The following is a 56,272-nucleotide window of genomic DNA, read 5'->3' on the forward strand; positions in this document are numbered from 1 at the left end:
CACGCGACGACTGGGACGCGCTGTTTGCCGCAAGCGATGCCTGCGTGGCGCCGGTTCTGTCGCTGGCCGAAGCCAGGGATCATCCGCACAACCGGACGCGTCACGCATTTGTGAAGGCCGGTGCGCTCGAGCGCCCCGCGCCCGCGCCACGCTTCTCGGCCTCGCAGCCGGCGCTTGCCGGCATGTCTGAAGATGACGATCAGCTGCCCCAGACTGTGCTGGCGCGCTTCGGCTTTTCGACAGCCGAGATCAAAGCGCTTGTCAAAGCCGGCATGATTGGGCCAGTAACTGGATTTAGAAAATCAACTTACCTGGTGGGCATTTTGGACCAGCCGAAGAAGGACGTCATTCGCGCGACGGACGCCGAGGCGATCAGGCTGGCCGCAACGCTGATTCGCAGCGCCCGTTTCGGCGCCCTCGCGGTGATCGAGCCGTCGACCGGCGCACCGCTGGCCTCCAGGGTCGGAGTCGCCACCGACATCGATGGCACGCCTCTGATCCTTGTCTCGGCGCTGTCAGCCCATACCGGCGCCATCCTTGCCGAGCCGCGCTGCTCGCTGCTTGTCGGCGAACCCGGCAAGGGCGATCCGCTGGCGCATCCCAGGATAACGCTGGTCTGCCGGGCGCAGCCGCTGGAACGCGGGTCGAGCGCGCATGCCCGCGCCGAGCGGCGCTATCTCAACCGCAATCCCAAAGCAAAGCTCTATGCCGAGCTCGGCGATTTCTCGATCTTTCGCCTTGAGCCGGAGCGCGCCAGCCTGAATGGCGGCTTCGGCAAGGCCTACCTGCTCGACCGTGCCGATCTCATCACCGAGGGGTTGATCGTCGACGAGCTGGCCGCCAGCGAACAATCCGCTCTCGACCACATGAATGCCGACCATCTCGACGCCATCGCCGTCTATGCCCATCAATTCGCCAGGGTTGAAGGTGATGGTTGGACCATGACCGGCTTCGATGCCGATGGCATGGACCTGGCATCGGGCGACACCGTTTGCAGGGTCTATTTTCCGCAGCCATTGAAGACCGCGCGCGACCTGCGGCCGGTTCTGGTCGACATGGCCAAAGCCGGTCGTGCGCCAGCTACGCAAGGATAATCGTCATGAATCAAAAGCACGTCTTGAGATTTGGGCGAAATGATCTACGATTCAGGCGACGCTGAATCAGCAGCGTGATCCATAGCTGAATTATAGCAGCCAACGCTATTTGCCCCCATAGCGTTTGGATGAGCAGGAAAACATGGGGCATCGATGGTCTCGACCAAACTAATCGCCAATGCCGAATCGGCGGCGACATTTCTGACCCTTATGGGCAACGAAAAGCGGCTCTTGATCATGAGCTATCTGGCCGACGGTGAAATGTCGGTCGGCGCCATCGCCGAAAAGGTGATGCTCAGCCAGTCCGCTTTGTCGCAACATCTGGCCAAGCTCAGGGCGCTCGATCTTGTCGAGACCCGCCGCGACCGGCAGATGATCTACTATTCCTGCAAGTCCGAAGCGGTGCGCGAACTGTTGCGCATGCTGGACGGCATTTTCGGGATAGGCGACTTGTCCCAGATGGCAACGCGTCTGCGCCGCGCCGGGACTTGACCTGCAGGGCTTGACTGGCGACTCCGGTCGCTCCTTACCTCGCTGACGATTTTTCGCCGGCCGAGGTATTGATGGATCCGATCCAGATCGACGACGCGCGCGATCCGCGGGTCGCCGCCTATCTCGACATCCGCGAGCGCGATCTCACCGGCCGCCATGGCCGGTTCGTTGCCGAAGGCAAGGTGGTGCTGGACGTCCTGCTGTCAGCCGGACGCTTTGCTGCGGAGTCGGTCCTGGTCCTCGAAAACCGGCTGGCCGGGCTCGACGACATCCTGCGCAAGGCCCCTGCCGACCTGCCGGTCTACGTTGCGGCAAGCGCCGTCATGGACAGGATCGCCGGCTTCCACATGCATCGCGGTATATTGGCGATCGGCAGCAAGGGCACGCCACAGCCCGCCGAGGCCTTGCTCGACACCTTGCCTGCCGAAGCGTTGATCGTCGTTCTCATCGGCATCGCCAACCATGACAATATCGGATCGATCTTCCGCAATGCCGCCGCCTTCGGCGCCGATGCCGTCTTCGTCGACGCCACCTGTTGCGACCCACTGTATCGCAAGGCGATCCGCGTCTCCGTCGGCGCCGCGTTGAAGGTGCCCTTTGCGTCCTTCGGCGACACTGAAGCTTTCATCGCGAAGCTCGGCGAGTTGGGCTTCGGCCAGGTCGCTTTGTCGCCGCGTGGTGAGGCTGACATTCGTGATGCCGCGCGACCGAAACGACTGGCGCTCTATCTCGGCACCGAAGGCGAGGGCCTCCCGGAGAGCCTGCTTGCCCGCCTGCGGACGGTGCGGATCGCGATGTCGGAAGGGTTCGACAGCCTGAATGTTGCTGCCGCGTCAGCCATTGCGCTGCACCATTTTTCGCCCTGATAGGCGTAGTCAGGCAATTCCAAGCCGGGGCTTGAAACTCAGCTCGGCAAATCTGCCTTCTGCAACGCCCGCACGCGATCGGCCAGGCTGGTGGTTCCCGACCGCGTTTCCTGCGGCGCCGCCAGCGCCTTGGCGATCGGTGAATCAGGTCCTTCGAGCTTGGCCGTCAAATGGACGACCTCAGCCGCCAGATTGTTCATCTGTTCGCGCAAGGCAGAACCGGTATCATTGCCATTGCCGGGGCCATTCCCGGGCTTCGCGGATCCAGAACCGCCAAGCTCCGCCTTCATCCGCTTGTTTTCGCGGGCCAGCGTCGTCAGCCTGGCTTCGAGCCGCTCTCGGTCGCCTTCGAGCTTGGCGAGCGTCTTGTCCATGTCCTCGTTCCTGGCGCGGGCACTGTCTTGCGCACCAACCAGGCCAGCAGCCGCGGCGCCTCCCGCAGCCTCGCCCTTCACCCGTTCGCGAAGCCGGGCCAGTTCCTTTTCGCGGCGATCGAGCTTGTCCTCGCGATCGGCAAGCGTGGCGAGCAGGCGCTCGAGCTTTCTGTCGAGGTCGGCGGTTCTTTTCTTTTCGGCCTTCAAGGCATCGCGCGTGGCCTTGGCCTCGGTGACGACTTCCTGATGGCGCCTGTCGGCCTCCTTGCGCTGGCCGCGCAGCACTGAAATGTCGTTGGCAAGTTTTTCCAGCTCGGATTCGCGCGCCACCAGTTCGATCTGACGATTGCTGGAGGAGAAGGACGCGTCGTCGTACATATGCTCGAGCTTTTCCAGCTCGAGCGCGCGCTTTTCCATCATGCGCTCTGTTTGTGCAAGCCTGTCAGACAGCTGTTGTATCTGCTGCTCGCGATGCAGGAGCAATTCGTTTTTTTCCCCGAGCTCCGAAAGCGCCTGCTTCTTGTCCTTGCGCTCGACCGCCAGGCCCTTCAGCGCCTCGCGGCCGCGATTGATTTCGACGAGTTGCTCATTCGCCTGCTCACGCAGCGTCTTGATGCTGATTTCGAGCCGGCGCGTCGTCATGGCGAACTCGGCCCGCAAGCTGTCCTTGTCGGCCTGGATCTCGGCCAGCGTTCGCGGCACCGACGCCTCGACACGCTTGCGTGTCAGCACAACCGCCCGCCGCCAGATGGCCGGCGCGACCAGCAGCGCCAGAAAGCCTGCGCACAGAAAGCCGAGGGCGAAGAACAGGATCGACTGAACCAAGGTGACTACCCGTTACGGGCGGGCCGCTATCCGGCAACCGCCACTCTGGACTTTGCCATGTTCGCATGACGCAAATCCAGCGCTGCGGCAAGGGTTTGCCGCAGCTGCATCGGGTCAGAATCTGTTGATCGGGTCGAAGTGTGGTCGGAATCGCTCAGAAAGGATTCCAGGTCGGCCTCTGCGTCAGCTTCAGATAGCCGAGATTGACGCCAAGTCGCGCGCCGACGCCGGTGCGGATCGGCACCAGCAGCACCCTGTTGTTCTGCAGCACGTTGAAGCCGACGCCGGCCACGACATAGGCCGAACCGGCAACGCCGCCGAACCGATTGTAGAGATTGCTGACGTCGTCGAGGTTATAGACGAGCATCATCACCCGCGATCCCTCGCCGCCGAAATCCCAACCGAGCGAAGGCCCTTGCCAGAACACCTTATGGTCGCCGGCATTCTTGGTGTAGAGCGTACCTTCGCCATAGGTCAGGCCCCCGATCAGCGCGCCGGATCCCTCTTCGCCGAGCAGATAGCCATTGGGCAGGCCGTAGGAGGCAAAAATCTTCTCGACGACGGTTGCGAGACCGCCCGACGTCGCGCCGAAGAACTTGTGACCGGAATCGACGATCTCCTGAGCGGTGTATTCCTGTGCCCGCGACGCAGAGGCTGAGAAAGCGAGAGCGCCCATGAGGGCAATCGCCATGAAGAAGACGCGGACAAACGTCCGGTCGTAGAATCGGGAAACCATGCTTCCAATCTCCGTCAGGGAGCACTTTCGCCGACGCCTCGCACCCCGTCCGGCTCTTTAGGCGGCCGTTAAGGATGACTGTTACGGGCAAACTATGCCGTAATCCTTTTTCAACCATTAACCTCCCACATGAACATGGCGGTTCGAAGGCTGTTTCTGACTGTCTGCGCGGGCTCCCATCCTGTGCAAAGATGCCGTTTTTTCTCACGAGAATTGTGGATTGTTGCTGCACGCTCGGGCGCTGTGTATTCAGAATGCCTGGGGGGAGAGAGCGTGATTCGGGTGGTGAGCGTGGCTGTCGGCCGCGCGGCCACCAGGAAGTGAATTTTAGCAGGGATTTTTCGCCGATGGCTGAGCTTTTCTCTCTCTCCGCACCCGATCTCGCAGCCTTGTTGTGCAGCCGAGTCTGCCACGACATCATTTCGCCGGTCGGCGCCATCAACAACGGCCTTGAACTCCTGGACGAGGGCGGCGCCGACGAAGACGCCATGAAACTGATCCGGCAGAGCGCCAGAAACGCTTCGGCCCGCCTGCAATTCGCCCGCATCGCCTTCGGCGCCGCCGGTTCGGCCGGCATGATGATCGACACCGGCGATGCCGAGTCCGTCGCCATCGCCTTCCTGAAGAACGAGAAGCCGGAATTGATCTGGAACGGGGTTCGCGCCCTGCTGCCCAAGAACAAGGTCAAGCTGCTGCTCAATTTGCTGCTCGTCGCCAATGCTGCCATCCCGCGCGGTGGCAGATTGGTGGTCACGCTGGAAAACCTCGACACCGAGCCGCGCTTTGCGCTTGCCGCAAGCGGCCCGATGCTGCGCGTGCCGCCGAAATTCCTCGAGCTCCATTCCGGCAACAAGCCCGAGGAGCCTATCGACGCCCATACCGTCCAGCCCTACTACACGCTGCTGCTGGCGCGTGAGGCCAACATGACGATCTCGATTCATGCGACCGCCGAAGAGATCGTGCTGTCCGCGGCTTGAGCGAAGCCGTTCGGCAGGACGCCGAGCATCAAGAACAATCAAGTATCTTTTCCCGCTGATATTTGCGGCAATTCAGAACAGGCAAGTTTCACCGCCGGCAACGCCCCTGCCGAATGGGGCTGCAAACGACATGTTTGTAAAAACTTTACCTAACGGCTTTTCTGCTTCTTTACCAGATCGGCCTAGTGTGCATCCCGATACCCGGATGCCGCCGGTTCGCCCCATGGCAAAGAGGACCCGGAAATGAAGCGCTGCATGTTTGTCGACGATTCGAGCGTCATCAGAAAGGTTGCAAAACGGATTCTTGGCGGCTCCGACATGGTGGTGATCGAAGCGGCAACTGGACTTGATGCTGTCGAGATGTGCGCTGCCGAGATGCCTGATGTGATTGTCGTCGACGGCGCCCTGCCGGACATGCAAGCGGTCGACGTCATTCGCCAGGTTCGCGCCATGGAGAGCACGATCAAACCGCAGATTCTGATCTCACTGGTCGAGGTGGATGTTGCCTCGATCATGAAGGCAAAGCGCGCCGGCGCCCAGGGTTATCTGTTGAAGCCGTTCAACCGGCCGCAACTGCTCGAACGTTTTCGTACCTTGAAGGTTGCCGCCTGACTCGGCACGTCCTCGGCCAAGAAGGACAGCAAAAAACCCGGCCTGAGCCGGGTTTTTTGCGTTGATTCAATTGGATGATGTTCGCTCAGGCGCTGACGCGGATGTCTTCCGGCTCGCGCAGCACATAGCCGCGACCCCAGACCGTCTCGATGTAGTTCTGGCCACCGGATGCTGCGTCGAGCTTCTTGCGCAGCTTGCAAATGAAGACGTCGATGATCTTCAGTTCCGGTTCGTCCATGCCGCCATAAAGGTGGTTGAGGAACATTTCCTTGGTCAGCGTGGTGCCCTTGCGCAGCGAGAGCAACTCCAGCATCTGGTATTCCTTGCCGGTCAGATGCACGCGCTGGCCGCCGACTTCGACGGTCTTGGCGTCGAGATTGACCACCAGATCGCCGGTGGTGATGACCGACTGGGCATGGCCCTTGGAACGGCGCACGATGGCATGAATGCGGGCGACCAGCTCGTCCTTGTGGAACGGCTTGGTCATATAGTCGTCGGCGCCGAAGCCCAGGCCGCGCACCTTGTCCTCTATACCGGCCATGCCGGACAGGATCAGGATCGGCGTCTTCACCTTGGACAGGCGAAGTGTCCGCAAGACTTCGTAGCCGGACATATCGGGAAGGTTGAGGTCGAGAAGAATGATATCGTAATCATAAAGTTTACCGAGATCGACACCTTCTTCGCCGAGGTCGGTCGTGTAAACATTAAAACTTTCAGATTTGAGCATCAGCTCGATGCTCTGAGCGGTTGCACTGTCGTCTTCTATCAGCAGAACGCGCATTTCATTCCCCTTTTCTGCCGCCGGACCATGTCACGACCCATCCGGGACCGGAGCAGTGATTGCCTGAACAGAGGCTGCCATCGAATGGTTAACAAAACCTAATTCCGCACCAAGGACGGTACCAGATTTTTTAACCCCTTTCTACACCCTCTTGAATCTAATGATGAATCACAGAACCAAATCGCTAATGCTACACATTAATAAGTTGGACTAAGTGACTCAAGGGACTCGCTGGCCGGCTTCCGTATCGGGAGCCGGAATTTTTACCCGGCCTTAAGTCCTCGCCCTTATGATTAACAATGCGCGTAAACGAATGGTTACCGCCGGCAAAAAACTTTAGGGATTTGTTTCCCATAGTTCGGGGAATGCCGGTGGATACGGGCGGCGCCAGGCCCTGGCGGGCGGATTGGACGATATGTGCAGGTGTGCGTTTCCGGGAGTACCGAATCATGAAGTCACGTGAAAACCTCGTTCGGCTGAAGCAATTTCAGGTGAATGAGAAGCGGCGGCAGCTGCTGCAGCTCGACATGATGATCGCCGAGTTCGAGCGCATGGCCGTTGAACTGGAGCTTCAGATCACCGCCGAGGAGAAGAAGGCCGGCATCACCGACATCAATCATTTTGCCTATCCGACCTTCGCCAAGGCGGCGCGTCTGCGCCGTGATAACCTCAGAAACTCTCAAAGCGACCTCGCCCAGCAGCGAAGCGCTGCCGAATCATTACTCGGCGAAGCTGAAGCGGAGCTTTCCAAGGCCGAGATGCTGGAATCGCGCGACACCAAGATCCGCGACGCGGAACTCGGCGGTCGCAGCGCCATGATCGGCTGACGGCAGGGTTTGAGCCCGACCGGCGCCGCCTGACGCCGATCTTCTTGCTCCGGACCAAAAGGCTCCAGCGCTGCTGACTTGGCCGCAAGGCGGCCGCAGCCTCAGGCCCGTGCCAAATCCCCGTCCTGGTTCGCCGCCGCCCTCGCCCGCGCTTGCTTGATGTCAGGCACATGCTCTTCCGACCAGGAGCGTATCTGGGTGAGCAGCCCCGCCAGGTTCTGGCCAAGTTCGGTCAATTCATATTCGACCCGCGGCGGGATCACCGGAAAGATTTCGCGCCGCACCAGCCCGTCGCGCTCGAGGACGCGCAGGGTCTGCGTCAGCATTTTGGGTGTGATGCCGTCGAGCTTACGCGCCAGTTCCCCATTGCGCATCCGGCCACGGCGCAGCGCACAAACCGTCAGATAGACCCATTTGCTGGCCAGCATCTCGAGCACGGCGTGCGAAGGACACGTCCGCTGGAAGGCGTCATAGCCGGAGCCGCAATCATTATCACTATCCATGAGGTGCCTATATATGGAAAAGGTACATACTGGACAAGGGAATGTTACTATCCAAATGATAGTGGCACAGAAACCCCAGCAGGAGCCTCCCATGCGTGCCGTTGTCCAGAATTCAGTCGGCGGACCCGACGTCCTCGTCATCGCCGATCGCCCCGCGCCCTCGCCCAAGTCAGGCGAAGTGCTCGTGCGCGTGCATGCCGCCGGCATCAATCCGGTCGATGGCTCGGTGCGCGCCGGTTACTATCCTTTGCTGGGCGAACTGCCCTTCACTTTGGGCTGGGATATTTCAGGCACGGTCGAGGCGGTGGGCCCAGGCGTCGATGGCGGCCTCAAGGTCGGTGACGCCGTGTTCGGCATGCCGCATTTTCCCAAGCAGGCCGCAGCCTATGCGGAACTCGCTGTCGCCCCGGCCGATGAAATCGCACCGAAGCCGCAAGGCATTGACCACAATCATGCCGGCGCGCTGCCGCTGGCCGGTCTGACCGCCTGGCAAGGTCTTGTCCGCCATGGCGGCCTGAAGCGCGGCCAGCGCGTGTTGATCCATGCTGCGGCCGGCGGCGTCGGGCATCTGGCGGTGCAGATCGCCAAGGCGCACGGCGCTTATGTCATCGCCACCGCCAGCCCGAAGAAACTCGATTTCGTCCGCTCGCTCGGCGCCGATGAAGTGGTCGACTACACCAAGCGAGATTTCACCGCCGAGGTCAGCGACGTCGACCTGGTGCTGGAGCCGATGGGCGGCGACCATGCCGACCAATCGCTGACAGTCCTGAAGGACGGTGGCGCCTTGGTGTCGCTGCTCAATGTCCACGACACCACCCGAGCCAAGGCTGCTGCGCGTGGGATCCGCGTCGAGCGCATGTCCGTCGTGCCCGACCGTGAAGGCCTCGTCGAACTTGGCAAACTGGTCGATGCGGGAAAGCTTGCGGTCCATGTGGCAAAGAGCTTTCCGCTCGAACAGGCGGGCGCCGCGCACGCTTTTCTCGCCACCAGGCCGATCGGCAAGGTGGTGCTGACGGTCTGAAGCAGCAGGCATCACCGACAGGCAAAAGGGCGCGGTTACCGCGCCCTTTTCTATTGTGGTCCTGGCTCTAGTGCCGGTATTGCTGGATGCGCGTCGTGCGCAGCCCGGCAAGGCCGTATTCGTCGATCGACGCTTGCCAGGACAGGAATTCCTCGGTGGTCAGCTTGTAGCGCTGGCATGCCTCGTCGAGGCTCAAAAGCCCGCCGCGCACCGCAGCAACCACTTCCGCCTTGCGCCGGATAACCCAGCGACGTGTATTCGTCGGCGGAAGATCGGCAATCGTAAGAGGGCTGCCGTCAGGCCCAATAACATATTTGACTCGCGGTCTAACAAGATCGGTCATCGTACTCTCTACTAAAAACTCAAAGACCCAATCCCCACCACATTACCGCCACAGCTTTAAAAATTGCCTAAGCGAACCCTAATGAGTAGGTAAGGATCATGAACGCCGCGTTAGTCTTTTCGTCGGCATTTGAGGCAACGGCGGGCAGGCGCGCAATTTTCCCGCAAAATCGGCACCGCCGCAAAGCTGGCGCCGCTGGTGTGGTTGACCTATATTCGCGCCACTGCCATTGAAGCGCCGCGCAGAACGAAAGAACCATGAACAGCCTCGACCTTCCCGCCAGCCCGCAAAACACCCGCATCGTCGTCGCCATGTCGGGCGGTGTGGATTCGTCTGTCGTTGCCGGCCTTTTGAAGCGCGAAGGCTATGATGTCGTCGGCGTCACGCTGCAGCTCTACGACCATGGCGCCGCAACGCACCGGGCCGGGTCGTGCTGCGCCGGCCAGGACATTGACGATGCCCGCCGCGTTTCCGAGACACTGGGCATTCCGCATTACGTGCTCGACTATGAGGAGCGCTTCCGTAAGGCGGTCATCGACCCGTTTGCCGAAAGCTACGTCGCCGGCGAAACGCCCATTCCGTGCGTCTCTTGCAATCAGACGGTGAAGTTCGCCGACCTTTTGGCCACCGCCAAGGACCTTGGCGCCGATGCGCTCGCCACCGGCCACTATATCCGCTCCGGGGCCAATGGCGCCCACCGCGCGCTGTTCCGGCCCGTCGATGCCGACCGCGACCAGAGCTATTTCCTGTTTGCCACCACGCAGGCGCAGATCGACTATCTGCGCTTTCCGCTGGGTGGGCTGTCCAAGCCTGCGGTGCGGGCCATCGCCGAAGAAATGGGGCTGACCGTTGCCGCCAAGCAGGACAGTCAGGACATCTGCTTCGTGCCGCAGGGCAAATATTCCGACATCATCGCCAAGCTGAAGCCAGCTGCCGCCAACCCAGGCGACATCGTCCATATCGACGGCCGCGTGCTCGGTCGCCATGACGGCATCCTGCGCTATACGATCGGCCAGCGCCGCGGCATCGGCATCGCCTCGGGCGAGCCGCTTTACGTCGTCCATCTCGACGCCGACCGGGCCCGTGTCATCGTCGGCCCGCGCGAGGCGCTGGAGACCCACAAGATCTATCTGCGCAACATGAACTGGCTGGGCGATCGCGCGCTGTCCGACATTCCGGCCGCCGGCATGGAGCTGTTCGCCAAGGTCCGCTCGACGCGGCCGCCGCGCCCGGCCGTGCTGCATCACCGCGCCGGCAGCACCTTTGTCGAACTGGTCGACGGCGAGTCCGGCATCGCGCCCGGACAGGCCTGCGTGCTCTATTCCGACGACGGCAACGAAGCCCGCGTCTTCGGCGGCGGCTTCATCGAGCGCTCCGAGCGCGGCGCCGAGGCCGAAGCCATGCTCAGCCGGCTCGCAGCCAGGCCGGCGCAGATTCCCGCAGAGTAAACACTACCCCTCTCGGAGACAGTTTTAGTTTCGATCTGCCTTAAGGGCAGAGTTTCGAAACGGTCTCAGGACTTTGTGTGCGTGACCGTGCCCGCCGTCAGGATGCGGAGCACCCTGATGGCTTCCTCGCCGCTGGTGCGCGGCTCGGCCCGCGTCTCGATACACTGGATGAAGTGCTCGAGCTCGCGCGTCAGCGGCATGCCCTGGCCGACCGCGACATAGGACGGCTCGTTGGTGGTGAAGGCCCACTGGCCGCTGTCCTGCCACACCGCGTGGCGGTAGACGGCCAGCTTGCGCTCCCATGGCTCGACATCGTCGAACACCGCCATTGCCTTGGTGCCGACCACGGTCAGCCGCCGCTCGCGATAGGGATTGAGCCGCGAGGTGAAGAGATGGCTGCGCAAGCCATTGGGAAAACGCATGTGCAGATGCGCGAAATCGCTGAGATTGTCGAGGAGTGCGGCCCCCTCGCCCCTGACGTCGATCGGCTCGGTGCCGGTGATGGCCAGGATCATCGACAGATCGTGCGGCGCCAGATCCCACAGTGCGTCGTTCTCGGTGTGGAATTTGCCGAGGCCGAGCCGGTGCGAGTGGATGTAGCGAACCTCGCCGAGCTCGCCATTGTCGATCAGCGCCTTCAGCGTCTCGAAGGCGGGATGGAATCGCAAGACATGGCCGACCATGAACACGCGGCCGTTGTCCCTGGCCGCCTGCACGGCGCGCTCGGCGTCGGGCACGGTCAACGCAATCGGCTTTTCCACCAGCACGTCCTTGCCGGCCTCAGCGGCGCGCACGGCAAGATCGGCATGGAATTGCGGCGGCAGCGCCATGACGATGGCGTCGATATCATCACGCACGAACAGCTGGTCGGGCTCGATCGCCAGGCAGTCCTGCTCGCTGGCAAAGCCTTCGGCCCGCGCCCGATTGGCATCGGAAACCGCATGTAGCGCGCCGAGCGCCTTGAGGGTGCGGATGTGGTTGCTGCCCCAGTATCCGCAACCGAGGACTGCAATGCGCGGCTTCATCAGCTTCAAACTCTAATTTCTTGGCCGAGACATAGCGGCGTGCCCCGTCGAACTCAACCCCGGTGGCTTACCGGAGATGCCAGCCCGGCAAAGCTTTTACCGGCGACAATATGCCGGCGCCCTCGCGCATCGATGCTTGACAGGCTCGCCCTCCCAACCTTATATCCGCGCGACCTTGGCGAACGCCTCGAAATGCCTTTCGATTTAAGGCGGATTTCGGGCCTTTCGCCGCCCTGGCGGGGTAGCTCAGTTGGTTAGAGCACGGGAATCATAATCCTGGGGTCGGGGGTTCAAGTCCCTCTCCCGCTACCACCATACCCCCCGACGCTCTGACGGCGTTGGGGAAGGCTTTCTCCCCCAGGAGTGCCATTAGACGTCCGGCGATTTCCACTTCGACTCCGCCGAGCCTTGATGGATCGCGAAACACGGTCACGGTTTCGATCAAGTCCCGCATCGCCTCTGGGGATTCGGAATCGCCGGCCATAAGGCCTTTTGCAAGTCCGGCCTGCAGTTGATTCAATTGTTGTTCGTAGCGTGCCAACACTGCAGGATGCAGTGCGATCACGGTGGCCGCCGCGGGCACCTGATCCAGTTCCGTCACAACCGCTTTCCGCTCTTCATTCAGCGTTGTTGATTGCGGTCCCAAGACTGCTGGATCGCCATGGCCCTTGGCGATGGCGGTGACCAGGCGGTCGATCTCGCGCGACAGTTCTCCGAGCCGTCGCTCCAGGCGAGCACGCCGTGCATCGGTATCGGCTGCAAGGCGCCTTCGTTCCTCTTGATAGGTCTGGACGTAATGGGCAATTACGTCAGGATGGCGCAACTCGGCGGCGAGGCCGGTCAGGACCGCAGTTTCGACGGTATCCAGATAGAACGTCTTGGGATCAGAGCAAATTCCGCTTTCCGTGGCGGCGGAACAGCGGATGCGAACACGCTTGGTCTTGTCGATACCCTTTGATGACATACCCGCACCACAAGCACCGCACTTAAGGAGTCCCGTTAGCAAGTGCTGCGGTCGGCGCTGATGGCTTGGATGAGTGATTGCCCGCGCCTTCTTCCTTGCTTGTGCTGCATCGAACAACGCAGCCGAAACAATGGCAAGATCGGGAACTTCGACTGTTTGCCACTCGCCCCTGGAATTTGGACGCGAGACACGCTTGCCAGTATCAGGATCTTTGACCATTCGGACCCTGTTCCAGATCAAGCGACCGGCATACAGTTCATTTTGAAGCAGCCCCGTACCTCTTTGCACATTGCCATTGATAGTTGAGGCGTTCCAGGTTCGGCCGCGAGGCGGCGGCACGCCGTCTTTGTTGAGTTTGTGGGCGATATCGCGTGGCGTCTGACCCTCGACATATTCGCCAAAGATGCGACGCACGATCCGCGCTTCCTCTTCTACGATCATGCGCTTCCCAGGATCGCCCAACACGTAAGCGTAACCATAGGTCAATCCACCGGCGTGAAGGCCATTTTTGATGCGCCCTGCTTGGCCTCGGCGGACTTTGTGAGCAACGTCCTCGCGGTATAGTTGGCCGACAAGGCCACGAAGCCCGACCAAGACCGTATTGACCACACCCTCGTGAACCGCACGGATTTCGATGCCAAGAAATGAAAGGCGCTTGTGAATGCCTGCAAGGTCTTCCATGTCGCGAGAGAGCCGATCAAGCGCCTCCACGACGAGAACATCAAATTCGTGCTCACGAGCTTTGTCCATGAGCTGCAGCAGACCATCACGCCCCAACACCGAACCGCCGGAGCGGGCTCGATCGTCAAACGTTGCGACAACGTTCAAACCCTCACGCTCTGCGTACGTCCGGCATAGTGCGAGTTGATCGTCTATCGATCGCTCATTCTGAAGGTCGGTTGAGAAGCGTGCGTAGATCGCGGCTCGATTCATGATGTGTTTTCTCGGCCTGTTGACGCTCGTGATCCTCGCGGGCGGCTTGGCGCGCGAGAGCGCTTGCAAGACGAAGAATCGCCCTATCAGGCGGCCGATGCAAGGCCTGATTGTGGATTTTCACCACCATTGCGGGTAGTGCCCGGTACGGGTCGAGAATGGCGATGGACTTGAAAAATACGCGGACAGCTTTCCGCAAGATGCGTGGACTCCTTTGAGCCAACCGAGGCCGCGATCTTTCTCCATACCTAGCAAGATGTATCCAGTCGCGAGATGACGGAAGCACTTAAAGCGGTCCGTCGCAGAAACGGACAGCGTGGCGTGCTATTCGGAAACCTGCCCGTCTGACCTGTTGCTTTCGTTGAACATCAGAAAAGAGAAAAGAGCGTCCAATCATGCACGGCCGGGCCGCCAGCATCCGCCCTCCTGCCCAATTGCGCTCGCACCTTCATCGCTGGGCGGTGCCGCGCTCGAACTGGTTCATGCAGAGTTTCATGACCCATGCCCCGCCGCGTTGCTCTTTGTAACTTCTTGTCTTGTGCACCCTGTGGGCTTTGCTGTAGCGAAGCTGCTGACGTAGATCGGGGCTACGCAATTGGAGAGCAAATGAAGGTTGGCCAAATGCCTGACGATCTTATCAAGTCCGACGCGGAATTGCTCGAGATGACCGCCGACATCGTTTCCGCTTATGTCAGCAATAACCCGGTTCCAGTTACGGAACTCGCTCGCGTAATTTCCGATACCTATGGAGCGATCAGCAAGCTGCAGGGAGCACCCGCACCCAAAGCGGAAGAGAAGCCTACACCCGCTGTCCCGATCAAGAAATCGGTGACGCCCGATTTCATCATCTGCCTGGAAGACGGCAGGAAGTTCAAATCGCTCAAACGGCACTTAGGCACTCACTACGATCTGTCACCGGATGCCTACCGTGCGAAATGGAGCCTGCCCTCCGACTATCCGATGGTTGCGCCGAATTATGCCGCGGTGCGATCGGCGATGGCGAAGGCGATCGGCCTGGGACGGAAGGCCGCGCCTGAGCCTAAGGTGGCGCCAACGAAGCGCCGCAAGATCGGCATCAAGACAACCTGACAGCGGGGCTATTTTGCGCAAAAACCCGCATTCTGTTGAATGGGCGCGGGCCGATTGCTTTCCGTCAGAAAGAACCCCTGCCCCTTGTTCAAGGGCAGCGGCTGCCGAGGACACCCATCCCTCAAGGGATGATCACCCTCTCGCAGACGGCATCTGGGAAAACGCCGCGATGATCGCCTCGAGTGACACGTTCAGTGCATTCGAAAAGGTCCTGCCCTTCTGCCAAATCGCAACGTAGTGATAGAGGGCGGATGGTTCCACTGGCTTTATTCCCAGGTGAAACGCCGCGTATTCACGCGCGATGATCTCGTTGGTGATTGAAATGCCCAGGCCAGCCGAAACGTATCCGGCTTCGTGACCGTTGCAATCGAATTCCACCAGTATGTCTGGCTCAACGCCGGCGAAGCGCAAGGCATTGAAGTTCATTTGGTGGGCGGCGAACTGCGGATCGATATCGACGATCGTTTCGCCTGCCAGGTCGTGAGCCTCGATACAGGTCTGTTGTGAAAAGCGGTGGTCGGGATGAAAGATGCATACGTTTCGTGCCGACCCAAGCGGCGCCCACTCGAACAGATTTGGGTCGAGCGGCAATCTCGAGATCCCGAGATCCGCCCGCCCAGCCAAGATGTGTTCTCCGATTTGCTCGTAGCTTCCCGAAAGTGAGCGGACGTTAGAAGCGGTCTTTGAGCGGATAATCGCCACAACCTTGGGCAAGGTGACGAAACCGAAAACAGAGGGCGCGGCAATCGCAATCCGTTGCTTTTCCTCGTTCTTCATTGCGAAGATCGACGCTTCCAGCCGATCAAGGGATGTTAGGACAAGTTCTACGTTTCGCAGGAGTTCCCAGGCTTCCTGTAAGGGGACGATGCGGTTGGCTGATCTCTTGAACAGTGTGATGCCGAGCGTGGTTTCGAGCTGCTTCACATGTTGACTGACGGCCGGCTGGCTTATCCCGAGCGCTGCCGCTGCTCGCCGTGTCGAACCGGCCCGCAACACTTCCCGGAAGACCTTCAGCTGACGGAGCTTGAGGTCGCTCTGCAACAACTCCATTCCCTGCGCACCTTGCCCTGACAACGCTACCCGGGCAGCGGATAACGCCAACCTTGGAGCAACGAACGGCCTCAGTATATAACGGTGCGTTATAGATTAAATAATAAAAATTATAGATTGAGTGTTTAATTTCAGGCGCTAGAATTAGCCAATATCTCAACTTAACTCCAAATTACAAATATAACAATTCGCAACCCTGGGTTATACGACTTGGTCTGACTGACAAAGGTCCGCGTATCCTGCGGTAAATGCGAGTCGAGGAACGCGCCCCATGGGTGGTTTTACTAGTCAGTTTGTTGTCGCACTCACCGTGACCATAAGCCTGGCCCTTGTCAGCGGCTGCCTTGGTACGGCATTTGGGTTGTTTTTGGCGATTTCGAAGGGCACGGCAAAACCGCGCCTCAACGCGGTCGCGACCGCCTACACCACAGTCGTCCGTGGTGTACCAGAACTTCTGGTTATCCTGCTCATCTACTTCGGCGGAACCACGCTCGCCAGCAAGATCGCCGGCCGGTATGTCGAGGTGAACGCATTCACCGCAGGNCATCTACTTCGGCGGAACCACGCTCGCCAGCAAGATCGCCGGCCGGTATGTCGAGGTGAACGCATTCACCGCAGGCGTTGTCGCGCTCTCGGTCGTTTTCAGCGGTTATGCGACCGAAGTGTTTCGCGGCGCGATTGCGGCTGTGCCTGCGGGTCAAACCGAAGCGGCAAATTCGCTTGGGCTGAACGCCTGGCAGCGCTGGGTGTTCGTCATCGGACCGCAGATGCTGCGGCTGGCGCTGCCTGCCTACGGCAATCTATGGATTTCGCTCTTCAAGGATACCGCGTTGGTTTCCATCGTCGGCCTGACCGATATCATGCGCGTTGCGTATGTGGGTGCCGGATCCTTGCGCGCACCTTTGACCTTCTACCTTGCGGCCTCCGCTCTCTATCTCTCGCTAACCACCCTCACGCTGCTGTCGATCCGGCTGGCTGAGCGGCGCTATCCGGCACTCGGCCGGTAGGGGGGAGCGAACCATGAACCCCGGCTTGATGCTTGACGCAATGGTTGTCCTGCCTTCCGGCATTGGTCTCACATTGACCCTGACGATCTTGTCGCTGACGGCCGGGTTCCTTCTGTCCGTGCCGCTGGCCTTCATTCGCGCGTTTGGACGTCCCGGCCTCTCGCTCGCGGTGCTCGCATACACCTATGTGATCCGAGGGACGCCGATGCTCGTTCAGCTCTTCCTGCTCTACTACGGCCTCGCTCAGATCGAGGCGGTGCGAACCAGCGTCTTCTGGGTGATCCTGAGGGATCCTTTTTGGTGCGCCCTTCTGACATTTTCCCTGAACAGCGCGGCACACACCACCGAGATCCTGTGCCGCGGTCTTCAGTCCGTGCCCAACGGTGTCACCGAGGCGGCCACGTCTCTCGGCTTGAAACGCTTCCAGATCGCTCGCCTGGTCACCTTTCCGATCGCCTTCAGGATTTCGCTTCCGGCCTACGGCAACGAGATCGTCGGGATGATCAAGGGCTCGTCGCTGGCGAGCACCGTAACGCTGCTCGAGATCACCGGCATGGCGAGACAGATGGTGTCGACCACGTTCGCCCCGTACGAGATCTTCATCGTCGCCGGAGCGATCTACCTATCGCTCACCTCGATCGCGGTGAAAGCGATCCAGTTGCTGGAGCGATGGCTNCATCGTCGCCGGAGCGATCTACCTATCGCTCACCTCGATCGCGGTGAAAGCGATCCAGTTGCTGGAGCGATGGCTTTCGACCGACGGCCAACCGGTGCGTCGACGAAAGGCGCGATTGCGCCCCGCCCTACCTGACCCAGAGATCACGACGCCCCTGCCCTGACTCCGTAGGTTCTGGGCTCCCCGTTCCATCCAAACCAACGAAGAGGTGCATCATGCGCATACCCCTGGCTATTGCTGTTTCTATCGCATCGCTGCTGTCGGCATTCCCGGCGAGCGCGCAAAGCGAGCGCGTCATTACGATTGCCTCCGAAGGTGCTTCGCCGCCCTGGGACAGCACTGACGCGAACGGTCAACTCTACGGCTACGATATCGATGTTGGACAGGAGTTGTGCCGTCGCATCGAGATCAAATGTACCTTCGTCCCGCAGGATTGGGACGGGATCATCCCGGCACTGCTTGTCGGCAAGTTCGACGTCNGAGATCAAATGTACCTTCGTCCCGCAGGATTGGGACGGGATCATCCCGGCACTGCTTGTCGGCAAGTTCGACGTCATCATGTCCGGGATGGCGATCACGGAAAAACGCAAGCAGTCGATCGCGTTCTCGATCCCCTACGCCACCGGCTTCAACCAGTTCGTNATGGCGATCACGGAAAAACGCAAGCAGTCGATCGCGTTCTCGATCCCCTACGCCACCGGCTTCAACCAGTTCGTGGTGCGCAAGGAGCTGGGTCTCGACGGCGGCGACACCAAGGAAAAGGTCAACCTTTCGACCATCGGGGACAAGGAGAAGGCGACCATCGAGCGCCTCAGATTGACACTCGCCGGCAAGGCGATTGGAGCCCTGCGGTCGTCGAATTCGGAAGCCGTCGTGAAGGAAATGCTGGGCGATGTCGTGACCATCCGCAGTTATGACAGCCAGGACAACATGAAGCTCGACCTTGCCGCGGGTCGCATCGACGGCGGTCTCGCCGACTATTTCACCTGGCGGGATTTTCTGGAGACGCCTTCCGGCGCGGATATGGTGTTTTTCGGCCCTGAGCTGAAGGGCGGACTCTGGGGGCCGGGCGTCGGCGCCGGCATGCGCAAGGACGATGCCGAGTTGCTCACCAAGTTCAACGCGGCCATCGACGCGGCCACCAAGGATGGGACGATCAAGGCGCTGAGCCTGAAATGGTTCAAGAGCGATATCTCNGGCAACCGACTTCGACATTGACGTGGCGCTGGCCGGAACGCCGGCGCCTGCGCCCTACCCTCCTTCAAGGCGAGTTCCATGAAAGACCAGTTCTGCGCGGTCGTCACCGGCCAATCCCTGATCAAGCACGACATCCGTGACGTCAAAGACGAACGTTTCATCGCGGTTACGGACTTCCTGGGCCAAGGCGACGTCGTCTTCACCAACTTCGAGTCGACGATCCTGGGCAAGCACGGCGGGTGGCCGACCAAGGGCAAATACTTCGGATATTCCAGGGCTGAAGTGCTCGACGCATTGCAGGCCNGGCCGACCAAGGGCAAATACTTCGGATATTCCAGGGCTGAAGTGCTCGACGCATTGCAGGCCATCGGTTTCAACGCGCTTGCGCTCGCAAACAACCACGCCTTCGATCTCGGTGCCGGCGGCATCCTATCGACGCTGGAGGAGGTGGAAGCGCGCGGCTTCCTCCATGCCGGCATCGGGGCCAACAAGACGGAGGCCAGAAAACCGGGCCGCCGCCGGCTGGGCGCGCGCGAGGTCGCGCTTCTTGCGATGGATGCAGGGCCCGGTCCGACCAACATGTATGCCGAAGACCGCACGGCCTTCCGGCCGGCTCGGCCCGGCGTCAATCGTCTGAACACCGCTCGCAAGATCGGCGTGCCGGACGGACATTTCGGTAGACTGGCTAGGCTGAGCGCTCATTTGCAAAGCTCTCCCTTTGAACTGGCCAACTATGCGCAACCGGAGGATCCGGTGGTGGTGTCGGCCGACAAGGAGATCAATTTCTACGGCACCGTGTTCACGCAAGCCCCCGACTTCGGCCGCCTCATCGAAGTCGACCAGCAGAGCGCAGCCATCCATTTGTCCGCGATCCGGCAGGCGGCGGCGCAAGGCGATTTCGTGATCGCCTATCTGCACCACCATCATTGGGAACCAGGTTGGCAGGACGTCCCGCTCTGGGTGCAGACCTTTGCCCGGATGTGCATCGACGCCGGCGCCAACCTCTTCGTCAGCCACGGCGCTCCGGTGCTGCAGGCCGTGGAAATCTACAAGGGCTCGCCGATCTTCTACGGTCTCGGAAATTTCCTGTTCCACGTGCACCCCGACGAAACCGAATGGGATCCACCGGAAGTCTGGCAGAGCATTGTCGCCGCGTGCCGCTATGATGGGAGCGGAAACCTCGATTCGATAGACCTTCTGCCCGTCGTGATCGGCGCGGAACCTCAGTCTCTCGGATCAGCAACAGGCAGACTGGTGCCCGTCGCCGTGACGGGAAGCGCGGCGAGAGAGATCCTCGAGGGACTCGCGAATCGATCGCGGGCGTTCGGCGTCGAAATCGAAGTGTCCTCGACTTGCGGCCGCATCGCCGTGCCCGCCGCACGAAAATTCGGCTGACGCGCCCGACGCCGTCAGACGGTCCTGCATGCGGCCGGCGCCGATTCGCCGGCGGTTTCGCTATCCGCCTTCGTGTCTATCAGCGCCAGTTCTTCTCCTAACGCTGCGATCAGGGACGAGACCCGACCGCGCACACGCGGCGGAAGATCCACTAGCCCCTCAATCAGGCGCCGACCCTCTGCGCTGGCAATGAAATCCAGGCGCTCATCGACCGGCAGGGGCCGCGCCTCGACGCACGCCTCATCGTTTCCCGGCAGGCCTTCGAAGAAGCGGCCGACAGGAACGCCGAGCGAGCAGGCGATCTCGTAGAGCATCGACGCGCTCACGCGGTTCCTCGCGCTCTCGTATTTCTGTAGCTGCTGGAAACTGATGCCTATCGATCGGGCGAGCTGGGCCTGCGAGACGTCCGACTGGACTCGAAGGGTCGCAATCTGCCTGCCGACATGCCGGTCGGCGGGATGAGGGTCACTCTCGATCTTCGGCTTCGGCCCCGTCCGAAGGAGAACGGAGCGTTGCGGTTTCAACAAGGCCTTTCGATGCTCCATTAGTCAGCCAGACAGGGAGTTTGTCGCGGTACGCTCCAGGTTTTCGTGTCGATGTACCCGAGCCGAATCGCCATTTTATATACCTTACAGGGTGTAAAATAACCCTATAGGTGGCAAAGAATATCGGCCTGCCGATTGTGGACTCATGGTCAGTCCACGACAGATTCGAGCCGCACGGGCTTTGCTTGGTTGGTCGCAGCAGGAGTTGGCTGACAAGGCAATTGTATCGCTGAATGCCCTGGTCCGGTTGGAAAACGGCAAGGTAGATTCCCGGATCAGCACTTTGCAGGCCATTGAGGCGGCGTTGATAAAAGCGGGTGTCGAATTCCTCTCCGCTAGTCAAAAGGGTGAGGGTGTACGGCTCTTAGATCCTTCGGTTTGAATGAAAGACAGGTTCTCGCAATCGCAATTGCCACAAGTCCCCTCCTGCGGGTGACGAGGGGCAAAGTCGTGGTATTGTCGGAATCAGCCATGATCCGAGCTCCTGACAGCGTGGTTGTGGTCAGCCCGATCAGAGTGTTCGAACACTATGATCGGTCGTAGCACGCGCGATGCATGTGCATTGCACGTGCTTTGTTATGCATTTTTTCTACGCCAAGTTCAAGCCGAAAAGCGACAATGATAAAAAAGCCATTCACAACGCGTTTGGACCCATCTGTGCTAGCTCTGGCTGAACAACTCGCAGAGTCCGAACGTCGTTCGGTAACCGCTGTCATTGAGCTCGCATTGATCGAGTATGCTGAACGTCGTGGTATTAAGGCGCGACACGCCGAAAACGGCGGATAGCTGCGTCGCGAAGGATATTGTTGAACGGCCGAAATGGGGCCGTGTATGGACGGCTCTCCGTTGGCAAGGGGTTCTTTGAGCTTTTGCCGTTGCTGGTTGGTGCGGCCATGTATCCGACCTATAGGTGCGGCCTTTCATGTGCCGCTGGCCATAATGCCATTCGCGCGTGTCAGGTCCCGATCGGAAGCTCGCACTCGAAGTGCACGGCCCCAGTGGGTTTTCCCGATCCGGCGGTATCAACCGGCTTTGTGCATTAGCTCCTGTCCGCCCTTCCCAACCTCGTTGGCGATCGTTCGCCTGGTCTCGTTTTACGCGACGACCGGCTCCCTGTAGCGCTCGCCACTGGTCATCAATGCCCAGACCATCCGGGCGGTCTTGTTCGCTAGTGCAACCGCTGCAACCTTTGTTGTTCGCCGGGTCATCAGCTGTACAAGCCATGGCCGCCTGGTCCCGTTCCGCTCGGCATAGCGGATGACCGCCATGGCGCCGACCACGAGCATCTGGCGCAGGTAGCGATTGCCGGCCTTGGAGATGCTGCCGAGCTTCTCCTTGCCTCCGCTGGAGTTCTGCTTGGGCACCAGCCCGATCCAGGCCGACAGGCAGCGGCCCGACTTGAATGCATGTGCATCGGCGATCGTGGCGACGAAAGCACTCGCCAGCAGCGGACCGACGCCCGGTATCTCCATCAACCGGCGACCAAGCTCGGTCTCACGCGCACTAGCTCGAACCCTGCGATCGTTCTCCAGGATCTGTTCCTTCACGACGCTGAGCTGGGCCTCAAGCATGCGAAGGCACAGCCGTGCATCGGCCGGCACCCTCTGATCGGTCTCATCATTGATGACGACAAGCAGTTGCTTGATCCCATTCCGCCCGATCGGCGCCACGACCCCGAACTCGGACAGATGCGCCCGCAAGGCGTTCGATATCTGCGTGCACTGGCGGTTGAGCATCAATCGGACCCGGTGCAGCATCATCACGCCTGATGCGCCGGCGACTTCACCGGCACGAAGCGCATGGTCGGCCGGCTCACTGCCTCGCAGATGGCCTCCGCATCGGCCGCATCGTTCTTCTGCCGCTTCAAATAGGGCTTCACGTACTGTGCCGGCAGCAGACGCACATCATGGCCTCGTGCGATTAGCTCGCGAGCCCAATAATGCGACGAACTGCACGCCTCGATCCCGACAAGGCATCGCTGCAAACTCTCGAAGAATGCCAGCACACGCCCACGGGTCAGCTTCCTGCGAACTGCAACCTCGCCAGCCGCATCCACGCCGTGGACTTGAAACACGGACTTCGCAATATCCAGACCGATCGTCGTAACGTTCTTCATCATAGCGCTCCTCCAGCTCTAATCCCGCGATCATACCGCAGGAAGGGAGGAGAGCCGTCCACCGCATCAAAAGCGGACTGACCGCTTGCAATCGATATCCGGGATTAAGCGGACAGCCGAGGAGATGAGCTACCGCCTAATTTGGCACGAATCCGATCGCGCGCGATGCGCTCAAACACATCGATCGCCGTGCTCAACTCTGTGGCCTTGCTGTTCATTGCCACAACGGTATCGACTGTGCTCGGCTGGGTCCCGCGAGCCCGGTCCACGTCGGTCTTCGGCGAGAGGAGCTCGGTATTGTTATCCATCACGTAAAGCCGTTCGAGGCTAAGAGCCGCCAGTTCGCTTGCCAGACGCTGTATATTGGTGAAAGGCGCCTGCAGTACCGAGTCATGGAATTCGAAAGAGGCGCCGTGCCAATCATCCGTCAACTCATATAGGGGGTCTAGGATTCGGCGGCGCAACGGCTCCCCGAAGCTATGCTGCCTGAGGAACAATTGGAATGCCTCCGGTAGTTGTCGCCGCACGCGCTCGAGCAAGGCGATATCATGCGGATGCGGCTCGGCCGGCCGTGCCGGAATGCGCGCTTGTCGAAGCACCTCGTCGTCCAGAACCGCGCGCAAGGCGTTCGTAAACTGGGTGGTGAGCGTCTGCCGCGCCGCGCGTCTTGTCTCGACATCTGCGTCTTCAGGGCAATCGAAGAAGATCGGTCGCCGGAAATGCGCTAGGTCAAAAGGCAGTGGATGGACGTCGGGATGGCCGTAAGCAGTGTTCATTACCGAGATCACGCCGCGCCAGGATAGGGCTCGCAGGGCCCAACCATGCTCGAGCAGAACATTCGGATTGGGCATGCGGCGACCGTCAAGCCGTTGCGCGACATAGGTCATATCCGAAACGAACCCGACAGCCCGGTCGATCTTCGAAAAAATGGTCTCGACGATCGGAGGCGAACCTGGCACGCCTGCGCTGTCGCGGTCGACTTCTAGCTCTCGATCGGCGGGATCGACGTCGGCATCTTCAGCGACAGAGCTGATCGCTGCATCCAGCGCCCGGCCGATCAGATTTCGGCCAGTCGCGGTCGGGGTGTCGAGTTGCCAAGAGAAGAAGATTTGATGCGGCATCACTCGATACGTATCATTGCTGACAATGACCTCCAAGTATCGGCTCACCGAAAGACACTTATGGCCACGACGTTCAATGATCTGCTGACCGCGGTAGGAATCTGGCCGACCGATGTCTGCGTCATTCGCCACCACACACCGGAGCGCGGAAAGGACTTCGCGACGCTCCACGATCTGTGGCGCGACAACCTCATAGGATTTACGCGCTATCAGTCGACGCAGGACGCCAGGCGGCCGATCTTCCGCAAGCGCAAGATTTGGGCTGCTTTCGTAAAGCCGACGGCCGATGAAACCATGTTCATCGGACTCTTCGATTCGATCCTGGACGGAACGCGGCAGGCGGACTGGCTCTGCGACTATCGAGGCAACAAACCTCGCGGCGGCGAACCCGTCGACATCTTCATAACTCGACCACGCCCAGAGCTTTCCGATCGTATCGGCATTCTCCGCGTCGATTGGCCACCCGCCAACCGGCGAACATGGGCACGAAAGGCTGAACGTCTGACGCTGCCGCTTTCTACTAGACAGCCCGCAATGGCGACCGGACCGATTGCCGAGAATGCGTTGATTGGCGGTTTATCCAACCTCGGCTTCTCAACTACCCATGTCACCAAGAAGCTCGTCGAACTGCGCCGTGGCGAGCTCATCGTCTACGTGAAGCGAGAGACCGAGAGACGGCCCTTGGTTGTGCATCCACACTATATCGGTCTTGCGGAAGATTTCCGCGCCCTCGGCGGTGTCGATGTTCCGAACCCTGCACGAACCTACGTCAACAGTAACCTGCGGGCGTTTCCGGCCTTCCATGCCGATCATCGGGAGAGCCGGGGGCGTCACGGCTTCGCCATCGGACTTGATGCGCGCCGCCTTCGCCCATTGGTTAGCCTTCTGGAGCAAGGTGCGACGATTTCCACTCCGGACGGCGAAGTGCGCGTGGTCGCGACGCAAAACGATCCGAGCAAGAACGGCTGCAGGCCGCAAGGATCGGACAGGGCGAATTTCGCGACGCGCGGCGAAGTCCCGGGCCATCATGTTCGAGGGAATCTTCTGACAGCTTTGTCGCGTCACCAGCATGTTGAATTTGCGCTCCTGCCTTGCTGCACGGCTGCCGACCGTTGACTTGCTCGTGATCGCTTTCGCTGAGCCGCTCGCGTGTCGAGTGGATCGCGACCGTTACGAAGATAATCTCACCCCACCATCGTCAAAGCGATGCAGATGATCTCGATCAGGGGTCATCCGCACGGCATCCCCCGGTTTCATCTGCTGGTGACCGCCGAGGCGGACAATGATCTCACCGATGTCGGATTCAACATAGGCGATTGTCTCATTGCCAAGATGTTCAGCAATCCGCAGCCTGCCGCCCCACATGCCCTTCTCATTGTCGATCGTCACGTGTTCTGGACGGAAACCAATGGTTGTGGCCCCTTCCTGACGCGCGGGTTCTCCCGAAATGAGATTCATCCGTGGCGAGCCGATGAAGCTGGCGACAAACTGCGTCTGGGGCTTCGAATACAGTTCCATGGGCGATCCGATCTGCTCCACGCGCCCCGCGTTCATAACGACAATCTGATCTGCGAGCGTCATGGCCTCAACCTGGTCGTGGGTGACGTATACCATCGTGGCCTTTAGCCGCCCGTGAAGGTCGGCCAACTCGACACGCATCTGGGTGCGCAGTGCTGCGTCGAGATTGGATAGAGGCTCATCAAACAGGAAAACGTCCGGATTTCGCACGATCGAGCGGCCGATAGCGACGCGCTGGCGTTGCCCGCCAGAAAGCGCCGCGGGTTTGCGTTTGAGGAGAGGGCCAAGATGCAGCACTTCGGCAGCGGCCGCTACACGTGCCCGCCGCTCCTCGGCCGGCACCTTGGCCAGCCGCAAGCCGAAATCGACATTCTGTTCCACCGTCATGTGCGGAAACAGCGCGTATGATTGGAACACCATGGAGATGCCGCGCTTCGACGGCTCGTCATGGGTGACGTCTCGACCCCCGATGGATATCGATCCTCGGGTTGGCTGTTCCAGGCCGGCGACCATCCGGAGCAAGGTTGACTTGCCGCAGCCGGAAGGGCCGACCAGAACCGTGAACGAGCCGTCCGGGATTGAGAACGTCAGGTCCGGTATGATTTCGACTGCCCCGAAAGTCTTGTTGATGTGCGTCAGCTCGACATTGGCCATGATTTTCCTCCCGAAATGTTGGTGAAACTTGCGACAGTCATCCCTTAACCGCGCCGCCAGTGAGGCCGGCGACGATATATTTCTGAGCGGCGACGAAGAAAATGATCGCCGGCAGAATGGTCAGAGAAATGAACGCGAGGATGCGGTTCCATTCTGCCAGAAACTCGCCGCGGAACTGCATCATCCCCAGCGGCCAAGTGAAGAGCTCTCTTGAATTGAGCACGACGAGCGGCAGCAGGAAATTGTTCCAGCTCTGGACGAAGACGAACACACCCACGGTCGCCAGAATCGGCGTGGAAAGTGGCAGGGTAAACTGCCAGAAGAAGCGGACGTAGCCGCAGCCTTCAACATAGGCTGCCTCAAACAATTCCTTCGGCAACTGTTCGAAGAAGCTCTTGAACAGCAGGATCGAAAGGGAAACGCCGAAGGCAGTCTGTGGCAGGATGACGGCCCAATAGCTGTCCAGCAATCCGAAATCGCGAACCTTGATGAACAACGGCAAGATCGCGGTGGCGAATGGAAATACCAGGCCAGCCAGCAGATACGACTGCATCATGCGCGAGCCGAAGAAGCGGATCTGGGCGAAGACATAAGCAGCGGAAGCGGCGACGATAATGGTCAGGAGCACGGTCGCCAATGAGATAAAGAGCGAATTTCCAAGATAACGCCAGAACGATGGATCGCCGACGAGTCCGGAATAGTATTCCAGATTCCATTGTGCGGGGAGCCCGAAGGGGTTGCTGCGGAGTTCGCCATTGCTCTTGAACCCGCCGAACACCGCAACCGTCAGCGGTCCCAGGACAAAGCCGGTGAAGAACATGAGGACTGCTGCTTTCCCAAGGCCAGGAAGGACACGAGAAGCGTTCATAGCCTGTTACCCCTGCTGCTCTGGCGTTGATAAAGGACGGCAATTCCGACGGCAGCGACGAACAGCATGACGCCCACTGCGCTGCCGAAGCCAATGCGGGTGCGGGTAAGACCAAAGCTGTAGAGATACGTCACAACGGTATGGCTGCTGTTGGACGGGCCGCCATTGGTGAGTGGGATCACCACATCGAACAGTTGCAGAGAGCCGACAATCGCGAAGAAGGCCGAGACGCCGATCGCCGAGGCAATCATGGGGACCTGCACGTACCGAACGACCTGCCACCGCCCGGCCCCCTCGAGCCGTGCCGCCTCAAGCAGTTCCTTCGGCACGCCTTGCAGTGCCGCGACGTAAATCATCATGTGGAAACCGAAATACTTCCAGACCACGACGAGTGTTATGGCTGCAAATGCCCAGTGACGATCGGCAAGGATGAACACCGGCTCCATTCCCAGCGCCCTAAACAGGGCCGCGGCAATTCCCGTATTTCCGTCGAAGACGAAGCTCCAGATCAGCCCCGAGGCAATTTCAGCGAGGATAAAAGGCAGGAAGAAGATCAACCGAAAGAGCGTATTCGCCGGCGTCTTCTCATAAACCAACAGCGCGAGACCCAACGCGATCGGCAACTGGATGAATATTGACACGGCGAGCACCACGAGGGTGTTGCGCAGCGCCTGCCAGAACACCGCGTGTCCGAGTGCCTGTCTGAAATTGTCGAATCCGACAAAGTCAGTTGGCACGCCATAGCCGTCCCATTTGAAGAGGCTGTAGTAGGCGGCATCGATCAGCGGTGACGCGACGAAAAGTGTAAAGAGAACGAGCGCCGGCGGCAGCATGAGAAGGATTGCGCCAACCCTATTTGTAAAGAGCGTGTTGCGGCGCAATTCGACTGCCGGACCCGCGATTGCGACGTCCATCATGATATCCTCCCTAAAGTAGATGCCCTCCTAGGCGCCAATTGACGCCCGATGGGATTGGTTCAGCGCATCGCCCAGGCGTCCTGGACCGACTTGGCTGCTTCCTCCGGCGTGACCACTCCCTGGGCCAGGTCTGCGGCGGCATCATTGATCGTGGCGCCGACATCCGAGCCCAGCGCCTGATCGAGGAAAATCTGATGGAACTTCGATTGGGCAAGGGCTTCGGCTGTTTTGCGGAAGTAGGGATTGGTCATGTTCGCCTCCGACCCCTTGGCGACGGGGATGAACACGTCCTCAGCGCCAGCAACCTTCTGGTTGTCTGCGGAGGTCAGGAACTTGAGGAATTCGACGGCTTCGGGGGGAGCGCCTGCGATCACCGCAAAACCGTTCATGCCCCCAAAGGTATCGCTTGCTTCGCCGGCGCCGCCGGCAACCGCAGGAAAACGTATCGTAGCGAGCTTGTTGTCGGGAATGCCTTTGCCGCTCACAGAGTTCTGCTTGGAGACCCCGTAGTCCCAATCGCCCATGAGATGAAACAGGGCCTTGCCATCACCAAACAGCCCGCTTGCCTGCTCGAAAGTTGTGTCCATGAAACCCGGCTCGAACGGCTCGAGTGCGATGAGTTCCTTGAAATCTTCTCCGGCCTTGATGAAGGGAGCCGCGGCAAAGCCATCGCCTTTGCCGTCCATCGCTGCAGCCATGCCATCCCTGCCGGCTTCCCGCACCATCAGATAGCCGTAGTAGAAATGCAGCGGCCACTTGTCTTTTCCACCAACCATGATGGGGGTGACGCCTGCGTCTTTTGCCTTCTTGACGGCTGCGAGAAAATCGTCCCAGGTTTTGATGGCGTTGACGTCAATGCCGACCTTCTTCGCGACATCGAGATTGCTCCAGAACACCACGTCGCTGGCATTCACCGGCACGCCGTAGATTTTGCCGCCGACAGTAAAGGCCGCCGTGCCGGAACTGGATAGCGAGGCGGCCCAGTCGCCGGTCAGGGATGCGGATATGTCTTGCAGCACGCCGGCTTTTGCCTGTTGGCCCAGAACGCCGCCCGCCCAGCTGTAGATCAGATCTGGCTTCTGATCTGATTGCAGCAATGTGGTCAGCTTTTGCTTGTAAGCCTCATTGGCGATGTATTCGAAATTCACGTGGACGCCAGGGTTGGCTTTCTCGAATTCCGTGATCACCTTTTCATAGTAAGCTTTCTCGTTGCTCGGCACCTCAGGCCTTAGAACCTTCACGGTTGCGTCCGCGAAGGCTGCTGTCGAGCAAAGCGAAATCAAAAGGGCTGCAAGGCCGAGCTTGCGCATGCTGATGGACCGTTTCATCGTTTCTCCTCCAGAGAACAAAGTGAATGAGGCAGCAACGCCTCAGAGCATTAGAGTGCTGATAGAAAGTGGAGCGAGGGTCAGTGACACAGCTTCACGGTCGCCCCGGACCGTGATTGTCGTCGGAGCGTCGAACGGGTTCTGAATAACATGGACCTGGCTTCCGTCACTGTTCTGGAAGGACAGCGCATTGCTCGCGAGCGGGCCTGCTGTCTTCAGCACTTGGGCACCTGGGCGAACGAAGGCACTGAAGTGCTTCATCACATAGAATTCCGGATTGTAGATCGCCTTTCGGCGGTCCGGATCGATGGTAATCAACGAGTTCTGCTGCCAGCCCCAGGTGCTGGTACCTCGAGGCTCAAGCACCATGTTCCAGTAGACATAGGCTTCGGCGCCGTTGGAGAGGTAATGTTGGATCAGATCGAAAACGTAGTGTGCTTGTTGCCAGGTGTTCGTTCCGTCGCCACATTCATTCTCCGTTTGGATAATCGGCAGTTCCGGGAATGCATGACGGGTACGCTGGACTGCGTGCTTGCCCGCCCACTGGAATCCGGCTCCCTTGATATGGGCGGCCGCTTCAGGATCGGAAAAGATGGTACCGGCCCAACTGTTGAAGTCGCCGCGTTCAATAGTACCGGCCCAGATCTCGGTTGCCAGGCCGGCGGCCATAAAGGCCGGGCCCAGGTGGTCGCGGATAAAGTCCCGCATCTGTGCGCCGGTCCACAAACACGACGGGAACTTCTGGTCTGAGTTCGGCTCGTTTTGGACATGCACTGCGTCGATGAATATGCCCGTCTCGGCATAGGCTTCCACAAAGCGGACGAAGTAGTCGGCGTAGGCTTTTCGATAGCGCGGTTCCCAGACCAGCGTCCCGTAGTTATGCGCTTGTGGGAATTTCATCCATGTCGGCGGGCTCCAGGGCGAGGCGAAGAGATAGAAGTCCTCGCCGGCCTCAGCGCGCGCCGCCTCGATGTAGGGGATCAAACTCCTGCGGTCGCGAGCGATCGAGAACGCCTGCATCGCGAAGTCGCCTTCGGTTTCGTTATGGCTATACCAGCTTTCGGCGTAGTCGCTGGCCCCAATCGGCATTCGGCAGTAATTGAAACCGCAGCCACCCGCTGAAAACAATTCGGCAATCACCGTTTTCCGCTGATCCTCGTCCAGCAACGCCAGCGCTCGCCATCCAAGCTCGTTGAAGCAGCCGCCAAAGCCCTTGAAGTTCTTTAGGACGACGCCCTCGGTCCACAGCGTTGGGGGGCCGTCTGCATCCGCTCGTGCGATCTCGTGCGTGATCCACTGTTCAGTTGGGGAAGACGAAATCCCATTAGGAGACATGGCATTGGACCTTCAGTGCGCAGGTGCCCGTCCGCGCGCACGGATGACCGCGCGCCGCGAAACGCAAAATGCTGTGAACCTATTTGTTATGCGCCGACGCCCTCGCCCGGCTCAGGATGTCCGGAACTCCTCCCGGACGCGCCATAAAATTCCAAAAGCAGCGATTGATCCTTGCAACCCTTCTAAGGCAGGATGCGGTCCGGCGCAAGACATATTTCACTTACTGAAAAAAGAAATGTGACGGAATCTAGAATGGCACTTAAGGGCGACCAACGCACGACGCGGGCGATGAACAGGCGACTGATACTCAATCTTCTCCGGCGCGATGGCGGGTTGAGCCGTGGAGAAATCGCCGCTCGAACCGGGCTCAGCAATGCGGCGATTACCGGCGTCGTGGGCGATTTGATGGAGCAAGGTTTCTTGAAGGAAGGAGAAAGTAGCCAGAGCAGTGGCGGTCGCAAGCCTACACCGGTTCACATCGAATATGGCGCCCGTTTTTCAATCGGGCTCAAACTGATGGAAGGCAGGCTGGAGGCGGTTCTGACTGACCTCTCGACCGCTGCGATTGCCACCTGCGTCGTGCTCCTCGCTGATCTTCAGCCGGAAAGGGTGGCCGCTGCGGCAGACGAGGCGGTCAAGTATCTGCTGCCTGAGGAAAGTGAGCGAAAAACCAAGTTGATCGGGGTTGGTCTGGCCATGCCCGGCCTTGTCGACATCGAAAGCGGCGTCTGCCTGATCTCGCACCGTTTCGGGTGGAAGCAGGTGCCCATCGCCGCGCTTCTGGCGGAACGCCTTCATGTTCCAGTGTGGATCGACAACGACGCCAATGCATTCGCGATCGCGCAGCAGCTTTTCGGCCATGCCCGCCATCGAAGTTCCGCGCTGGTTTTGATCATCGGCACGGGTGTCGGTGCCGCTCTGATCTTCGATGGACAAATCCATCGCGGCGCGCGCTATGCGGCCGGCGAAGTTGGCTTTGCAGTCGATTCCGCGGCGCTCGGAGCGCCGCGCGAGAACCGGCAGAGCTGGGGTAACCGCTTTTCGGAACCCGCGATGGTCAAGGCGTGGCAGGACATTCGCGCTCGCAATGTCGGTGAAAGCCCTGCCGATCTGCAGGAGGCTGCATTGGCCGGGGACCCGCGTGCCGTGGCCTATCTTGGGCAGACTGGACACGACATCGGCATGCGGTTGGTGACCATGATCGATCTCGTCGATCCGGAAGTCGTGATCGTGGGCGGCGAGGCCATCCGCTTCGGAAAATCCCTGGTCGATCCGATGATCGCCGCGATTCAGGAATATTGCTTCGAGACGCCGCCGCCGGTCGAAGTCGACTGGGAAAACAACATTTGGTCGCGGGGAGCTTCGGCGCTCGCCATCCAGCAATTCTTTGATTTCGAACAAGCGAGCGGATGGATAGCCGACGCGGCGCAATAGTGTCGGACCGCGATTGTGCCTTGAAAATTGCCGCGGCTCGTGAGCAGTTTCACCGAGCGGGTATGAGCCGGCACATCTACTCGGCCCTCAACCGCTCCCGCAGGAAATCGATGAAGCGCTGCGTCTTCGCCGGCAGCAGGCGTGTTTCGGGCAGCCGAGCGATCTGACGTGCAATCAGGCCGGAACTGGGCGACTCCCCCATTCGGATCGCTACATCGATGGGCTTGCTCACCAGATCAACTCGCCGCGGCGTGAGGTCGAATTCGAAGCTGATGCCGGGATAGAGGCGGGAGAATTCGGCGATCAGCGGGGCCAGGAACACATTGGCGAAGCCCCCGGCATCGATGCCAGCAAGACCCTGCCAGGCTGAGCCAGCATCTCGCCGAGCTGCTCATGCGCCGGCCAAGCCTCGTCGACGAGCGGTTACAACCGTCGAAGTAGATCTCGCCCGCTTCAGCCAGCTCAATCTTGTACGTCGTTCGGTGGAGCGGACGCAGGCCGATCGCCTTCTCTAATGCGTTAATCCGTCGAGACAGCGAAGAGTGGGGATGTCGATAGCATCCGCTGCCCGCGAAGCCCTTGGCTTTCACGACTTCGACGGATATCGCCACAACGTTCGTTAGTTCTTTGCTCATTGCTGCAATTGTGGATCGGTGAATTCAATTTTTCCACCTTTATCCCGAATCCGCGTGGGCTCATATTCAGCCTTGTCCCGTCGGTGACGTGTCTGTGTGAGACGCGGCTGCTGCTGTACCTGGGGAAGACTAACCCCACCTTGGTAGGAGAATGACTTGAGCGCGTTACAAGACAAAATCATCCTAGTTACGGGGGCGTCGGGAGGCATCGGACAGAAAGCTTCCGCTCTCTTCGCCGCAGCGGGCGCCAAGGTCATGATGCTTGACCTCAACGAACAGGCCTTGACCGAGGCGGCTGCGAAAATCTCCGCCGAAGGCAGAGTGGTCGAACCGATCACAGTCAACATTACAGACGAGCACCAGGTTTCCGATGTGATCGACGGCATTGTCGACCGTTATGGACGGCTCGACGGCGCATTCAACAATGCCGGCATCGAGCAAAGCAACAAGCCCTTGCATGAATTGCCGCTGGCATCCTGGAACAAGGTGATCGCGGTGGACCTCACCGGCGCCTTCTTGTGCATGAAGCACGAGATCCGCGCTATGCTCGCCAGCGGAGGCGGATCGATCGTCAACACCGCCTCCGGCCTTGGCGTCGTCGCGGCCGAGGCGGCCTGCGACTATATCGCCGCCAAGCACGGCGTGATCGGGCTGACTAAGGCTGCGGCGATCGACTATGCCAAGAAGGGCATTCGCGTCAACGCCGTACTGCCCGGCATCGTCGAGACCCCGATGATCATGCGACTGTCGACCGAACCAGCATTCACCTCTCAATTTGAAGCGATGCGCGAACGCCATCCAATGGGCCGCTTCGCGCAACCGGGGGAAATCGCCGCCGGCGTGCTCTGGCTGCTATCGGACGCCTCCAGTTTCGTAACCGGAGCCTCGATTCCGATCGATGGCGGGTACCTGGCTGTCTAGGCCGGCAAGCTGCCCCTCCGCGAGCTCTTTGGGTTTTGAGGGCATGGCAGGTATGCGGGTGAAGGCTGCGGACGCAGTTGTGCCTTAACAACCCACCGCAGATTCCCGTCGGCTCCTCTATCCACTCCTTGAGTTTCTTGAACGTGCTGTTGACGTACGACACCATCGCCGAGATAGTTATGTCGATCTTAGCTGGCGCCACCAGAGTTGACGCTGACATTTATGGTCGGACGGACCGACATCCCTACACGGAGCCGCTGAACATCTTCCTGATCGTCATCCAGCTTTATGCGTACTGGCAACCGTTGTATGATTTTTGTAAAGTTTCCCGTCGCATTGTGAGGCGCCACCGCCGAGAAACTGACCCCGCTGGCAGGTCCAAGGCTTTCAACCCGTCCCTTAAGCCTTACGCCCGGAAGTGCATCAACACTCAAGAGGACTGGCTGACCGACTTGCATGCGGCTTAATTGCGTCTCGCGAAAGTTGGCTTCCACATAAATCGCATCCAGAGGAACCAGCGTTAGCAATGCCTCGCCCACGCGAGCGTATCCACCGACACGAGCCTCGAGCTGGGCCACCACACCGGAGACAGGCGCTGTCACCCGCGCATATGACAAATTCAGCTCTGCAGTCGCTTTCGCCGCCTGAGCCGCCAACAAATCGGCTAACGCCTTTTCCAGGTCGGCATTCAGAATGCCGGTTTGTTGTTCCGATGAATGCAGACCGGCGACATCTCTATCAAAGGCGGCTCGCTGGATATCCCACTGGGCCTGAGCCTCTTCCCTGGACCGGACGGACCCTGTCCCTGCGCGGGCGAGGCTAATGGCACGGTTGCCATCAGCCTCCGCAAATCTAAGATTAGCCTCTGAGGCAGCAACAGCCGACCGAGCTTGCTCAATAGTGCTTTGCTGGCGCGCGATCTGAGCCTTTAGGCTATCGACATTCGCCTCGGCTCCGGCAATGTCTGCCTGCGCTTCGTTGAGGGAAATACGTAGATTGCGTTCATCAATATTGACAAGGGGAGCGCCGGCCTGCACCCGTTGATGGTCAGTGATCGCCACCTCCGTGATGAGGCCCGTGACTTGCGGGACGACTATGGTGAAGTCGGCCTGAACATATGCATCGTCCGTGCTTTGCTCGGACGCGCTGGCTTCAGGTCGATTGAGAATGAAGTACGCTCCGGCCAAGGTGGCGACGACAATAAGGCCGACAGCGGTGCGAAAGCGATTGCTGGTGTTCATGGGTGCGCTTTTCAAAGTAAGGATCACGAGGATACGCCCGCCGCTAGGAGCGGCGGCGCAGTCTGGGAGGTACCGCCCACTGTCGGGGGAGGAATGTATCGAAGGCACAGGACCAGCGGGATCAGAACCAAGGCCAGTATGCCGAATATCCGGTAGACATCCGCTGTCGCCAGAACGCTGGCCTGCTGCGTCACCACATCGCCCAACGTACTAAACAACGCGTCTGACGATGGCAGCCTTGCCATTTGATGACCTGCATGGTCGAGCAGCATTTCTGAATGGAATTGGCTGCGCACCGCTGTCACCTGGCCGATCAATGCACCACCAAGCGTGGTGCTGAAGACGCGCAGGATATTGACAAGCCCCGCGACGAAGGGGCCTTCCCTAGGCTGAACCACGCTCGTTGCTAGGAACAACAGCGAGATTACCGCCATGGGCTGACCAACGGCTTGCAGGACCTCAGCCGTGATGAACTGCTGCACCATCCATTCGTCAGTGATGCCTGAGGCCTGCCAACAGGCAACCGAGATACAGGCCAATCCAGAGGCGAACACATAACGCGCGTCGACCCATTTGCGATAGAGCAGCAGTGCAACGCATGGCCCGAGCACCAATTGCGGCAACCCGACGATCAGGCCAATTGAAGCGCTCTGCTCGATGCGGAACCCCTGAAGGTTAGCCAGTACATTCGCCGGGAAAGTCACACTGGTAGAAAGCGTCATTAGCAGGAACAAAAAGATCAGAAAGCTCAACCATATGTTTCGACGCTCGAGCAGTTGGAGGCGTATAAAGGGGGCCGGGTGCCGCCACTCACTGACCAGAAACAGCGCAGTGAAAACGGTGCCGACCCCAAGAGCAGCAGTGATCAAAGGCGAGTGTAGCCACTCCAGACGCACGCCTTGATCCACGCCAACGACGAGCAGGGCAAGGCCGGGCATTCCTAGAGCCATGCCTAGCCAGTTTCCTTGCCTCAGTCGTGGTAACTCAAGCGGCATTTCGGGAATGCCCCAGGCAACAAGTCCAGCTGCCAAAAGACCCGGAGGAATCACATGCCAGTAGACCCATCTCCAGTCTTCAAGACGATCAACACATAAGGCAGCAATCCACAGGGCGACATTGGGTGAGCATGTCGCTGTCAGCGCAAATAGCGCCAGCCCGTAAAGCCTGAGTGGCGGCGGCAGAAAGCGCAACGCGGCCATCATCAGCACAGGTATCATCGCACCTGCGACCATCCCTTGAAATGCGCGTAGTCCCAACAAGAGATCTAGATCTTCAATGGTGGGTATGATCGCGGATATCGCCAGTGCACAAGCCAGCGTGGTCAGATGGAACCGCCGCATGGAAAACGTAATCGCGAACCAGCTTGCAAACGGCATGGCAGCCAGTTCACCAGCGGAATAGGCTGTGGTGAGCCACGATCCGTCATCCCGTCCAACCCCAAGAGCTCCCTGGATATCGGACAGAACCAGACCAGGCACCCGACCGATAAGACCAGCCGTCATCGCAGCCAGCAAAATCCCCATGAGGCCAAGCGCCAGACGCGTGCTGAATAGCGGTTGAGGCGCCGCGCCCGATGGCGGTGATCCGGTTTGAAGCGTGCCAAGCTCGCTCATGGCATCGCTCTTTTCGAGGAGGCGGGCTGCGTTCGTTTGCACAGAAGCAAGCTCCGAATAAATCCATTCGTATCTCCTGCCGCCGACCGCGCCGCACTTGGTCTATTCGCGCGACCGCATTGCAGGGTTGGGAGCGAGACGATGGGCCTACGGCTTTGAGACTGATTGTTCATCGAGTTCCTCGACTGCGAGACATTGATGAGGCTCAGGCAGAACGAGGGCTGTCACGCCGCCAATGCGTTCCCGCTGAACATTCCTCCCTTAAATGTAGGTGCCGCGCGATCCGTGGTGAACAAAACCAGGTCGCTTTGCTGCTGGGCGACGATTTCGCGCTCGCTTCCATCAATGAGCAGGCTCTCACCTGTTTTCAAAGTGAAGTCACCGACAGAGACCTGACCCACGAAGACATAAATCAGCCTGCTGATCTCACCTGCGGGCGCTGGTGGCAGCCCCGTTACTTGACCTGCGCTGATGCGGTTATCGTGCACCCAGGCCGGTGCACGAAACGTGAGGGGGGCATCGGATGGACCCGCGATGAGCCGCCAGGCATTTTCGCTGTATGGGGAGGCGAAGTCGTGAAACTGCACAATAGGATCAAGATCGCTTTCGCTCGGGCGGACAAAGATCTGCAGTCCTTCCAGAACACCGCCGTCGACCTGGACCTGCTCTTCGTGCTGGAAGGTGTGCCCGGCGCTCATCAGCATGAGGCGGGTATTGAAGACCGGCTCTGAATGGCCCTCCGTATCCAGGTGGAGTACCCTGCCGCTGCGCAGGTAGGTAAGGATTTCGTCGTCCTTGTGCGGGTGCATGGATACCACTGTCCCCGGCAGGACCCTCGCATGATCGATCCGACCGATTGCGCCAATGCCACTGTCGCCTTGGTCCCTGCGCGCGAGGCCCGGCCAGAGAATCTCAATGCCGAAGCCGCCAGAGCCGTGTTTGCGCTTCATCGAACGCTCTAGTTTGATAGGCTGGTTCATGGCGATGTCCTTTCTTCAAACGTCGGGAGCGCTGCCCACCAACGCGAGGTATGGTCAAAGAGTCGGGTAGTCGACGTAGCCAGTAGCGCCGCCGGCATAGAAGGTGTTGCGGTCACCGTCGTTCAGAGGAGCGTTCTTCTTGAGTCGTTTCAGGAAGTCGGGGTTTGCAAGAATGGCCTGACCATAGGCTTCCATGTCTGCAAGACCAGACTTGACGTCTGAACCTATCTGCTCGCGCGGCCGGCCCGGTCGGTTGACAACCAGCACTCGCTTAAACAGTTTGCGGATGTCTCGGAGAAGAGGCTCGTTACCCACATGCAAGAGGTGCAGGTAGGCAAGATTCAGCTGGTCCAACTCTTCGATCAGATAGCGGTATAGATCCGGACCATCGGCACCCTCATCGATGCCGTTCATGGGAACGCCCGGCGACAGCCGAATAGCTGTACGCTCTGACCCGATGTCTTGCGCGACGGCCCTTGCTATCTCGATTGCGAAGCGGGCGCGGTTCTCGATTGACCCACCGTATTCGTCCATTCTGACGTTCGCGCTTGGGGCGATGAACTGATGGACGAGATAGCCGTTGGCACCATGAATTTCCACACCGTCCGCTCCGGCCTCGATGGCGCGGTGCGCGGCCAACCTAAAATCCCCGATGGTTTGACGAATCTCCTCAATGCTCAGGGCGCGTGGCTCCGGGATGTCGAGCATCCCCTTCATCGTGAACATCTGAGAACCGGGCGAAATCGCCGAAGGGGCCACAGGCTGGCGGTGATGGGGTGTGTTGTCCGGGTGCGAGACCCGGCCGACATGCATCAACTGGATGAACAGGCGACCGCCTTTGGCGTGCACAGCGGACGTGACCGCACGCCATCCGGCAACATGTGCATCGGTGTAGATGCCAGGCGTGGACAGATAGCCTTGCCCATCATCCGACGGCTGCGTGCCTTCGCTAATCGCCAGACCAACAGCGGCACGCTGGGCATAGTATTCAGCCGCGAGATCGCCGGGTGTGCCGTCGGGTTTGGCACGACTGCGGGTCATCGGCGCCATTGCGAAGCGGTTGGCCAACTCAGTTCGACCCAGTTTAATAGACTGCCAGATGTCCGTCATGTTGTTACCTCAAGATGCTTGGTGGAGGACTTCCGATGCTGCCGTGAAAACAGCATCGGGAGGGAGGGCGCCGAAGGACGCTTCGCTGTGGTATTAAGAGTGGGTCTCAGCCCATCAGAGCATGAACGAGCTGCCCACCTTCGGCCGTGCTCCAGCTACCGGCCAACTCGGCGATGAGCTGATTGGTGCTCGTCAATGTCGCGCCAGCGCGCTCCATACGCCGCAAGGCAATATCATCGGCGATTTTGGTGGGCGAACCACCGGCGTCGGCGACAACCTGCACTTCATAGCCGCGACCAACGAGCGTCAGCGCCGGATAGACCGTGCACACGTCGTTGGTAACTCCGGCCAAGATCAGCTTCTTGCGGCCGGTCGCCGTCACGGCCGCCGCAAACGCGTCGTCATCCATCGCATTGACGACGCCAGCCCGCTTGATGCGGGCAGAGAATTCTGCTGGCAGGATGTCTTCGAGTTCGCTTAGCAGCGGTCCTTGAGGAGCGTCCTCCATGCTGGAGGTCAATACGGTCGGGATGTTCAGAATCTTAGCTGCCTTCGCGAGTATGATCGCGTTCTTCTTCATTTCCTCGAAGGTCGTGGAGCCAACCCACCCCATGGTGCCAACCTGGTGGTCGATCAGCAGCATCGCGGCGTCTTCTGCTTTCAGTCTCTCGTAGGTCATTGCGCTTCTCCGTGACTTGGTTTTCCAAACTCCAGCAACATTCACCGTGGGGCGTTCGATCGCTGATGAGCGCATTGTCATCGATATCATTTTCGAGATAAATAGGGTCTGGCGGAATGGAATATGCCATTACTGGAGCAATCGATGAGATCGTTGGACGACATGGCATTGTTCGTGGAGGTCGCTAAGGCAAGGAGCTTTAGGGGTGCCGCGGAAATCTTGGGAATACCTAACTCGACACTTTCCCGACGCATCTCTCGCTTGGAAAACGCTATCGGTTTGCGTCTTTTGCACCGGACAACACGCAAGATCGAGCTGACAGAGGCAGGAGAAATCTACTACGAACGCTGCAAGCGCATCGTGCAGGAGGCCAGGCTTGCCCACGAGCAACTCGGCCAGATGCTAGCGCAGCCTACAGGCCTCCTGCGGGTCACTCTGCCTGTCGATTTCGGCCAGATATTTCTCGCGCCCCTGATAGCTGATTTTGCACGTCGCTATCCGGGCATCACCTTCGACTTCGACCTTTCCCCTCGCCGGGTGGACCTGGTGGGCGAGCCCGTTGATGTGGCGATCCGGATGGGTGAATCTCCTGACTCCAATCTCATCTCGCGCCTTCTGTTTCGCTTGCCGCGCATGCTTTACGCCGCGCCGGCCTATCTCGAACATGCCGGCGAGCCCAGTCATCCGGACCAATTGAAGCAGCATCAATGTCTACGACTGCACACTAGCGAAGCCGATACATGGAAGCTGCATCGCGGCGTCGATACTATCGACGCCAAAGTGGGCGGCCGATTTATGATGAACAACGTTGGCATGATCCAGCGTCTCTGCACGCTTGGAATGGGCGTAGCGGTACTTGCCGAACGCGTTGCCGCCGCCGATGTCGCCAATGGAGCCCTGCAGCGAATTCTGCCCGACTGGCAGGCCACAGCTATCGCCATTAATGCCATTACTGAAACCAGACTGCTGCCGGCGAAGACGCAGCGTTTTGTTGATTTTCTGAGAGAGCAATGGCGGTGAGCTGGATGACTCCTTGATGGCGAAGCTTCATCACGTTGTATGGCTTACGCTGGCGCGCGCACCGCGCGGATCGTGAAACACTTGCAGAATGTGGCTTTGGAGAAGAGCATATTGCAAGATTCGCACGAGTTTTCAGGAGGACCGGGCCAGCGCATCGCAATTGCCAACGTCCCATATCGTCTTCAACAACACCCTCCGACAACTTCGAGGCCATTGCGCGCGGATTCCAGTAATCTTGGATACCATTGTCATCGCATCGCGAGGGGATGCTTGCGATCCGTCGGCTGCAAGGGCATTGATGTGTTGAAATCGGTCGAATGCCTCGACCTCGGGGACCCGGCGGTCACTGACAAAAGCGACGTGGTCTAGATGGTCATTGTACCGCGTGTAGGCGGCCTGATCGGCGAATTCCATCGAGAAGCCGAAACGATAGTCGTTCTTGGGGCTGACCTGTCGCAACTGCTCGAAAAGCGTGACGTCCTCTATCGCGGTGAGGATTGTGTTGGCGTCGGTCAAGAATTCCTTTTCCTCCAGCGAGTGCGGCGCATGCTTCAGCGTGAAGACCACGATGTATGGCGGATCATCTTGTCTGCTCCATCTCGGCTCACCTTCAGATTAGCGCAGCCATCACCGCGTCAACGGACGCAATCTCAGCCACATTCCCCATCGCATAGGCGATCGAGGCGTTGTGCCACTCGGCGTTCATTGTCGAACACGCGTCTTCCGGAACGATAATCCGGAAACCCTTGTCGGCACCTGTACGAGCCGTATGTTCCACACTCATATTGGTCCAGGCACCGCAGTTGATGATCGTATCGCGTTGCCCATGGTGCAGGTAGCTTTCAAGCCGCGAGGTTTCCCAGGCGCTCATCGACATTTTTTCAACGACGAGATCTCCCTGGGCTGGCTCCAGACCCTCTGCCGGCCGGGCACCCCAAGTGCCACGAACCAAGGCATTCTGCCCTTTCAGCCCCTGGAAGAGAGATGCATGCTGGGCGAGGAATGGGTGACCGCGCTCGCAAATCATCCACACGTGGATGACCATGACGCCAGCGCGGCGGCAGGCGTCGGCCAGCCGTCGCGCGTTGGCTACCACATTCTGGGTTTGAGCATGCCTCGGGGCGCCGGTCGATGCGAATGCCCCGCCTTCCATCATCACGTCGTTCTGCAAATCTTGCAGGATCAATGCTGTGCGCGCCGGTTCGATGCGCAGCAATTCACTCCGACTTAAGGTCGGCGCCAAGGACGATTTCCGGCCCGATCGGCCTTGCTCCTGCGCCGAATTTCGCGCTGACTGCGTATCCGCCGAAACGGATCGGGCCGTGGCCAGCATGAAAGGTTCGATCCGGCCTCGCGTCTTTGTTTCGACAGCGTAAAGCGAAGTTGTCGCGCAAATGTACAGCGTCGACCACGCCGGCCCGCCCCAGTGCAGGTTGGCTGGCATTTCGGGCAAGCTGATTTTGCCGAGCAGGACGCCATGAAAGTCGTAGACCCAAATGCCGCCAGGGCCGGTCACGTAGACCTTTCCGTCGATATCAGCCTTCATCCCGTCCGGCACGCCCGGAAGGCGGTCGTCGCGGATGCCTTCCGCGAATATCCGCGGTTCACCCAACTTGCCGTCGGCGGAGACATTGAACATGCGAACATTGGCCTGCGCCGTGTCGTTGACCCACATCCACCTCTCGCAGGGCGAAAAACACAAACCGTTCGGCTGAGTGAAGAGATATCGGTCGACCAGAAGCTCGGGTTCGTCGCCTGGTTTGTGTCCAGCCGGCAGGCGGTAGACGCCTTGAAACCCGAGTTCCACAGGGCGTTCAACGCCATAGTGCGGCATGCGGCCATAGGTGGGGTCGGTGAAGTAGATCGACCCGTCAGCGCGTACGCAGATATCGTTGGGGCTGTTCAGCTCGCGCCCTCGCCATTTGCTGGCGAGAACCTCGCGCGTGCCGTCCCTCCGCAGGCGCACCACCGAACTCGTCGAGTGCTCGCATACAAGAAGATTGAGGGCCGCGTCATAGGTCATGCCGTTGCCCTTGTTCGAAGGCTTTTGGATCTCCTCGACGCCCCTGCCGGAAGTCCAACGGCGTCTCGTGTCGGCCGGCATGTCGGAAAAGATCAGATGCCCTTCGAAAGGGTGCCAAACCGGACCTTCGGCGAACGTGAGCCCAGTCGCCAGCAGGCGCACGGGCGCGTGTTCATCAACGATCGCCGTGAAGCGCGGATCGAGCGCCTCGTGTGCCATTGCCCTACGCCGGGAACCAAGGGCGGTTCGGCACTGTCTCGGTCAACGGCCCTGGTACAGTCATGCCAAGCCGGCCCACCACGCGCTGGTGTTCGATCTTTGCCGGCCGGTCGTGTACCGGCAGCAGGTATCGATAGTTGTTGAGCAGTTTCTTTATCGCGCCCTTTTCCTCGCGCTTGGTGTTGGAGTGATTGCCCGTGGTTCGCGGTTCCATATGGTTGTTAGTGTAGACGTGATTCACGATCTGATCGTTGAAGTCGTAGATGACGTCGCCGCACAAACAGGCGAGGCCGTCGGCGGTTTCAACGATCACATTCATCGAACCCTCCGTGTGGGCGCCAGCTCGTTCGCACCAGACGCCCGGGATGATCTCCTCGGCTCCGGTAATGTCGAGGTCGAGGAAACGGAGCGCCTCGGGTTCATACAGGCGGTCGATCAGGTGTTTGATGTCGGGCTTCGGGTATTGCGGAAACATGATGCCCGACACGGAAAATTCCAGCTCGCGGCGATTGACCACGACGGTCGTGTTCATCGGAAACAGGTCATCCTTGCCGGCATGGTCGATGTGGAGATGGGTATGGCAGACGTACCGCACGTCGCCCATTTTCACGCCATGCTTGGCTAGCTGGTTCTCGATCATGTTGTCATGGAATTGCAGGCCGCGCATGCCAAGCGACTCCATGATGGCGTTGTCGCGGTAACCGGTGTCGACAACGACCGGGTAGGTCCCTCCAAGAATGAGGAAGCCGTAGACCGGCACGCGGCGGACACGCCCGCATTCATGGCCAAGCACGAGAAAGCTCGTTTCGAGTTCGATATCACCAAAGTCCAGAACGTGGATCGTGAGTGCCATTGCGGTCTCCCTGTTTTAGTCAAGCCGATAGAGGCGAGCGGCGGTATCGTTGAAAATTGCAGATCGGGCCTTCTTGGGCAGACCGGAAGCGGCTTCCAGAAATGCGGAAAGCAGCTCGCCATAGGTCGTCCAGAGGCGTTCGATCGGAAAGTTTGAGCCGAACATGCAGCGATTGGCGCCAAACAGACGCACGGTTGTCGCGACCATGTCAGCGATGAAGGCGGGATCGTTCCTGTGAATGAAGGTGCCAAAGGCGGAGAGCTTTGCTGCTACATTCGGACATGATGCGAGCAGCTTCATGCCGTCTTTCCAGGCGACCCGACCTTCGGGGCTGATGTCTTCCAGCATACCAGCGTGCTGGAGCATAAAAGTGACATTCGGGCAGGCCTTCGCGAGCGCTGCTGCACCTTCCATCTGGCTGGCGAAAACCTGCAGGTCGAAGCTGAAGCCATAGTCGGCCAGGTGGGCGACATTGCCCATCACTTTCGGATCCGTGCAAAGGTCCGGACGGGACGCAAAGCGGTAGAGCGGATTCTCGTGCCAATGCAGCTGTTGTCTGATGCCGCGCACGAGCGGGATGCGGGCGAGTTTGTCGAGCGCAGGACGCACGTCCGCAACCGTCACATCGGCAAAAGGAACAATCGCGTGCGGCCAGCCAGTGCGGTCTGCGGTGGCCTGCACCCAGGCTGCTTCGTCCGCTGCCCAGTTGGGTGCCCAGTTCGCCTGGACGTAGACCGACTTGTTGATTCCCTTGCCGTCAATGTCCGACAGGAATTCCTCCACGAGGTAGTCGCGCCGGATAGCCGCGTATTCGCCGAAAATGCGCGGGCGTTCGGCCCCCAAGAGCCAAGGCAGATCGGTTTGCCGCCAAATGTGGTGGTGCGCGTCGATCATGCGAGCCTCGACAACCCAAGAATGGCTTGGCTCATGCCGCGCAGGTCGACGGCCCCTTCAAGTCTGTCGACCATTGGCGCGATCGCTCGCATGGCTTGGGTTTCTGGCCGGTAGCCGGGTTCGGCGGCGAGAGGAGAAATCCACAGTGTGCGCCAGCAAAGCCGCGTTAGACGGCGCACCATCTCGGCGAGTTCTGCCGGATCACCACGCTCGAGACCGTCAGAAACGATGACCACGGCAGTGCCGCGAGCCAACGCGGCGTAGCGCGGCACGGCCAGGAATATTCCAAGCGCCTCGCCGAGCCGGGTGCCTCCCTCGAAATCCGCCACGACCTGTGATGCTCTCGAAAGAGCAATCTCCTGCTCTTGAGGTGACAGCGCCGCGGTGACACGCGTGAGCCGCGTGCCAAGTGTGAACACCTCGACACGCTCGGCCACCTGAACAACGCGATGGGCGATCTTCAGGGCCGGCTCGGAGTAGCCCGCCATGGAACCCGAGACATCTATGAGCAGCAGCAGACGACGCGGCCGAAGGCGGCGGCTCGTGCGGTGCAGCCTGATGGCCTCACCGCCATGCCGCATCGCCCCCTTGAGCGTCCGCCGAAGGTCGATGTCATCACCCCGTTTGTGCGGGGTGCGCCGAAATGTTCGCCGCATGGGAAGGCGCCGCCGCAGAACTTGGTCAAATCCTTGAAGGCCGCCATCGTCCCTCCCCTGGCCAAGCGTCGCCACGCCCAGGTGCTCCTCGAAGCTGGCGGCTTCCCCCGAAGGCTCACCTTCCTCCTCGTGGCTCACATCGGCTTGGGTACCCAGAGGCTCATGCGCTTCAACGCCGGTATCATCCTCATCGACAAGATCCCCTGTCGGCAGCGTGTGGCCAAGGAAATGAGCCCTGAAGAGCGCGTCGTAGTCGGGAATGCGCTCGTGCGGTATCGCATACAACGCCAGGCCCGCACGCCGAATATCCTCTGGTCCTTGCGGGCCAAGCGCACCGACCGCCGCGACAAACCCGATCGTTTGATCGGGCGCGACCGCGAAGCCGGCGCTGCGCAAGAGCGACGCGAAAGACAGGAATGGATCCAGGCCGATCATTGCACGGCCTCACCGGGCAGAAGCCGGTCCAGCATCGGGGCGACATACAGGAGGTCGTCCTGATCCTTGACGGCGACCCCGATCGCTCGGCGAAAAGCGTCCGGCCAGCGGGCGCCTTGTGCGTTGAGCAGGGTGGCTGCCTCCGCCCATTCGACCGTTTCGGCTACCCCGGGAGGTTTGGCGAGGGGCTCTTGCCGCATGAGCCCGACCGAAGCAACTACTGCCTCGGCCGTCGCTCGCGCGACCGAGGAGGCACGGGCCATCACGATCTCAGTTTCGAGGGATGCGTCCGGATAGGAAATCCAGTGGTAGACGCAGCGTCGCCGCAGAGCTTCATGAAGGTCCCGCGTTCGGTTGGAGGTAAGCACCACCACCGGAGGTTCGTCCGCGCGTACCGTTCCGGTCTCCGGTATCGAGATTGAGAAGTCGGATAGAAACTCAAGCAGAAAGGCCTCGAATTCGGCGTCTGCGCGGTCAATTTCGTCGATCAGCAACAGGGTCGTTCGCGGTGAACGCAGAGCGTCCAAGAGCGGCCGAACCAGCAAAAACTCTTCAGAAAACAGATTGAGGCCGGCCTCTGTCGACTGGCGGATCGCGAGCATCTGGCGTGGATAGTTCCAGTCGTAGAGCGCGGCGGAGGCGTCGATCCCTTCATAGCACTGCATCCTGACGAGGCGACGACCCAACACCCCAGCAAGCGCCTTGGCGGCTTCGGTCTTGCCGACGCCCGGCGCGCCTTCCAGCAGGAGGGGCTTGCCGAGCGCCAGCGCGAGATAGGCAGCCGTAGCCAAGTCGTCACCGGCCAGGTATTGAGCACCAACAAGCGCCTCGCGGAGCTCGATGGGAGATGAAATGCCCGAGGTCGATGCCCTGATCGCCATCAATACGCAGCCCGCTTTTTAGCGCCGCCATTGGCGCGCAGACCACGAAGTATCTTCTCAGGTGTGAATGGCAGTGCATCGCAGCGCACGCCGACAGCATCGTAGATGGCATTCGCGACGGCGGGCAACACGGGGTTGGCGCACATTTCACCGGGGCCTTTCCCGCCGAAGGGCGCATCCTCGGCGGGACGCTCAAGCACCGCGATATGATGTGGAACGACCTCAGCTGGACCCGGCATCAGGTAGGTGTTGAAATCGAGCGGCAAATGAGTGCGCTGAGGGTAGTAAGGTTCTGTGGTCTCGTACAGTGCGTGGGCAACCCCCATCCAGGCACCGCCGATAAGTTGCTGCTCGACCAGCTTCTCGTTTAGAGCGCGGCCGAGCTCGTAGGCGGAATTGATCTCGGTTACCACGACTTCGCCGGTCTCATCGTCCACCTCCAGGTCGACGACCAGAGCGGCATGAGCAAACGTCGTAACGGGCGTCATCTCGCCGGTGTCGGCATCGACCGGAGATGGCGGTATCAAGAAAATGCCGCGCCCGGACAAGGTGCGCCCCTGCTTGAACTGAGCAGCGATAGCGGTCTGTGATATGGTGATGGACCGGGAGGGGGACCCCTTCACAATGATGTTGCCCTTACCGTCCGTGTCGAGGTCGGCGGCGGCGACTTCCAATTCTTCCGCAGCCGCTTCCAACATCTGCTTGCGTGCTTCGGCGGAAGCTCTGATGACTGCATTGCCGACGCGATGCGTACCGCGGGAAGCGAATGATCCCATGTCGTGAGGGCCGGTGTCGCTATCGGCCGTGTCGACCTGTACGTCGGCGATCGGCACGCCCAGCGCCTCGGCCGCGATCTGGCGAACGACCGACTTCATGCCCTGGCCGAGATCGATCGCGGACAGCGTGACCATGAATTTGCCGTCGGGATTGGAATGGACCAGCGCCTGCGACGGGTCGCCGCCGAGGTTCATTCCGATCGGGTAGTTGATGCAAGCAAAACCGCGGCCCTTGTGGATCGACATTCATCGCCTCCGTATGCCCGAGAGAAACCGCGACGCACCCGGCCGCGTCACGCCACGTGTGAATGCCTCATCCGGCTGGTAGGGTGCAGAAGACGGCGGCGGTAGCGGTGCCATAGGTGTTGATGGGATGGGCGGCGGCTGTCTGCTGCCGGCGGGGGATGCTACACCCGCTGCTGCCGGCGGCACGGCGACACGCGGCACTACTGGTGGCAGGCCCGGTGGCGAACCGGCTGTCGCTTCAGGAGCAAGCCTCGGCGCGCCAGTCCGGTGACCCACGCGTCCCGCTTCAAGCACCATGTCCCGATTTTGCACCAACGCCCGCGCATCCTGTGGATGCACGGTTCCAGCAGGGAGCATCCTGCTCGCGCGCGGCGATGGTCCGTTCATCAAGACTTTGCCCTGCCGACGCTCCCCGATCTTCCCCTCGGTGTCGAGCGCGGTCTCGGGGATAACGGCTCGCTCCGGTGTCCCGCCACCAGAGAGGCTCGACGCCTGTAGAAACTCGGGCCGCAGTGACCAATCGGCCTTGCCCGCCACCACCTGGCAGCACTCGATCAGCGCCGTGTTCTTGGCGACGCGCCGATGCGCCTTCATGTCGCCATCGCGATAGGCGTTGAGGATGCGCAACTCTATCGGGTTTATGCCGACCACCTCGGCGACCCGGTCCATGTGGCATTCAATCGCAAAATCAACACCGGTGACGCCGAAGCCCCGCATCGCCGTGGCCGGCGTACGATTGGTGAACACCATATAGACGTTGGCGGCGACATTGGGGATCGTGTAGGGCCCCGGCAGGTGGCCCGTCCCTTTTTGTACCGCATAGGACGATAGGCGCGTATAGGCTCCGCTGTCGAAATAGCCGGTGAATTCGCGAGCCAAGATGCGGCCGTCCGAGGCAACGCCATCTTTCAGAACCCAGCGCTCCGCACCACGGGGCGCGCCGACCTGCATCTCCTCTTCGCGGTCCCATTGAAACTTGACGGGGCGTCCGGTGAGCATGGCACCCAGGACGGCCATCGGCTCGGTGATGCTGTCCACCTTGCCCCCGAACCCACCACCGACGGTGCCGCCGATGAAGTGAAGCCGCGCTGACGAGATGTCGAGAATCTTGGCCGTCGTCCCGAGTGAAAAGAACAGGGCCTGGGTGCTGGTGTGGCACACATATCGATCGTTGGTCTCAGGCGCGGCTATGGCGCCGCAAGTCTCCATCGGCGCCTGTTCGATCGGCGACATCTGATAGGTCGCCTCGACGATATGCTTCGCCGCGCGAAACCCGGCCTGGACATCGCCAAAACGCAACTTCTGATGATCGTAAGGACCGTAGTCGAAAGTGTTGTTAGGATAGGCCTCTTGCACGGACGGCGCACCGGGAGCGATTGCTTCCTCGACGTCGAGCACGTGCGGCAGCACCTCCCAATCGACGCGAACCGCGTCGCAGGCGGTACGGGCCTGGCTCTCGCTCGTAGCGATGATGGCCAGCACCGGCTCGCCCCGATAGGCTACCTTCGTCGATGAGATCAGCGGTTCGTCGTCTCGCCCGAACCCGATGATCGACAGCAGCGTATTGAGGTTGCGCGGCACATCCGCTGCCCGCACGATCCGAATAACTCCGGTCATGCGTTCGGCCGCCGACGTGTCGATGCCGCGAATTCGAGCATGGTGATGCGGTGATCGAACGGCGCGCATGTGCAGCATTCCGTCAAAGAGGTGATCGTCAAAATATCGAGTGCGGCCGGTCACGTGGCCGAGGATGTCAGCGCGCAAATGCGGCTTGCCGATTACCTTGAGCGTGTCGTCTCGCTCATCGGCAAAGAGGTCGCGCCGAAATTCGATGGAGCTCATAAGGAATTCACTCCCGCGCGAGCGGCTGCTGCCAGGATGGCGTCGATAATCGGCTCGTAGCCGGTGCAGCGGCATAGATTGCCGGATATCGCCTCGGCCACTTGCTCTCGACTTGGCCGGGGGTTTTGGACGAGCAGTGTCTTGGCGGCCATCAGCATGCCCCCAGTGCAGAAACCACATTGCGCGGCGAAGCCTTCGATGAACGCGGTCTGCAAGGGATGGAGGGCAGGTCCATCGGCGAGGCCCGCCGGCGTCTGCACATGTGTAGCGGCCACGGTTTCGGCCAAGGTCAGGCAGGCCAGGCGTAGCTCGCCATCGATCCGCACGGAGCAGGCTCCGCACGTGCCCTGCCCGCATCCGTATTTCGGCGACAGGTCGCCGGCACCGCGACGCAATACATCAAGCAGGTTTGCTCCATCGTCCACGAAAACCGATCGCTCGGTGCCATTGAGATGAAAGGAAAGTGCGGTTTTTGGCATCAGGCGCCTTGCCCCTCTATCAGCAGACGCCCGAGATGAACCGCAGCCACTTCGCGGCGGTACCATGCACTCGCGAGCGCATCATCTTCTGGTTCGAGACCTTCGCAAGTGACCCTGAGGGCGGCTTGTACTCCCGCGAGGTCGGAAGCGGCGCCACGGAGAGCTGCTTCGGCGGCTCGTGCACGGAGGGGTCGCGGTCCCATGGCGCCGAACGCGATCCTCACTTCGCCGAAACGCGTCCCCGTCTTCGGTAGGTGCGCGGCGATGCTCATGACCGAAATCCCCTTAGGCTTTACCCGGGTAACCTTTCGGAAGCGGAACTCGCCAGTCGTCAGCCGTGGGACGGTTACGGCAGCGACCAGGCCGCGCATTACAGTCCCGCGCGCAGCAAGGAAGGTCTCTAGCGCCTCGGTGCGGCCATCCGCCATGACCACGTCCGCCCCTGCCGCCAGGAGCGCGGTGGTGAAATCGCCGTAGGGAGACGGCGCGAAGAGATTGCCTCCGACTGTCGCCATGTTGCGGATGGCGGGTCCACCGATAGCGCGCGCAGCCGGCGCGAGGAACGCAAGATCGGGGGTTGAGGCGATTGCGGCAAAGGTAACCCCAGCGCCAATCCGGATGCGGTTGCCCGCGGATGTCACCTCACGCATAGAAGGATCTTCAACCACGAGAATGCGGGCCACACTCTGGGGCGCGTAGTTCAACTGCCGCATCAGCAGCGTTCCGCCGCCTAGAACATGGACGTCCCTGGCACGGCCGGAACGTGCCGCTTCCGCTATTGTCTGAAATCGCTCTATCGTTGTCACGACGTGCTAGCCTCCAATTGGCTGCGGACTGCGTCGAATCCGGCTTGGTAGATGTCGTTGCCGATCATGGAGGCCAACTCGGTCTCTCGACCGGTTGGTGCATCGAACCGGCCTAGCCATTCCCAGAAGGTGTGATGCCCGTCAGTCACGGGGAGCAGGCGCACGTGCGCCACATAGTTGAAGATCGGCAGTGGGGTATCGAGGAGGCAGTAGCTGAGCGCCCATTCCAGGTCCGACAGCGTAAGCAGCTTCTCACGCATTTCCGTGCCGTTTGCCAAACGGAAGTTCCGCACGCAGCCGACGCGGTCAGAGTACAATCCGCGCTCAATGTGGCTCTCCACGACAATTGGGTGCCAGCGGTCGTGGCCATTGAAGTCACGCACGACGTCCCAGACCGCCTCGATTGGCGCGCTGACGATGGTGCTGCGGACGACCCTGACCACGACCTATGCCGCCTTTACTTCTTCAACTTCATGCCGGCGGGATCGAAGGTCGTGACCTGCGTGTACATCAGGCCATCCTTCGTGATATAGGCGTCGGCGCCCTTGTAAGGCTCTGCCAGCCAGGGCGCATCCACACGCCAAGAGACGGCGACCGTGTCGCCGATCGTCTTGACCTTCTCGGGGCTAAAGACCGCGCCCTTGAAGCCGCCTGCGGCGCGCTCTTTGCAGAAGCCGGTGAATAGGTCACCGACCGCGTTCCGGCCTTCGACCGAGCCGCCGTTCGGCAGAATGAAAAGAATCTCCTCAGGGTACTGCGCCATGAGCCGATTCCAGTCGCATTTGCTCAGCGCATCGACATGCTCGACGACGACCATCTCTGCGTTGGACTGGACCTTTAGCGGCGGCAGTGTCGGCTTCTTGTCCTGCGCCATTGCACCACTGATCATGGTCGCCAGGCTCGCTGCTATCAGGCATGTTATGCGTTGCATTGTCTTCCTCCCTTTGTTGAACTTGGTTTTCAGTCCACGTCATCAGCCCGCGAAATGGCGTTTGAGCGCCTCGAAGCCGCCCATGAAGACATTTCGGCTGATATGTTTGACGAGGTCGTCCTCGTCTTTCGGGTCGCACCCGAACTCGGCCGACCACTCGATGAACGTGCGGTCTCCTTCGGTCACGGGCGTAAGTCGAAGGGTGGCGACGTAATCCGTCACCGCCATCGGGCTCTCGACGATCTCGTAGGTGCAGAACATGTCGTAGTCGGAGAGACCGAGTAGACGTTCACGCAGCCGGTCACCGTTCTGAAGTTGGAAGCTGCGAATACAGCCGACCTTGTCGGAAGGCAGCGCGTCTTCGATACGGCTGTCGCGCATGCGCGGGTGCCAGCGCGGCAGCCCGTTGAAGTCGCGCACACGCTCCCAAACCTTGGCTGCCGGGGCGCCGATTACAGACGATGCATAGACCCGCGCCATCTCAGGACTTCCCGCCGTCGGTCTTCGGCGCTGCCTTCTGTTTGGCAATGTCCGCCGCGACGCGCTGCATGTCTGCGGCATCTCGGATCAAGCCGCCCTGGCGCGCGATGTTCGACCCGTCTATGCCGATGTCGGCCAGCAGGCTGTCGATCATCGGCGCTTGCACTCGGTAGCGCAGCGCCGAGTTGATCACTTCTTCGGTGGGACTTGGGCGGTTGGCATCGCCTTCGCCCCCCCAACCGGGAGCACCACTGCCGCCCAGCTGCACGATTTTGATCTCGTTGATTTTCTCTAGCGGCTTCACCGAAGCCGCAACAATGCCCTCGATCCGCTCGAGCAGCCGGCGCCGGAACATTCCGAAGCGGGCGCCATCCGACAGCACGTTTTCGGCCTCGTAGATGAGCTTCTGCGCCTCGGCCTCGACAGCCGCTCGGATCTTGTCGGCGCCGGCGGCGATCTTCGTCTGTTCCGCCTCCTTCTCGGCCATCGTCACATCGACCGCCTTGCGACGCTTCGCGGCGGCGGTCTCGCGCGCCGTGGCCACCTCTTCGGCGGCCCCTGCAGCGAGCGCTCGTGCCTGTTCGGCTTCGACGGCGGCCGCACTTTCCTGCAGCGACTTCGCGTAGATCGCGATCGCCTTCTCCATAGCGGCCTCCTCCACCGCCTTCTCCCGTGCGATCTCGAGCTTGCGACGGTCCGTCTGATGACTTATGCGAGCGTCGTCGAGCCCGCGCTCCGAAGCGATCCGGGCCCGTTCGATCTCCTCCTGGCTGGCGATTTCGGCTTCGCGCACGATCTGGACGCGCGAAATCTCCAGCTGCTCCAACGCCTTGCGCCGCTCGAGCCTGCGTGTATCGAGAGCCAATTCGGCGCCGATCTTCTCGGCATCGATGGTCTTCGCCTTCGTCACCCGCGCTGTCTCGACAGCTGTGTCGGCGACGAGTTGAGCAGAATCGTTGGACTTGTTTCGCTCGATCTCCAACTCCCTAACGCGCATGTCACGGGCGATCTTCTCCGCCGCGGTGGCGCCTTCCTCCTCAATTCGCTGGCTATCGACCTGTCGGCGCGAACTGATCTCGGCCGTTTCGATTGCCTCATTCTTCGCGATTTCACGCGAGCGAATTTCGCCGTCGCGGGCAATCTCGGCCGTGCGCAACCGCACCTGCTCCATGATCTTGGCCGCCTGCACTTCCTCATCGGCGGAAACTGCGAGAAGCTCCACAGCGCGGTTCCGTGCGATTTCGCGTTCCTTGAAATCCTGTTCATAGGCAATGCGATCCGCAGCGAGCGCCTTTTCGCGTGCTATCCGAGCCTCTTCTGTGACGTGTTTTGATTTGATCTCGGCCTCGTCCACGACCTGGTTGCGTGCGATCTCGGCTTCGCGAGTCGCTCTTTCCATGCCGATGCGCGCCTCCGTGATGTGTAGCTCGTTGGCGATGCGCGCCGTCTCGACCAATTGACGCGCGGTGATCCCGGCTTCGTCGACTGCACGTTGCCGTTCAATTTCCTGCGTTTGCGTCTCCCGATCGTTCGCGATCCGCGCTTCCGTGACGACTCGTTCCTGGGTGATGCGAGCCTTTCCCACAGTCTCGAGAGCCGTAATCTCCGCTACATCGGTACTCTGTTGGTTCTTGATACGGGTCGCGCTGATCTCCTGCTGCTGCGTCAGCCGCGCCTTCTCGATAACCTCGACGGTCGCGATCTCGGCCTCATCGATCGCGCGTTTCCGCCCAATCTCAAGCTGGCGCACCTCACGCTCAGAAGCGATCCGTGCCTCGGTGATCTGCTGTTCGATCCGTATGCGCGACGTCTCGACCGCCTCCCGGGAGAGAAGGGTCGCATGCTCGGCGTCTCGATCACGTTCAGAACGCTCGCGCGTCAGTTCGGATCGCTGCGCGGCGCGGCGGAATTCGATCTCGCGTTCCTGTTCGAGCCGGGCTTCCTCGCTTGCGCGCTCGATGTCGAGCGATTTCCGTTCCGCCTCCAGGTTTCGAGTCCGGATTTGCGTCATCGTTTCCTGCTCGATGTCGTTGCGCAGCTTCCGCCGCCCTTCGACCGCCTCGACGACGCTCGTCAAGCCTTCTGCGTCGAACCGGTTTGATGGATTGAAATATGCGATGTCCGTCTGGTCGATGTCGGTGATAGCCACCGCTTCAAGTTCCAGCCCGTTCTTGTCCAATCCGTTTTGAGCGACCGCTTGCACCCGCGCGACATAGTCGTCGCGGTTCTCATGGATTTCGTCGATCGTTAATTGGCTGGCAACGGTGCGCAGCGCCGAAACGAATTTGCCGGAAAGAAGTTGATGGATACGCTCCGGCTCAAGTGTGCGGCGCCCGAGCGTCGAAGCGGCCAGGCTGACGCTCTGCCGATCCTGTTTGACGCGAATATAGAACTCCGCATCTACATCGATGCGAAGCCGGTCCTTGGTGATGAGCGCCTGCTCCCGATCGCGGGTAACACCGAGTTGGATGGAATTCATGCTGACGGGCGTGATGTCGTGGACGATTGGCCAAACAAATGCACCGCCGTCGATCACCACCTTTTCGCCGAGGAAGCCGGTGCGTACGAACGCCACCTCTTTCGTCGACCGGCGATAGAGCCAGTGCATCACCCAGAAGAGGACGAAGACGACAATTACGGCCAGTATGAGCCAGAGTATGAGTTGTCCGATAAGTTGACCTATCATGTGGCTTATCTCCCGGCCGTCTGACGAACGATCTTCTTGAACTTCGAGGTCTGCTCGGTCATCGCCTGCTCCGTGGGGAGCCGCTCCATTGACGATGCGCCATAGAAACCATGGCAATGCCTGGTGTTGTTCAACACGAACGCGGCATCCTCCGGTGTAGCGACCGGGCCCCCGTGAACCAGCACGAGCACATCTGGATTGACGTCGAGCGCAGCCACGGCCCAGGCGTCGGTTATTGCGGGCGCCTCTTCCAGTTTGACCGCGGTGCCGGCGCCGATCGAACCCCCGACCGTCAGCCCCAGGTGCACCACGATGATGTCTGCTCCGGCCTCAGCCATTGCCCGGGCGTCGGCCTCGCTGAAGACGTAAGGTGTCGTCAGAAGTTCGCGCGCCCGCGCCATGCGGATCATCTCGACTTCGTGAGCATAGCCCATTCCAGTCTCTTCCAGATTGACCCGGAAATTGCCGTCGATCAGGCCGACTGTCGGAAAGTTCTGCACGCCGGAAAATCCAGCAGACTTCACCTGATCCAGGAAACGGTCCATCAGCCGAAACGGATCGGTAGCGCAGACACCAGCCAATATCGGGGTATTTCTGGCGATGGGCAGGACCTCGGTGGCCCTCTCCATGACGACTGCATTCGCGTCGCCATACGGCATGAGACCAGCAAGTGAGCCGCGACCGGCCATTCGGTAGCGGCCGGAGTTGTAGATTACGATCAGGTCGATACCGCCCGCTTCCTCGCATTTCGCCGACAGACCGGTACCCGCACCGCCGCCGATGATCGGCTCGCCTCGGTCACGCATGGCGCGAAATTTTTTCAGAAGCTCATTACGAGGGAACATTCACGCGCCCTTTCTGGCGGCAGGCGTTTGTGTGTGGAGGGAGCGGAACGTGCGGACAACGAGTTGAGCGAAGTCGGGGTCGTTGATGTTCTCTTTGACGCGGATCAGTTGCCGGTTCGCGTTCTGCTGCACCACGTTCTCAAGAGTTTTGAACAGGGCCGCGTCGGCTTCTGGGTCCCAGAAGGGTTTGCCTGGCGCGTCCAGCAGCGAAAGACCGCCCTCGGGCAGGAAGAACCGGACCGGGCCAGTCATCCGGTTCAGCTTGGCGCCCAGGAAACGTGCAATCGCTACGTTTTCCTCGACCGTTGTGCGCATCAGTGTGATCTGCGGGTTATGCCGGTAGAACAGCCGATCGCGATAGCGTTCGGGCACCGTTTCCGGCGCATTGAAGTTGACCATGTCTAGCGCGCCGGCAGCGCCTATGTACGGCCGGCCAGACCGGATCATGGCCTCGAAACGTGTCTCGTCCGCCGCAAAGACGCCGCCGGCGACCATATCGCAGAGCTCGGTCGTGGTGATGTCGATGACGCCGTCGAGAAGCTTCGAATCGACCAATTTCTCCATGGCCCGTCCGCCCGTGCCGGTCGCATGGAAGACGAGGCAATCGTAGTCGGCGCTCAAGGCCGACGTGATCGCGTCGACACAGGGAGTCGTGACGCCGAACATCGTCAGGCCTATGGCCGGCTTGGCAGGCGCCGGCGGATTTTCAACCAGACGTGCCTTGACCATTCCGGCAAGGGCATTGGCCGCGTTGCCCAAGACCTCGCGCGTGATCGAGTTGATACCCTGAACGTCGGCGACCGAATGCATCATGATGATATCGGCCGGACCTACATATTGCGCGGTATTGCCGCTGGCGACCGTAGATACGATCAGCTTTGGCACGCCGATTGCCGGAACCCGGAAGGCAGGAGCGACCATAGCTGTGCCCCCTGACCCACCTGCCGCCA

Annotated in this window: 55 protein-coding genes, 1 tRNA gene and 5 pseudogenes (2 of these 61 cut by a window edge); 22 read left to right on the forward strand and 39 right to left on the reverse strand. The window is 60.2% G+C overall.

Features of this window, described 5'->3' with window-relative positions; genetic code table 11:
* The 4 genes and pseudogenes from X757_RS0133090 to X757_RS162605 all read left to right on the forward strand — a co-directional run.
* A pseudogene (locus X757_RS0133090) lies at positions 1 to 143 on the forward strand (CaiB/BaiF CoA transferase family protein) (its annotated part extends 880 nt beyond the left edge of the window); the annotation flags it as partial.
* A 180-nt stretch (positions 144 to 323) separates the two neighbouring features.
* The gene (locus X757_RS0133095) at positions 324 to 1,094 is read left to right on the forward strand and encodes a HugZ family protein (protein WP_032996123.1); all 771 of its coding nucleotides are present in this window, start codon (positions 324 to 326) and stop codon (positions 1,092 to 1,094) included.
* A gap of 153 nt (positions 1,095 to 1,247) precedes the next feature.
* Positions 1,248 to 1,586 carry a helix-turn-helix transcriptional regulator gene (locus X757_RS162610; RefSeq protein ID WP_023669951.1) on the forward strand — a complete coding sequence of 113 codons (339 nt, stop codon included), beginning with the start codon at positions 1,248 to 1,250 and terminating at the stop codon, positions 1,584 to 1,586.
* A gap of 71 nt (positions 1,587 to 1,657) precedes the next feature.
* Positions 1,658 to 2,452 (forward strand): RNA methyltransferase, encoded by a 795-nt coding sequence (locus X757_RS162605; RefSeq protein ID WP_023683629.1) that lies wholly within the window; start codon positions 1,658 to 1,660, stop codon positions 2,450 to 2,452.
* A gap of 38 nt (positions 2,453 to 2,490) precedes the next feature.
* Here X757_RS162605 and X757_RS162600 read toward each other — a convergent pair whose 3' ends face one another.
* Both X757_RS162600 and X757_RS162595 read right to left on the reverse strand, forming a co-directional pair.
* Positions 2,491 to 3,651 (reverse strand): hypothetical protein, encoded by a 1,161-nt coding sequence (locus tag X757_RS162600; RefSeq protein WP_023725003.1) that lies wholly within the window; start codon positions 3,649 to 3,651, stop codon positions 2,491 to 2,493.
* Between the two features lie 154 nt (positions 3,652 to 3,805).
* Positions 3,806 to 4,342 (reverse strand): DUF1134 domain-containing protein, encoded by a 537-nt coding sequence (locus X757_RS162595; protein ID WP_245275028.1) that lies wholly within the window; start codon positions 4,340 to 4,342, stop codon positions 3,806 to 3,808.
* A gap of 392 nt (positions 4,343 to 4,734) precedes the next feature.
* On the opposite strand from X757_RS162595, the gene chpT reads away from it, so the two are divergent.
* Together chpT and X757_RS162585 are read left to right on the forward strand one after the other, a co-directional pair.
* Positions 4,735 to 5,364 carry a histidine phosphotransferase ChpT gene (gene chpT, locus X757_RS162590; protein ID WP_023669947.1) on the forward strand — a complete coding sequence of 210 codons (630 nt, stop codon included), beginning with the start codon at positions 4,735 to 4,737 and terminating at the stop codon, positions 5,362 to 5,364.
* Positions 5,365 to 5,607: 243 nt separating this feature from the next.
* Positions 5,608 to 5,976 carry a response regulator transcription factor gene (locus tag X757_RS162585; protein ID WP_023669946.1) on the forward strand — a complete coding sequence of 123 codons (369 nt, stop codon included), beginning with the start codon at positions 5,608 to 5,610 and terminating at the stop codon, positions 5,974 to 5,976.
* An 85-nt stretch (positions 5,977 to 6,061) separates the two neighbouring features.
* Here X757_RS162585 and ctrA read toward each other — a convergent pair whose 3' ends face one another.
* Entirely contained in the window at positions 6,062 to 6,757 is a 696-nt protein-coding gene (gene ctrA, locus X757_RS162580; protein WP_006203583.1) for a response regulator transcription factor CtrA, read from the reverse strand.
* 449 nt (positions 6,758 to 7,206) lie between these two features.
* On the opposite strand from ctrA, the gene X757_RS162575 reads away from it, so the two are divergent.
* Positions 7,207 to 7,584, forward strand: a complete 378-nt coding sequence (locus tag X757_RS162575) for a flagellar export protein FliJ (RefSeq protein ID WP_023669945.1) — start codon at positions 7,207 to 7,209, stop codon at positions 7,582 to 7,584.
* A gap of 101 nt (positions 7,585 to 7,685) precedes the next feature.
* Here X757_RS162575 and X757_RS162570 read toward each other — a convergent pair whose 3' ends face one another.
* On the reverse strand, positions 7,686 to 8,087 hold the full coding sequence (locus X757_RS162570) for a helix-turn-helix domain-containing protein (RefSeq protein ID WP_023725005.1): 402 nt from the start codon (positions 8,085 to 8,087) through the stop codon (positions 7,686 to 7,688).
* A 91-nt stretch (positions 8,088 to 8,178) separates the two neighbouring features.
* Here X757_RS162570 and X757_RS162565 point away from each other — a divergent pair, with 91 nt between their 5' ends.
* A complete protein-coding gene (locus X757_RS162565; RefSeq protein ID WP_023725006.1) occupies positions 8,179 to 9,108 on the forward strand; it encodes an NADP-dependent oxidoreductase in 930 nt (309 codons plus the stop codon).
* Between the two features lie 67 nt (positions 9,109 to 9,175).
* Here the strand turns inward: X757_RS162565 and X757_RS162560 are convergent, their stop codons facing one another.
* On the reverse strand, positions 9,176 to 9,451 hold the full coding sequence (locus X757_RS162560) for a DUF1153 domain-containing protein (RefSeq protein ID WP_013529904.1): 276 nt from the start codon (positions 9,449 to 9,451) through the stop codon (positions 9,176 to 9,178).
* A gap of 257 nt (positions 9,452 to 9,708) precedes the next feature.
* Here X757_RS162560 and mnmA point away from each other — a divergent pair, with 257 nt between their 5' ends.
* Entirely contained in the window at positions 9,709 to 10,899 is a 1,191-nt protein-coding gene (gene mnmA, locus X757_RS162555; RefSeq protein ID WP_023683624.1) for a tRNA 2-thiouridine(34) synthase MnmA, read from the forward strand.
* Between the two features lie 65 nt (positions 10,900 to 10,964).
* Here the strand turns inward: mnmA and X757_RS162550 are convergent, their stop codons facing one another.
* Positions 10,965 to 11,924, reverse strand: coding sequence for a Gfo/Idh/MocA family protein (locus X757_RS162550; protein WP_023699712.1), 960 nt, complete (start codon positions 11,922 to 11,924; stop codon positions 10,965 to 10,967).
* A 235-nt stretch (positions 11,925 to 12,159) separates the two neighbouring features.
* Between X757_RS162550 and X757_RS162545 the strand changes: the two genes are divergently transcribed.
* A tRNA-Met gene (locus tag X757_RS162545) sits at positions 12,160 to 12,236 on the forward strand.
* On the opposite strand, the gene X757_RS1000000166115 is transcribed toward X757_RS162545, so the two are convergent.
* Positions 12,193 to 13,821 (reverse strand): recombinase family protein, encoded by a 1,629-nt coding sequence (locus tag X757_RS1000000166115; RefSeq protein ID WP_084629401.1) that lies wholly within the window; start codon positions 13,819 to 13,821, stop codon positions 12,193 to 12,195. The genes X757_RS162545 and X757_RS1000000166115 overlap by 44 nt on opposite strands.
* Entirely contained in the window at positions 13,772 to 14,020 is a 249-nt protein-coding gene (locus X757_RS1000000167680) for a hypothetical protein (RefSeq protein ID WP_156933373.1), read from the reverse strand. Before X757_RS1000000167680 ends, X757_RS1000000166115 begins: the two co-directional genes overlap by 50 nt.
* Before the next feature lie 422 nt (positions 14,021 to 14,442).
* On the opposite strand from X757_RS1000000167680, the gene X757_RS162540 reads away from it, so the two are divergent.
* Positions 14,443 to 14,910, forward strand: coding sequence for a MucR family transcriptional regulator (locus X757_RS162540; RefSeq protein WP_023725008.1), 468 nt, complete (start codon positions 14,443 to 14,445; stop codon positions 14,908 to 14,910).
* Positions 14,911 to 15,042: 132 nt separating this feature from the next.
* Here X757_RS162540 and X757_RS162535 read toward each other — a convergent pair whose 3' ends face one another.
* Entirely contained in the window at positions 15,043 to 15,960 is a 918-nt protein-coding gene (locus X757_RS162535; RefSeq protein WP_023725009.1) for a LysR family transcriptional regulator, read from the reverse strand.
* 271 nt (positions 15,961 to 16,231) lie between these two features.
* Between X757_RS162535 and X757_RS1000000167685 the strand changes: the two are divergent.
* From X757_RS1000000167685 to X757_RS162525, 6 genes and pseudogenes are all read left to right on the forward strand, one after another.
* Positions 16,232 to 16,417, forward strand: a pseudogene (locus X757_RS1000000167685) (arginine ABC transporter permease ArtQ); the annotation flags it as partial.
* A 142-nt stretch (positions 16,418 to 16,559) separates the two neighbouring features.
* On the forward strand, positions 16,560 to 16,967 hold the full coding sequence (locus X757_RS1000000167690) for an ABC transporter permease subunit (protein ID WP_373432821.1): 408 nt from the start codon (positions 16,560 to 16,562) through the stop codon (positions 16,965 to 16,967).
* 13 nt (positions 16,968 to 16,980) lie between these two features.
* Entirely contained in the window at positions 16,981 to 17,778 is a 798-nt protein-coding gene (locus tag X757_RS162530; protein WP_023725010.1) for an ABC transporter permease, read from the forward strand.
* An 80-nt stretch (positions 17,779 to 17,858) separates the two neighbouring features.
* Positions 17,859 to 17,996 (forward strand): annotated as a pseudogene (locus tag X757_RS1000000169640) (ABC transporter substrate-binding protein); the annotation flags it as partial.
* A gap of 106 nt (positions 17,997 to 18,102) precedes the next feature.
* On the forward strand, positions 18,103 to 18,861 hold the full coding sequence (locus X757_RS01000000164425; protein ID WP_373432822.1) for a transporter substrate-binding domain-containing protein: 759 nt from the start codon (positions 18,103 to 18,105) through the stop codon (positions 18,859 to 18,861).
* 57 nt (positions 18,862 to 18,918) lie between these two features.
* Positions 18,919 to 20,235: a CapA family protein gene (locus tag X757_RS162525; RefSeq protein ID WP_023725011.1), complete on the forward strand. Its 1,317-nt coding sequence runs from the start codon at positions 18,919 to 18,921 to the stop codon at positions 20,233 to 20,235.
* Between the two features lie 14 nt (positions 20,236 to 20,249).
* On the opposite strand, the gene X757_RS162520 is transcribed toward X757_RS162525, so the two are convergent.
* Positions 20,250 to 20,762, reverse strand: a complete 513-nt coding sequence (locus X757_RS162520; protein ID WP_245275018.1) for a helix-turn-helix domain-containing protein — start codon at positions 20,760 to 20,762, stop codon at positions 20,250 to 20,252.
* A 163-nt stretch (positions 20,763 to 20,925) separates the two neighbouring features.
* Between X757_RS162520 and X757_RS162515 the strand changes: the two genes are divergently transcribed.
* Positions 20,926 to 21,162: a helix-turn-helix domain-containing protein gene (locus X757_RS162515; protein WP_023725013.1), complete on the forward strand. Its 237-nt coding sequence runs from the start codon at positions 20,926 to 20,928 to the stop codon at positions 21,160 to 21,162.
* Positions 21,163 to 21,874: 712 nt separating this feature from the next.
* Here the strand turns inward: X757_RS162515 and X757_RS1000000165585 are convergent.
* Positions 21,875 to 22,896, reverse strand: a pseudogene (locus X757_RS1000000165585) (IS110 family transposase).
* Positions 22,897 to 23,000: 104 nt separating this feature from the next.
* Positions 23,001 to 24,053, reverse strand: a complete 1,053-nt coding sequence (locus tag X757_RS1000000165595) for a hypothetical protein (protein ID WP_156933375.1) — start codon at positions 24,051 to 24,053, stop codon at positions 23,001 to 23,003.
* Between the two features lie 24 nt (positions 24,054 to 24,077).
* On the opposite strand from X757_RS1000000165595, the gene X757_RS162510 reads away from it, so the two are divergent.
* Complete coding sequence (locus tag X757_RS162510; RefSeq protein ID WP_023725015.1) at positions 24,078 to 25,133, forward strand: hypothetical protein; 1,056 nt, start codon at positions 24,078 to 24,080, stop codon at positions 25,131 to 25,133.
* Between the two features lie 54 nt (positions 25,134 to 25,187).
* Here X757_RS162510 and X757_RS162505 read toward each other — a convergent pair whose 3' ends face one another.
* From X757_RS162505 to X757_RS162485, 5 genes are read right to left on the reverse strand one after another with little or no spacing between them, the layout of a single operon-like run.
* Positions 25,188 to 26,189, reverse strand: a complete 1,002-nt coding sequence (locus X757_RS162505; RefSeq protein ID WP_023725016.1) for an ABC transporter ATP-binding protein — start codon at positions 26,187 to 26,189, stop codon at positions 25,188 to 25,190.
* Between the two features lie 37 nt (positions 26,190 to 26,226).
* Entirely contained in the window at positions 26,227 to 27,009 is a 783-nt protein-coding gene (locus tag X757_RS162500; protein WP_050593900.1) for a carbohydrate ABC transporter permease, read from the reverse strand.
* A 44-nt stretch (positions 27,010 to 27,053) separates the two neighbouring features.
* Positions 27,054 to 27,974 (reverse strand): carbohydrate ABC transporter permease, encoded by a 921-nt coding sequence (locus tag X757_RS162495; RefSeq protein ID WP_032996096.1) that lies wholly within the window; start codon positions 27,972 to 27,974, stop codon positions 27,054 to 27,056.
* A gap of 59 nt (positions 27,975 to 28,033) precedes the next feature.
* Positions 28,034 to 29,284 (reverse strand): ABC transporter substrate-binding protein, encoded by a 1,251-nt coding sequence (locus X757_RS162490; protein ID WP_023725019.1) that lies wholly within the window; start codon positions 29,282 to 29,284, stop codon positions 28,034 to 28,036.
* A gap of 60 nt (positions 29,285 to 29,344) precedes the next feature.
* A complete protein-coding gene (locus tag X757_RS162485) occupies positions 29,345 to 30,637 on the reverse strand; it encodes a glycoside hydrolase family 30 beta sandwich domain-containing protein (protein ID WP_023725020.1) in 1,293 nt (430 codons plus the stop codon).
* 252 nt (positions 30,638 to 30,889) lie between these two features.
* Between X757_RS162485 and X757_RS162480 the strand changes: the two genes are divergently transcribed.
* A complete protein-coding gene (locus tag X757_RS162480; RefSeq protein WP_023725021.1) occupies positions 30,890 to 32,071 on the forward strand; it encodes an ROK family protein in 1,182 nt (393 codons plus the stop codon).
* A gap of 76 nt (positions 32,072 to 32,147) precedes the next feature.
* Here X757_RS162480 and X757_RS1000000168805 read toward each other — a convergent pair whose 3' ends face one another.
* A complete protein-coding gene (locus X757_RS1000000168805) occupies positions 32,148 to 32,393 on the reverse strand; it encodes a LysR substrate-binding domain-containing protein (protein ID WP_023725022.1) in 246 nt (81 codons plus the stop codon).
* A 469-nt stretch (positions 32,394 to 32,862) separates the two neighbouring features.
* On the opposite strand from X757_RS1000000168805, the gene X757_RS162475 reads away from it, so the two are divergent.
* Positions 32,863 to 33,627 (forward strand): SDR family NAD(P)-dependent oxidoreductase, encoded by a 765-nt coding sequence (locus X757_RS162475; protein WP_023725023.1) that lies wholly within the window; start codon positions 32,863 to 32,865, stop codon positions 33,625 to 33,627.
* 188 nt (positions 33,628 to 33,815) lie between these two features.
* Here X757_RS162475 and X757_RS162470 read toward each other — a convergent pair whose 3' ends face one another.
* The 5 genes from X757_RS162470 to X757_RS162450 form a co-directional block, all read right to left on the reverse strand.
* Positions 33,816 to 34,868 (reverse strand): HlyD family secretion protein, encoded by a 1,053-nt coding sequence (locus tag X757_RS162470; RefSeq protein WP_023725024.1) that lies wholly within the window; start codon positions 34,866 to 34,868, stop codon positions 33,816 to 33,818.
* 23 nt (positions 34,869 to 34,891) lie between these two features.
* Positions 34,892 to 36,481, reverse strand: coding sequence for an MFS transporter (locus X757_RS162465; protein WP_023725025.1), 1,590 nt, complete (start codon positions 36,479 to 36,481; stop codon positions 34,892 to 34,894).
* A gap of 224 nt (positions 36,482 to 36,705) precedes the next feature.
* The gene (locus X757_RS162460; protein ID WP_023725026.1) at positions 36,706 to 37,461 is read right to left on the reverse strand and encodes a pirin family protein; all 756 of its coding nucleotides are present in this window, start codon (positions 37,459 to 37,461) and stop codon (positions 36,706 to 36,708) included.
* A 54-nt stretch (positions 37,462 to 37,515) separates the two neighbouring features.
* Positions 37,516 to 38,571, reverse strand: a complete 1,056-nt coding sequence (locus X757_RS162455; RefSeq protein WP_023725027.1) for an alkene reductase — start codon at positions 38,569 to 38,571, stop codon at positions 37,516 to 37,518.
* 106 nt (positions 38,572 to 38,677) lie between these two features.
* Positions 38,678 to 39,250, reverse strand: coding sequence for an isochorismatase family protein (locus tag X757_RS162450; protein WP_023725028.1), 573 nt, complete (start codon positions 39,248 to 39,250; stop codon positions 38,678 to 38,680).
* A 144-nt stretch (positions 39,251 to 39,394) separates the two neighbouring features.
* On the opposite strand from X757_RS162450, the gene X757_RS162445 reads away from it, so the two are divergent.
* Complete coding sequence (locus X757_RS162445) at positions 39,395 to 40,270, forward strand: LysR family transcriptional regulator (protein WP_023725029.1); 876 nt, start codon at positions 39,395 to 39,397, stop codon at positions 40,268 to 40,270.
* A 297-nt stretch (positions 40,271 to 40,567) separates the two neighbouring features.
* Here X757_RS162445 and X757_RS1000000168420 read toward each other — a convergent pair.
* The 16 genes and pseudogenes from X757_RS1000000168420 to X757_RS162370 all read right to left on the reverse strand — a co-directional run.
* Positions 40,568 to 40,854 (reverse strand): annotated as a pseudogene (locus X757_RS1000000168420) (Dabb family protein); the annotation flags it as partial.
* A gap of 26 nt (positions 40,855 to 40,880) precedes the next feature.
* On the reverse strand, positions 40,881 to 42,512 hold the full coding sequence (locus X757_RS162440; protein WP_023725030.1) for an isochorismatase family protein: 1,632 nt from the start codon (positions 42,510 to 42,512) through the stop codon (positions 40,881 to 40,883).
* Between the two features lie 4 nt (positions 42,513 to 42,516).
* Positions 42,517 to 43,365, reverse strand: a complete 849-nt coding sequence (locus X757_RS162435; RefSeq protein ID WP_023725031.1) for an N-acyl homoserine lactonase family protein — start codon at positions 43,363 to 43,365, stop codon at positions 42,517 to 42,519.
* A 15-nt stretch (positions 43,366 to 43,380) separates the two neighbouring features.
* Positions 43,381 to 44,259: an amidohydrolase gene (locus X757_RS162430; protein WP_023725032.1), complete on the reverse strand. Its 879-nt coding sequence runs from the start codon at positions 44,257 to 44,259 to the stop codon at positions 43,381 to 43,383.
* A complete protein-coding gene (locus X757_RS162425; protein WP_031250982.1) occupies positions 44,256 to 45,350 on the reverse strand; it encodes a VWA domain-containing protein in 1,095 nt (364 codons plus the stop codon). The genes X757_RS162430 and X757_RS162425 overlap by 4 nt, the downstream gene beginning before the upstream one ends.
* A complete protein-coding gene (locus tag X757_RS162420; protein ID WP_023725034.1) occupies positions 45,347 to 46,231 on the reverse strand; it encodes a MoxR family ATPase in 885 nt (294 codons plus the stop codon). The genes X757_RS162425 and X757_RS162420 overlap by 4 nt, the downstream gene beginning before the upstream one ends.
* Complete coding sequence (locus X757_RS162415) at positions 46,231 to 47,253, reverse strand: xanthine dehydrogenase family protein molybdopterin-binding subunit (RefSeq protein WP_023725035.1); 1,023 nt, start codon at positions 47,251 to 47,253, stop codon at positions 46,231 to 46,233. Before X757_RS162415 ends, X757_RS162420 begins: the two co-directional genes overlap by 1 nt.
* The gene (locus X757_RS162410) at positions 47,254 to 49,095 is read right to left on the reverse strand and encodes a xanthine dehydrogenase family protein molybdopterin-binding subunit (RefSeq protein ID WP_031250983.1); all 1,842 of its coding nucleotides are present in this window, start codon (positions 49,093 to 49,095) and stop codon (positions 47,254 to 47,256) included. It abuts the gene before it with no gap.
* On the reverse strand, positions 49,092 to 49,574 hold the full coding sequence (locus X757_RS162405) for a (2Fe-2S)-binding protein (RefSeq protein WP_023725037.1): 483 nt from the start codon (positions 49,572 to 49,574) through the stop codon (positions 49,092 to 49,094). The genes X757_RS162410 and X757_RS162405 overlap by 4 nt, the downstream gene beginning before the upstream one ends.
* The gene (locus X757_RS162400) at positions 49,574 to 50,380 is read right to left on the reverse strand and encodes a xanthine dehydrogenase family protein subunit M (RefSeq protein WP_031250984.1); all 807 of its coding nucleotides are present in this window, start codon (positions 50,378 to 50,380) and stop codon (positions 49,574 to 49,576) included. The genes X757_RS162405 and X757_RS162400 overlap by 1 nt, the downstream gene beginning before the upstream one ends.
* Entirely contained in the window at positions 50,377 to 50,823 is a 447-nt protein-coding gene (locus tag X757_RS162395) for an SRPBCC family protein (protein ID WP_023725039.1), read from the reverse strand. The genes X757_RS162400 and X757_RS162395 overlap by 4 nt, the downstream gene beginning before the upstream one ends.
* A gap of 14 nt (positions 50,824 to 50,837) precedes the next feature.
* The gene (locus tag X757_RS162390) at positions 50,838 to 51,254 is read right to left on the reverse strand and encodes a nuclear transport factor 2 family protein (RefSeq protein WP_023725040.1); all 417 of its coding nucleotides are present in this window, start codon (positions 51,252 to 51,254) and stop codon (positions 50,838 to 50,840) included.
* 99 nt (positions 51,255 to 51,353) lie between these two features.
* The gene (locus tag X757_RS162385; RefSeq protein ID WP_023725041.1) at positions 51,354 to 51,791 is read right to left on the reverse strand and encodes an SRPBCC family protein; all 438 of its coding nucleotides are present in this window, start codon (positions 51,789 to 51,791) and stop codon (positions 51,354 to 51,356) included.
* Between the two features lies 1 nt (position 51,792).
* Positions 51,793 to 54,477, reverse strand: a complete 2,685-nt coding sequence (locus X757_RS162380) for a flotillin family protein (protein WP_023725042.1) — start codon at positions 54,475 to 54,477, stop codon at positions 51,793 to 51,795.
* A gap of 5 nt (positions 54,478 to 54,482) precedes the next feature.
* Complete coding sequence (locus tag X757_RS162375) at positions 54,483 to 55,322, reverse strand: phosphoenolpyruvate hydrolase family protein (RefSeq protein WP_023725043.1); 840 nt, start codon at positions 55,320 to 55,322, stop codon at positions 54,483 to 54,485.
* Positions 55,323 to 56,272, reverse strand: the final stretch of a protein-coding gene (locus tag X757_RS162370; RefSeq protein WP_023725044.1) for an ABC transporter permease. Its footprint extends 1,210 nt past the window's final position; only the last 950 of its 2,160 coding nucleotides appear in the window; the start codon falls outside the window, past its right edge — the gene reads right to left on this strand; it ends in the stop codon at positions 55,323 to 55,325.

The sequence above is a fragment of the Mesorhizobium sp. LSHC412B00 genome (assembly GCF_000503035.1).
Classification (GTDB): Bacteria; Pseudomonadota; Alphaproteobacteria; order Rhizobiales; family Rhizobiaceae; genus Mesorhizobium.

What these genes read in the sequence shown, in the direction of transcription:
- X757_RS162575 (WP_023669945.1), top strand. Translation starts at nt 7,207, where the DNA reads ATGAAGTCACGTGAAAACCTCGTTCGGCTGAAGCAATTTCAGGTGAAT.
- X757_RS162385 (WP_023725041.1), bottom strand. Translation starts at nt 51,791, where the DNA reads ATGGCGCGGGTCTATGCATCGTCTGTAATCGGCGCCCCGGCAGCCAAG.
- X757_RS162460 (WP_023725026.1), bottom strand. Translation starts at nt 37,461, where the DNA reads ATGAACCAGCCTATCAAACTAGAGCGTTCGATGAAGCGCAAACACGGC.
- X757_RS162420 (WP_023725034.1), bottom strand. Translation starts at nt 46,231, where the DNA reads ATGGCGATCAGGGCATCGACCTCGGGCATTTCATCTCCCATCGAGCTC.
- X757_RS162495 (WP_032996096.1), bottom strand. Translation starts at nt 27,974, where the DNA reads ATGATGGACGTCGCAATCGCGGGTCCGGCAGTCGAATTGCGCCGCAAC.
- mnmA (WP_023683624.1), top strand. Translation starts at nt 9,709, where the DNA reads ATGAACAGCCTCGACCTTCCCGCCAGCCCGCAAAACACCCGCATCGTC.
- X757_RS162595 (WP_245275028.1), bottom strand. Translation starts at nt 4,342, where the DNA reads ATGGCGATTGCCCTCATGGGCGCTCTCGCTTTCTCAGCCTCTGCGTCG.
- X757_RS162480 (WP_023725021.1), top strand. Translation starts at nt 30,890, where the DNA reads ATGGCACTTAAGGGCGACCAACGCACGACGCGGGCGATGAACAGGCGA.
- ctrA (WP_006203583.1), bottom strand. Translation starts at nt 6,757, where the DNA reads ATGCGCGTTCTGCTGATAGAAGACGACAGTGCAACCGCTCAGAGCATC.
- X757_RS162415 (WP_023725035.1), bottom strand. Translation starts at nt 47,253, where the DNA reads ATGTCGATCCACAAGGGCCGCGGTTTTGCTTGCATCAACTACCCGATC.
- X757_RS162450 (WP_023725028.1), bottom strand. Translation starts at nt 39,250, where the DNA reads ATGACCTACGAGAGACTGAAAGCAGAAGACGCCGCGATGCTGCTGATC.
- X757_RS1000000166115 (WP_084629401.1), bottom strand. Translation starts at nt 13,821, where the DNA reads ATGAATCGAGCCGCGATCTACGCACGCTTCTCAACCGACCTTCAGAAT.
- X757_RS162430 (WP_023725032.1), bottom strand. Translation starts at nt 44,259, where the DNA reads ATGATCGACGCGCACCACCACATTTGGCGGCAAACCGATCTGCCTTGG.
- X757_RS162610 (WP_023669951.1), top strand. Translation starts at nt 1,248, where the DNA reads ATGGTCTCGACCAAACTAATCGCCAATGCCGAATCGGCGGCGACATTT.
- X757_RS162605 (WP_023683629.1), top strand. Translation starts at nt 1,658, where the DNA reads ATGGATCCGATCCAGATCGACGACGCGCGCGATCCGCGGGTCGCCGCC.
- X757_RS162375 (WP_023725043.1), bottom strand. Translation starts at nt 55,322, where the DNA reads ATGTTCCCTCGTAATGAGCTTCTGAAAAAATTTCGCGCCATGCGTGAC.
- X757_RS162570 (WP_023725005.1), bottom strand. Translation starts at nt 8,087, where the DNA reads ATGGATAGTGATAATGATTGCGGCTCCGGCTATGACGCCTTCCAGCGG.
- X757_RS162405 (WP_023725037.1), bottom strand. Translation starts at nt 49,574, where the DNA reads ATGCCAAAAACCGCACTTTCCTTTCATCTCAATGGCACCGAGCGATCG.
- X757_RS162445 (WP_023725029.1), top strand. Translation starts at nt 39,395, where the DNA reads ATGAGATCGTTGGACGACATGGCATTGTTCGTGGAGGTCGCTAAGGCA.
- X757_RS162560 (WP_013529904.1), bottom strand. Translation starts at nt 9,451, where the DNA reads ATGACCGATCTTGTTAGACCGCGAGTCAAATATGTTATTGGGCCTGAC.
- chpT (WP_023669947.1), top strand. Translation starts at nt 4,735, where the DNA reads ATGGCTGAGCTTTTCTCTCTCTCCGCACCCGATCTCGCAGCCTTGTTG.
- X757_RS162535 (WP_023725009.1), bottom strand. Translation starts at nt 15,960, where the DNA reads ATGGAGTTGTTGCAGAGCGACCTCAAGCTCCGTCAGCTGAAGGTCTTC.
- X757_RS162510 (WP_023725015.1), top strand. Translation starts at nt 24,078, where the DNA reads ATGGCCACGACGTTCAATGATCTGCTGACCGCGGTAGGAATCTGGCCG.
- X757_RS162500 (WP_050593900.1), bottom strand. Translation starts at nt 27,009, where the DNA reads ATGTTCTTCACCGGCTTTGTCCTGGGACCGCTGACGGTTGCGGTGTTC.
- X757_RS162505 (WP_023725016.1), bottom strand. Translation starts at nt 26,189, where the DNA reads ATGGCCAATGTCGAGCTGACGCACATCAACAAGACTTTCGGGGCAGTC.
- X757_RS162410 (WP_031250983.1), bottom strand. Translation starts at nt 49,095, where the DNA reads ATGAGCTCCATCGAATTTCGGCGCGACCTCTTTGCCGATGAGCGAGAC.
- X757_RS162440 (WP_023725030.1), bottom strand. Translation starts at nt 42,512, where the DNA reads ATGGCACACGAGGCGCTCGATCCGCGCTTCACGGCGATCGTTGATGAA.
- X757_RS162540 (WP_023725008.1), top strand. Translation starts at nt 14,443, where the DNA reads ATGCCTGACGATCTTATCAAGTCCGACGCGGAATTGCTCGAGATGACC.
- X757_RS162585 (WP_023669946.1), top strand. Translation starts at nt 5,608, where the DNA reads ATGAAGCGCTGCATGTTTGTCGACGATTCGAGCGTCATCAGAAAGGTT.
- X757_RS162390 (WP_023725040.1), bottom strand. Translation starts at nt 51,254, where the DNA reads ATGGCGCAGGACAAGAAGCCGACACTGCCGCCGCTAAAGGTCCAGTCC.
- X757_RS162490 (WP_023725019.1), bottom strand. Translation starts at nt 29,284, where the DNA reads ATGCGCAAGCTCGGCCTTGCAGCCCTTTTGATTTCGCTTTGCTCGACA.
- X757_RS162550 (WP_023699712.1), bottom strand. Translation starts at nt 11,924, where the DNA reads ATGAAGCCGCGCATTGCAGTCCTCGGTTGCGGATACTGGGGCAGCAAC.
- X757_RS162470 (WP_023725024.1), bottom strand. Translation starts at nt 34,868, where the DNA reads ATGAACACCAGCAATCGCTTTCGCACCGCTGTCGGCCTTATTGTCGTC.
- X757_RS162515 (WP_023725013.1), top strand. Translation starts at nt 20,926, where the DNA reads ATGGTCAGTCCACGACAGATTCGAGCCGCACGGGCTTTGCTTGGTTGG.
- X757_RS162435 (WP_023725031.1), bottom strand. Translation starts at nt 43,365, where the DNA reads ATGGCACTCACGATCCACGTTCTGGACTTTGGTGATATCGAACTCGAA.
- X757_RS162465 (WP_023725025.1), bottom strand. Translation starts at nt 36,481, where the DNA reads ATGAGCGAGCTTGGCACGCTTCAAACCGGATCACCGCCATCGGGCGCG.
- X757_RS162455 (WP_023725027.1), bottom strand. Translation starts at nt 38,571, where the DNA reads ATGACGGACATCTGGCAGTCTATTAAACTGGGTCGAACTGAGTTGGCC.
- X757_RS162425 (WP_031250982.1), bottom strand. Translation starts at nt 45,350, where the DNA reads ATGATCGGCCTGGATCCATTCCTGTCTTTCGCGTCGCTCTTGCGCAGC.
- X757_RS162485 (WP_023725020.1), bottom strand. Translation starts at nt 30,637, where the DNA reads ATGTCTCCTAATGGGATTTCGTCTTCCCCAACTGAACAGTGGATCACG.
- X757_RS162565 (WP_023725006.1), top strand. Translation starts at nt 8,179, where the DNA reads ATGCGTGCCGTTGTCCAGAATTCAGTCGGCGGACCCGACGTCCTCGTC.
- X757_RS162380 (WP_023725042.1), bottom strand. Translation starts at nt 54,477, where the DNA reads ATGATAGGTCAACTTATCGGACAACTCATACTCTGGCTCATACTGGCC.